This is a genomic window from Streptomyces sp. A1277 (assembly GCF_004795015.1).
Taxonomy (GTDB): Bacteria; Actinomycetota; Actinomycetes; order Streptomycetales; family Streptomycetaceae; genus Streptomyces.
In genome coordinates, this window is sequence record NZ_SSBI01000030.1 from 1 (window position 1) to 57671 (window position 57671).

The 57671-nt window shown below is 71.1% G+C and carries 53 protein-coding genes; 28 read left to right on the forward strand and 25 right to left on the reverse strand.

From position 1 onward, the window contains the following. The 4 genes from E6R18_RS20395 to E6R18_RS20410 all read right to left on the reverse strand — a co-directional run. A partial coding sequence (locus tag E6R18_RS20395) for an adenosylhomocysteinase (RefSeq protein WP_136318339.1) occupies positions 1-697 on the reverse strand: 697 nt, incomplete at its 3' end. Positions 698-752: 55 nt separating this feature from the next. Next, complete coding sequence (locus E6R18_RS20400; protein WP_136318340.1) at positions 753-1736, reverse strand: carbohydrate kinase family protein; 984 nt, start codon at positions 1734-1736, stop codon at positions 753-755. Positions 1737-1805: 69 nt separating this feature from the next. Continuing rightward, complete coding sequence (gene metK, locus E6R18_RS20405; RefSeq protein WP_136318341.1) at positions 1806-3014, reverse strand: methionine adenosyltransferase; 1209 nt, start codon at positions 3012-3014, stop codon at positions 1806-1808. A gap of 204 nt (positions 3015-3218) precedes the next feature. Continuing rightward, positions 3219-4364: an aminotransferase class V-fold PLP-dependent enzyme gene (locus tag E6R18_RS20410; RefSeq protein ID WP_136318342.1), complete on the reverse strand. Its 1146-nt coding sequence runs from the start codon at positions 4362-4364 to the stop codon at positions 3219-3221. A 380-nt stretch (positions 4365-4744) separates the two neighbouring features. On the opposite strand from E6R18_RS20410, the gene E6R18_RS20415 reads away from it, so the two are divergent. Continuing rightward, positions 4745-5020 (forward strand): hypothetical protein, encoded by a 276-nt coding sequence (locus E6R18_RS20415; protein WP_136318343.1) that lies wholly within the window; start codon positions 4745-4747, stop codon positions 5018-5020. Positions 5021-5165: 145 nt separating this feature from the next. Here E6R18_RS20415 and E6R18_RS20420 read toward each other — a convergent pair whose 3' ends face one another. The 14 genes from E6R18_RS20420 to E6R18_RS20485 form a co-directional block, all read right to left on the reverse strand. Continuing rightward, positions 5166-6419 carry a helix-turn-helix domain-containing protein gene (locus E6R18_RS20420; protein ID WP_136318344.1) on the reverse strand — a complete coding sequence of 418 codons (1254 nt, stop codon included), beginning with the start codon at positions 6417-6419 and terminating at the stop codon, positions 5166-5168. A gap of 354 nt (positions 6420-6773) precedes the next feature. After that, on the reverse strand, positions 6774-7622 hold the full coding sequence (locus E6R18_RS20425) for a metallophosphoesterase (protein ID WP_136318345.1): 849 nt from the start codon (positions 7620-7622) through the stop codon (positions 6774-6776). A gap of 160 nt (positions 7623-7782) precedes the next feature. Next, positions 7783-8604 (reverse strand): AfsR/SARP family transcriptional regulator, encoded by an 822-nt coding sequence (locus tag E6R18_RS20430; RefSeq protein ID WP_136318346.1) that lies wholly within the window; start codon positions 8602-8604, stop codon positions 7783-7785. 213 nt (positions 8605-8817) lie between these two features. Beyond that, positions 8818-9663 carry an AfsR/SARP family transcriptional regulator gene (locus E6R18_RS20435; RefSeq protein ID WP_136318347.1) on the reverse strand — a complete coding sequence of 282 codons (846 nt, stop codon included), beginning with the start codon at positions 9661-9663 and terminating at the stop codon, positions 8818-8820. Between the two features lie 135 nt (positions 9664-9798). Beyond that, positions 9799-11391 (reverse strand): acyl-CoA carboxylase subunit beta, encoded by a 1593-nt coding sequence (locus E6R18_RS20440; RefSeq protein ID WP_136318348.1) that lies wholly within the window; start codon positions 11389-11391, stop codon positions 9799-9801. A 35-nt stretch (positions 11392-11426) separates the two neighbouring features. Further along, complete coding sequence (locus E6R18_RS20445) at positions 11427-11636, reverse strand: acyl-CoA carboxylase epsilon subunit (protein ID WP_136318349.1); 210 nt, start codon at positions 11634-11636, stop codon at positions 11427-11429. Positions 11637-11722: 86 nt separating this feature from the next. Then, complete coding sequence (locus E6R18_RS20450) at positions 11723-13762, reverse strand: condensation domain-containing protein (RefSeq protein WP_136318350.1); 2040 nt, start codon at positions 13760-13762, stop codon at positions 11723-11725. Further along, on the reverse strand, positions 13759-14586 hold the full coding sequence (locus E6R18_RS20455; RefSeq protein WP_136318351.1) for a 4'-phosphopantetheinyl transferase superfamily protein: 828 nt from the start codon (positions 14584-14586) through the stop codon (positions 13759-13761). Before E6R18_RS20455 ends, E6R18_RS20450 begins: the two co-directional genes overlap by 4 nt. Next, positions 14583-15917 (reverse strand): hypothetical protein, encoded by a 1335-nt coding sequence (locus E6R18_RS20460; protein WP_136318352.1) that lies wholly within the window; start codon positions 15915-15917, stop codon positions 14583-14585. The genes E6R18_RS20455 and E6R18_RS20460 overlap by 4 nt, the downstream gene beginning before the upstream one ends. A 44-nt stretch (positions 15918-15961) precedes the next feature. Then, a complete protein-coding gene (locus E6R18_RS20465) occupies positions 15962-16903 on the reverse strand; it encodes an SRPBCC family protein (RefSeq protein ID WP_136318353.1) in 942 nt (313 codons plus the stop codon). 117 nt (positions 16904-17020) lie between these two features. Next, positions 17021-17662 (reverse strand): ScbR family autoregulator-binding transcription factor, encoded by a 642-nt coding sequence (locus tag E6R18_RS20470; protein ID WP_136318354.1) that lies wholly within the window; start codon positions 17660-17662, stop codon positions 17021-17023. 305 nt (positions 17663-17967) lie between these two features. Further along, positions 17968-18633, reverse strand: a complete 666-nt coding sequence (locus E6R18_RS20475) for a ScbR family autoregulator-binding transcription factor (protein WP_136318355.1) — start codon at positions 18631-18633, stop codon at positions 17968-17970. A gap of 113 nt (positions 18634-18746) precedes the next feature. Beyond that, positions 18747-19517 (reverse strand): glucose 1-dehydrogenase, encoded by a 771-nt coding sequence (locus E6R18_RS20480; RefSeq protein WP_136318356.1) that lies wholly within the window; start codon positions 19515-19517, stop codon positions 18747-18749. Further along, the gene (locus E6R18_RS20485) at positions 19514-20245 is read right to left on the reverse strand and encodes an HAD family hydrolase (RefSeq protein WP_136318357.1); all 732 of its coding nucleotides are present in this window, start codon (positions 20243-20245) and stop codon (positions 19514-19516) included. Before E6R18_RS20485 ends, E6R18_RS20480 begins: the two co-directional genes overlap by 4 nt. Positions 20246-20556: 311 nt before the next feature. Here E6R18_RS20485 and E6R18_RS20490 point away from each other — a divergent pair, with 311 nt between their 5' ends. Then, the gene (locus E6R18_RS20490; RefSeq protein ID WP_136318358.1) at positions 20557-21510 is read left to right on the forward strand and encodes a ScbA/BarX family gamma-butyrolactone biosynthesis protein; all 954 of its coding nucleotides are present in this window, start codon (positions 20557-20559) and stop codon (positions 21508-21510) included. Between the two features lie 48 nt (positions 21511-21558). On the opposite strand, the gene E6R18_RS20495 is transcribed toward E6R18_RS20490, so the two are convergent. The 4 genes from E6R18_RS20495 to E6R18_RS20510 all read right to left on the reverse strand — a co-directional run bounded on the left by E6R18_RS20495 (position 21559) and on the right by E6R18_RS20510 (position 25857). Further along, on the reverse strand, positions 21559-21948 hold the full coding sequence (locus tag E6R18_RS20495; RefSeq protein WP_018554470.1) for a DUF6009 family protein: 390 nt from the start codon (positions 21946-21948) through the stop codon (positions 21559-21561). Between the two features lie 142 nt (positions 21949-22090). Continuing rightward, the gene (locus tag E6R18_RS20500) at positions 22091-23635 is read right to left on the reverse strand and encodes a phage/plasmid primase, P4 family (protein WP_136318359.1); all 1545 of its coding nucleotides are present in this window, start codon (positions 23633-23635) and stop codon (positions 22091-22093) included. A 681-nt stretch (positions 23636-24316) separates the two neighbouring features. After that, complete coding sequence (locus E6R18_RS20505) at positions 24317-24934, reverse strand: hypothetical protein (protein ID WP_136318360.1); 618 nt, start codon at positions 24932-24934, stop codon at positions 24317-24319. Further along, positions 24931-25857 (reverse strand): ParA family protein, encoded by a 927-nt coding sequence (locus E6R18_RS20510; RefSeq protein WP_136318361.1) that lies wholly within the window; start codon positions 25855-25857, stop codon positions 24931-24933. Before E6R18_RS20510 ends, E6R18_RS20505 begins: the two co-directional genes overlap by 4 nt. A gap of 3179 nt (positions 25858-29036) precedes the next feature. Between E6R18_RS20510 and metF the strand changes: the two genes are divergently transcribed. The 3 genes from metF to E6R18_RS20520 all read left to right on the forward strand — a co-directional run bounded on the left by metF (position 29037) and on the right by E6R18_RS20520 (position 31481). Then, positions 29037-29942, forward strand: a complete 906-nt coding sequence (gene metF, locus E6R18_RS20515) for a methylenetetrahydrofolate reductase [NAD(P)H] (RefSeq protein ID WP_136318362.1) — start codon at positions 29037-29039, stop codon at positions 29940-29942. A 35-nt stretch (positions 29943-29977) separates the two neighbouring features. Further along, positions 29978-30118, forward strand: a complete 141-nt coding sequence (locus E6R18_RS34105) for a hypothetical protein (protein ID WP_168712399.1) — start codon at positions 29978-29980, stop codon at positions 30116-30118. 169 nt (positions 30119-30287) lie between these two features. Further along, positions 30288-31481: a 3-deoxy-7-phosphoheptulonate synthase gene (locus E6R18_RS20520; protein ID WP_136318363.1), complete on the forward strand. Its 1194-nt coding sequence runs from the start codon at positions 30288-30290 to the stop codon at positions 31479-31481. A 49-nt stretch (positions 31482-31530) separates the two neighbouring features. Here E6R18_RS20520 and E6R18_RS20525 read toward each other — a convergent pair whose 3' ends face one another. After that, the gene (locus E6R18_RS20525; RefSeq protein ID WP_136318364.1) at positions 31531-31728 is read right to left on the reverse strand and encodes a hypothetical protein; all 198 of its coding nucleotides are present in this window, start codon (positions 31726-31728) and stop codon (positions 31531-31533) included. Beyond that, entirely contained in the window at positions 31725-32198 is a 474-nt protein-coding gene (locus E6R18_RS20530) for a hypothetical protein (protein ID WP_136318365.1), read from the reverse strand. Before E6R18_RS20530 ends, E6R18_RS20525 begins: the two co-directional genes overlap by 4 nt. Before the next feature lie 823 nt (positions 32199-33021). Between E6R18_RS20530 and E6R18_RS20535 the strand changes: the two genes are divergently transcribed. The 18 genes from E6R18_RS20535 to E6R18_RS20620 all read left to right on the forward strand — a co-directional run bounded on the left by E6R18_RS20535 (position 33022) and on the right by E6R18_RS20620 (position 51481). Next, on the forward strand, positions 33022-33831 hold the full coding sequence (locus E6R18_RS20535; RefSeq protein ID WP_136318366.1) for a hypothetical protein: 810 nt from the start codon (positions 33022-33024) through the stop codon (positions 33829-33831). 31 nt (positions 33832-33862) lie between these two features. Beyond that, entirely contained in the window at positions 33863-35128 is a 1266-nt protein-coding gene (locus E6R18_RS20540) for a cytochrome P450 (protein ID WP_136318367.1), read from the forward strand. A 132-nt stretch (positions 35129-35260) separates the two neighbouring features. Beyond that, a complete protein-coding gene (locus E6R18_RS20545) occupies positions 35261-35506 on the forward strand; it encodes a ferredoxin (protein ID WP_136318368.1) in 246 nt (81 codons plus the stop codon). 6 nt (positions 35507-35512) lie between these two features. Beyond that, positions 35513-37003, forward strand: coding sequence for an FAD-dependent monooxygenase (locus E6R18_RS20550; protein ID WP_136318369.1), 1491 nt, complete (start codon positions 35513-35515; stop codon positions 37001-37003). 31 nt (positions 37004-37034) lie between these two features. After that, positions 37035-37700 carry an antibiotic biosynthesis monooxygenase gene (locus tag E6R18_RS20555; protein ID WP_136318370.1) on the forward strand — a complete coding sequence of 222 codons (666 nt, stop codon included), beginning with the start codon at positions 37035-37037 and terminating at the stop codon, positions 37698-37700. A gap of 110 nt (positions 37701-37810) precedes the next feature. Then, positions 37811-38449 carry an antibiotic biosynthesis monooxygenase gene (locus E6R18_RS20560; RefSeq protein WP_136318371.1) on the forward strand — a complete coding sequence of 213 codons (639 nt, stop codon included), beginning with the start codon at positions 37811-37813 and terminating at the stop codon, positions 38447-38449. A gap of 91 nt (positions 38450-38540) precedes the next feature. After that, positions 38541-40010 carry an FAD-dependent monooxygenase gene (locus tag E6R18_RS20565; protein WP_136318372.1) on the forward strand — a complete coding sequence of 490 codons (1470 nt, stop codon included), beginning with the start codon at positions 38541-38543 and terminating at the stop codon, positions 40008-40010. A gap of 37 nt (positions 40011-40047) precedes the next feature. Continuing rightward, complete coding sequence (locus tag E6R18_RS20570) at positions 40048-40377, forward strand: TcmI family type II polyketide cyclase (protein ID WP_136318373.1); 330 nt, start codon at positions 40048-40050, stop codon at positions 40375-40377. After that, on the forward strand, positions 40374-41645 hold the full coding sequence (locus E6R18_RS20575) for a beta-ketoacyl-[acyl-carrier-protein] synthase family protein (protein WP_136318374.1): 1272 nt from the start codon (positions 40374-40376) through the stop codon (positions 41643-41645). Before E6R18_RS20570 ends, E6R18_RS20575 begins: the two co-directional genes overlap by 4 nt. Then, positions 41642-42862, forward strand: coding sequence for a ketosynthase chain-length factor (locus E6R18_RS20580; protein WP_136318375.1), 1221 nt, complete (start codon positions 41642-41644; stop codon positions 42860-42862). The genes E6R18_RS20575 and E6R18_RS20580 overlap by 4 nt, the downstream gene beginning before the upstream one ends. A gap of 90 nt (positions 42863-42952) precedes the next feature. Beyond that, positions 42953-43222 (forward strand): acyl carrier protein, encoded by a 270-nt coding sequence (locus E6R18_RS20585; protein ID WP_136318376.1) that lies wholly within the window; start codon positions 42953-42955, stop codon positions 43220-43222. 72 nt (positions 43223-43294) lie between these two features. Further along, the gene (gene fabG, locus E6R18_RS20590; protein ID WP_136318377.1) at positions 43295-44086 is read left to right on the forward strand and encodes a 3-oxoacyl-ACP reductase FabG; all 792 of its coding nucleotides are present in this window, start codon (positions 43295-43297) and stop codon (positions 44084-44086) included. Between the two features lie 46 nt (positions 44087-44132). Continuing rightward, positions 44133-45173 (forward strand): aromatase/cyclase, encoded by a 1041-nt coding sequence (locus tag E6R18_RS20595; protein ID WP_240799793.1) that lies wholly within the window; start codon positions 44133-44135, stop codon positions 45171-45173. A 2-nt stretch (positions 45174-45175) separates the two neighbouring features. Next, the gene (locus E6R18_RS20600) at positions 45176-47485 is read left to right on the forward strand and encodes an SDR family oxidoreductase (protein ID WP_136318378.1); all 2310 of its coding nucleotides are present in this window, start codon (positions 45176-45178) and stop codon (positions 47483-47485) included. Between the two features lie 59 nt (positions 47486-47544). Beyond that, positions 47545-48978, forward strand: coding sequence for an MFS transporter (locus tag E6R18_RS20605; protein WP_240799794.1), 1434 nt, complete (start codon positions 47545-47547; stop codon positions 48976-48978). Between the two features lie 7 nt (positions 48979-48985). Further along, positions 48986-50575 carry an acyl-CoA carboxylase subunit beta gene (locus E6R18_RS20610; protein ID WP_136318380.1) on the forward strand — a complete coding sequence of 530 codons (1590 nt, stop codon included), beginning with the start codon at positions 48986-48988 and terminating at the stop codon, positions 50573-50575. 9 nt (positions 50576-50584) lie between these two features. After that, on the forward strand, positions 50585-50815 hold the full coding sequence (locus E6R18_RS20615) for an acyl-CoA carboxylase subunit epsilon (RefSeq protein ID WP_136318381.1): 231 nt from the start codon (positions 50585-50587) through the stop codon (positions 50813-50815). An 81-nt stretch (positions 50816-50896) separates the two neighbouring features. Next, a complete protein-coding gene (locus tag E6R18_RS20620; protein ID WP_136318382.1) occupies positions 50897-51481 on the forward strand; it encodes an NAD(P)H-dependent oxidoreductase in 585 nt (194 codons plus the stop codon). A 68-nt stretch (positions 51482-51549) separates the two neighbouring features. Here E6R18_RS20620 and E6R18_RS20625 read toward each other — a convergent pair whose 3' ends face one another. Further along, a complete protein-coding gene (locus E6R18_RS20625; RefSeq protein WP_018554484.1) occupies positions 51550-51981 on the reverse strand; it encodes a MarR family transcriptional regulator in 432 nt (143 codons plus the stop codon). 129 nt (positions 51982-52110) lie between these two features. Here E6R18_RS20625 and E6R18_RS20630 point away from each other — a divergent pair, with 129 nt between their 5' ends. From E6R18_RS20630 to E6R18_RS20650, 5 genes are all read left to right on the forward strand, one after another. Continuing rightward, positions 52111-53613: an MFS transporter gene (locus E6R18_RS20630; RefSeq protein ID WP_136318383.1), complete on the forward strand. Its 1503-nt coding sequence runs from the start codon at positions 52111-52113 to the stop codon at positions 53611-53613. Positions 53614-53732: 119 nt separating this feature from the next. Continuing rightward, positions 53733-54674 (forward strand): alpha/beta fold hydrolase, encoded by a 942-nt coding sequence (locus tag E6R18_RS20635; RefSeq protein ID WP_168712400.1) that lies wholly within the window; start codon positions 53733-53735, stop codon positions 54672-54674. A gap of 242 nt (positions 54675-54916) precedes the next feature. Continuing rightward, entirely contained in the window at positions 54917-55357 is a 441-nt protein-coding gene (locus E6R18_RS20640) for a winged helix-turn-helix domain-containing protein (RefSeq protein ID WP_136318384.1), read from the forward strand. Positions 55358-55516: 159 nt separating this feature from the next. Next, positions 55517-56290 carry a thiamine biosynthesis protein ThiG gene (locus E6R18_RS20645; protein WP_136318385.1) on the forward strand — a complete coding sequence of 258 codons (774 nt, stop codon included), beginning with the start codon at positions 55517-55519 and terminating at the stop codon, positions 56288-56290. A gap of 34 nt (positions 56291-56324) precedes the next feature. Next, the gene (locus tag E6R18_RS20650; RefSeq protein WP_136318386.1) at positions 56325-57668 is read left to right on the forward strand and encodes an MFS transporter; all 1344 of its coding nucleotides are present in this window, start codon (positions 56325-56327) and stop codon (positions 57666-57668) included. Positions 57669-57671 lie beyond the last annotated feature (3 nt).

Genomic DNA, 57671 nt, shown 5'->3' on the forward strand with positions numbered 1-57671 from the left:
TCGACTTCGTGACCGCGTCGTTCACGTTGATCGCCGGGAACAGCAGAGTGCCGTCGCGGTGCATCTCGTAGAGCCGGTGCACACCCGTCGTGGTCTCCTCCGTGACACCACGGATCTCGGAGGCCAGGGCGGTCCAGTCCAGCGAGCTGTTCTCCAGCACGGCGCGGACGACGGCCAGTTCCTCGTTGTCGGCGGTGGGGAGCACACCCGTCTTCCGGTACTCGACGCCCTTGTGGACGAGGAGGGTGGCGTCACCGCCGTCGTCCAGGATCATGTTCGGACCCGAGTGACCGGGCCACGTCAGGGCCTGCTCCGTGCACCACCAGTACTCCTCCAGCGTCTCGCCCTTCCAGGCGAAGACGGGGACACCGGCAGGAGCATCCGGGGTGCCGTCCGGGCCGACCGCGATGGCCGCGGCCGCGTGGTCCTGGGTGGAGAAGATGTTGCAGGAGACCCAGCGGACCTCGGCGCCGAGGGCCACCAGGGTCTCGATCAGCACGGCGGTCTGCACGGTCATGTGCAGCGACCCCGTGATCCGGGCACCGGCCAGCGGCTGGGCTGCGGCGTACTCCTTGCGGATCGACATCAGGCCGGGCATCTCGTGCTCGGCGAGAGTGATCTCCTTACGGCCGAAAGCCGCGAGGGAGAGGTCCGCGACCTTGAAGTCGGTGAAGGCGACGTTCGGCTGAGCGGGCATGCGTGCTACTCCTCGGGTTCTGATCTGAAAAGTCTGGTGGGTACCGCGTCGCCGTTCACGGCACGTCGTGGAGAGCCGGTGCGATCTCCTCGCCGGCGTCGGCGCCGTAGGCGCGCGAGACCGTGGCGAGCAGGCCGTCGCGATCGACGCTGTACGCCTGCGAGCCGACGGCGCCCAGGGCGGACGCGGCGGTCACACAGCCGAGCCGGGCCGCCGCCTCCAGCGGCAGCCGCGCGCTGACGGCCGCGAAGAAGCCGGCGCGGAAGGCGTCGCCGCCGCCGGTCGGGTCGGTGACCTCCGTGCCGGGCACGGCCGCGACCGTACGCGTCGGCTCGTTCCCGCTGTCGATCCGGGCGCCGTCGCCGCCCAGGGTGGTGACCCAGGTGTCGACGCGTTCGAGCACCTCGTCGCGGGTCCAGCCGGTGCGCTCCAGCAGCAGGGCGGCCTCGTACTCGTTGGTGAGCAGCCACCGGGCGCCGGAGACCAGCTCCCGTATCTGGTCTCCGTCGAGGCGGGCGAGCTGCTGGGAGGGGTCGGCGGCGAAGGGAAGGCCGAGCTGGCGGCACTCCGCGGTGTGCCGGAGCATCGCCGCCGGGTCGTTCGGGCAGACGAGGACCAGGTCCGGGCGGTCCCAGGCGCCGACCAGCCGCCACAGGTCGATGTCGCGGGCCTCTTCCATCGCACCGGCGTAGAACGAGGCGATCTGGTTGGCGTCCTCGTCGGTGATGCACATGAAACGGGCGGTCTGCCGCTCGGCGGAGACGCGCACGGCACCGGTGTCGACGCCGTGCTCCTTGAGCCAGACCTCGTACTCGGCGAAGTCGGTGCCCACGGCCCCGACCAGCAGCGGCCGCAGACCGAGGCTGCCCAGACCGAAGGCGATGTTGGCCGCGACCCCGCCCCGGCGCACGTCGAGCCCGTCGACCAGGAAGGAGAGCGAGACACGGGCGAGCTGATCGGGGATCAGCTGGTCCGCGAACCGGCCGGGGAAGGCCATGAGATGGTCCGTGGCGATGGAGCCTGTCACCGCGATACGCACATTGACTCCTGAACTCCTGTCGGGCGGCCCGGATCCGGGCCGCGGCGAAGACGTGGCCCGAGCGGCCGGTCAGACCCCGGCGGCGGCATTGAGTGCGGCGGCCCGGTCGGTGCGCTCCCAGGCGAAGTCCGGCAGTTCCCGGCCGAAGTGCCCGTACGCGGCGGTCTGCGCGTAGATCGGGCGGAGCAGGTCGAGGTCGCGGATGATCGCGGCCGGACGCAGGTCGAACACCTCGGAGACGGCCTTCTCGATCCGCTCCTGGTCCACCGTGCCCGTGCCGAACGTCTCCACGAACAGGCCCACCGGCTCGGCCTTGCCGATCGCGTACGCGACCTGGACCTCGCAGCGGGCGGCGAGCCCGGCGGCGACGACGTTCTTGGCGACCCAGCGCATCGCGTAGGCGGCCGAGCGGTCCACCTTGGACGGGTCCTTGCCGGAGAAGGCGCCGCCGCCGTGGCGGGCGTAGCCGCCGTACGTGTCGATGATGATCTTGCGGCCGGTGAGGCCGGCGTCGCCCATCGGGCCGCCGATCTCGAAGCGCCCGGTCGGGTTCACCAGGAGCCGGTAGTCGTCGGTCTCCAGCTTGATGTCGTCCTCGGCGAGCTGGGCGAGGACGGCCTCCACGACGTGGCGGCGGATGTCGGGCACGAGCAGCTCGTCCAGGTCGATCCCGGCCGCGTGCTGCGAGGAGACGACGACGGTGTCCAGGCGGACCGGGCGGGTGCCGTCGTACTCGATGGTGACCTGCGTCTTGCCGTCGGGGCGCAGGTAAGGGACGGTGCCGTCCTTGCGGACCTCGGTGAGCCTGCGCGACAGGCGGTGGGCCAGCTCGATCGGCAGGGGCATCAGGTTCGGGGTCTCGTCGGTGGCGTACCCGAACATCAGGCCCTGGTCGCCCGCGCCCTGCTGGTCGAGCTCGTCCTCATCGCCCTCGACCCGCTTCTCGTACGCGGTGTCGACGCCCTGCGCGATGTCCGGGGACTGGGCCCCGATGGACACCGATACGCCGCACGAGGCGCCGTCGAAGCCCTTGGCGGAGGAGTCGTAACCGATCTCCAGGATCTTGTCGCGCACGAGGGTGGGGACGTCGGCGTAGGCACGCGTCGTCACCTCCCCCGCGATGTGGACCTGGCCCGTGGTGATGAGCGTCTCCACGGCGACGCGCGAGGACGGGTCCTGCCTCAGCAGCTCGTCGAGGATGGCATCACTGATCTGGTCAGCGATCTTGTCGGGGTGGCCCTCGGTGACGGACTCCGAGGTGAACAGGCGACGGGACATGGCTCTCCAGAAGGGTGCGTGGTCGGACGGGTGGCGTGCGTGGGCTCATCCCCGCACGTTCCGCGGCAGCTCGGCGTACTGGAGCAGCCGCCGGTCACCCGGAGGTGCGCACGGCGATCGCGCCTCCCACCGTCGTCCGAGGCGCTTGAGAACGGTTCGAAGAGTGCTCGATCCGGCCGGGGCCGCCCGGCCGGGTACGAATGCTCAGCTGCCGACGAGGGCGACGCGGGCGGCGTCCGGCCTCGGGAAGGTGCGACGCGGCCTGATCTCGGCCACCACCGCGGCGAGGGCCGCGGCGAAGGCGTCGATGTCCTGCTGCGTCGTGCCTCCGTGCAGCGAGGCGCACAGGGCGGTGTGGGCACTCCCGGGCCCCGCGAGCAGCGGCGTCTCGTCGGCCACCGTCTTGCGCACCGCCACTCCCCGCTCCGCGAGGCCGCGCCGGATCAGCGCGGCGGACAGCTCCGGGTGGTGGAAGGCGAGCATCGCCGAAGGGCGCCGGCCGGGTGCGAGCAGTTCGATGCCCGCCACCCCGGCAACGGCACTGCGCAGCGCGGGAATCAGGTCCTCGTACGCCGGGGCCGGCTGCTCGGCGCGGTGGGACAGCACGGAGGCGAACGCGGCGACCGCGGCGGTCGTCGGCAGCGGTGAGACGGCCGCGGCCGCGCGGGGGGCCTCGTCGCCCGCGTCCGCCCGGGACAGTGCGTCGCGCAGCGACGGCGCCACGTAGGCGAAGCCGACCGCGCGCGGGCCGCGCAGGAACCGCCAGCCGTCGCCGGTCAGCAGATGGCAGCCGATGCCCGCGACGTCGACGGGCAACTGGCCCAGCGAGTACGCCGCGTCGACGGCGTACAGGCAGCGGTGCGGGGCGAGGAGGCGGCCGATCTCCTCGACCGGGTTGACGAGGCCCCGGTTCGCCGGGACGTGGGAGACGGAGACCAGCGCCACGGTGTCGTCGATGTGCGCGCTCATCCAGTCGAGGTCCAGGTCGCCGTCGGGGCGCAGCGGGACGACCTCCAGCCGGCAACGGGTGCGGTCGCGCACCGACCGGAGCGTGGCGAGATGGGCGGCGCTCTCGTACGGGGTGGTCCAGACCCGGTCGCGTTTGCCGAGCGCGAGACCGGACACAAGCGCGTCGAACGCGGCCGCACCGCCGGTGAACAGTTCGGTGTGCCCGTCGGGGGTGTGGAGCAGGCGTTCGAGCCGCTGGTGGACCTCGCCGTGGACGAGGTCGCCGACCCGTTCCTCCAGTTCGTGGGGCCCGTAGCGGTCCTCCACGCGTACGCACTCGGTGAGGACCGTGCGGACCGAGTCGGGCATACGGCCCTGACCTGCCGTGTTCAGGTGGATCATTTTCAGGCCCTCCCCTGTGCCGGACATTGCCAACTTGTTTGGCAATACATTGCCTACAGAGTGGAGGAGTTGGCAATCCACGCTCCAGCGGCGCTCTAGTCCGGGCGTTCCGAGGCATTACGCCATGGACCGTCCATCGAGGGGAGCACCGGAAGGCGCTCCGCCGCACCGGAGCCGGAAAGCGGCCGTATCCGCAGGTCATGGGCCATAAGGGAGAGGCGCTGCGGTGAATGGCGAAGGGATGCTCCCGTCATCGGTTTGCCCGGCTCCAGGCATTCTTGAGCACATCCCGAGCGGAATCCAAGGCACAGTTGTCAATCTTCTTGCCAAGAAGCCGCACACACCGGCAGAACCGAGTCACAGAAACAGAGGAGTCAGTCATGAAGGGTCTCGCCCGGGGTCTGATCGTCACCGCCACGCTCACCGCCGCCCTCTTCACCGCGGCAGGCGTCAGCTCGGCCGACATCGGCTGGCCCGTCGCCCCGGCCGCCTCCGACTCCGCGAACGGCCACATCGGCTGGCCCGTCGCCCCGGGCACGGACACCGGCACGGACACCGGCACGGACGGAGGCACGGACGGAGGCACCGGCACCGGCACGGACACGGGCGCGACCCCGGCGAATGGCCACATCGGCTGGCCCGTCGCCGGCGCGTGACGCGGGGCGAGCAGCAGACAGCAGGCAGCACCCCGCCCCGCGTCACAGCAGGACGGAGCAGCGGTCAGATGCGCTCAGCGGTCAGCAGCCCTCAGATGCACTCAGCGCTCAGCAGCCCCCAGATGCACTCAGCGCTCAGCAGCCCTCAGGCGCTGTCCGGCTCCTGGACGAGCCGGGGCGACGGCAGGACGGGCGCCGCGCGCAGTTGTGTGAGCGCCTCGGCGAGAACCCGCCAGATCTCGGCGGCCAGGTCGATGTTCCCGCTGGCCTGCGCCTCCTCGGCCAGTGCGCCAAGGCCCCGGACACCGCTCTCGTCGCCCTCCAGCACGCTCAGCTGGTAGCGCAGGACATCGAAGCGCACCCGGTCGCGGTACGTCATCAGCTCGCCCCGGGCCAGCCCGGCAAGCAGCGCGCGGGCGTCGTCGTAGCGGCCGGTGACGAATGCCAAGTCCGCCTTGAGACCGGCCATTTCCTGGTCCAGGGCATCCGTGCGGACGAACACGAGGGCCGCCTCCGCCTCGACGATGCGGCGCTCGGCCGCCGCCGGGTCGGCCGGGGTCCTCTGCAGATACAGCCGTCCGGCCGCGATCCGCAGCCGGACCCACAGGGTCAGGTCCTGGGCGCTGGAGAAGCCGGCCAGCGCGACTTCGAGGATGTGCTGCGCGCCCGCGTGATCGCCTTGCCGCACGCGTACGGCGGCCACCGTCCACAGCGCCTCCGCCCACAGGGTGTCGGAGCGCCCTTCGACCAGGTCCGCCAGTTCGTCGGCGTGGACGCGCGCGTCGGGCAGCCGGCCCGCCTCCGTCTCCACGGACGCCAGGGCGAGCAGCACGGCGGCCCGGTCCTCGACGCCCAAGTCCGCCTCGCAGGCCAGCCGGTGGGCGTCCTCGCTCATGACCAGCGCGGCCTGGATCTCGCCGACGGACCGCAGGCAGCGGGCCAGCCTGGTCAGGCCGCGCACCCGCAGCTCGGGCAGCGCGACCTCGTCGCCCAGGCGGACCAGCTCCTCCAGGTGGGCCCGCTCGCCGACGTGGTCGCCCTCCAGCCGGTGGGACTGGGCCAGCAGCCACAGCGCCTGCCAGCGCAGGGCGGGCGACTCGTGGCTCTCGGCCGCGTACGCCTCACGCAGGACGTCCATGGCGGTGCCGGAGCCGGTGGAGGTGGCCAGCGTGAGCGCGTGCGCGAGCGAACCCGCTGCGGGTTCCTCGAATTCGGCAGGCTGGAGGCCGAGCCGCTCGGCGAGATAGGCCACCGCGCGCTCGGTGGGCTGGCGCCCGCCGGACTCCAGCCGGGAGAGGTACCCGGTGGACATGCCCTCGCCGGCCAGCGCTGTCTGGGACAGGCCGCGGGCCAGGCGGATCTTCTTCAACCGGCTTCCGAACGCGGGCTGTCGCAACATGGACCAATTCCTCGGAGAGCAGCGGTCAGGGACGCGTACGCGAGGGGTGCGGCCACGGAGAACGAACGGGCGGGCCGGGGCCTCAGTGGACATCGAGCCTACGGCCGCTGACAACATCCGGGCAAACGTTTGCCAGAGTCCCCGACCGGATCTCCGGCAGAGCTCACGCCGCCCTTCGGCGCCGCTCCAGCGGCACGCGACCGGGCCCCGAGCGGACTCCGAGCGTTTCGAGGCAAAATGTCGAGCAGCCGTGCCGAGCGCATGTCCTCATAGGGGAGTCGCTGATGAAGTGCCTGGTGACAGCGTCGGGGCCGGAGAAGTCCGATGACGACATCGGCTGGCCGAAGCGGTCGGTCAGTTGCGGGGCAGGATACGACGCGGTCCGACCTTCGGATGGCCCGGGCGGCGCCACTCGCGCGGGTAGCCGACCGAGACCTCCTCGAAGCGCACTCCGTCGTACCAGGCCGTGCGCGGGATGTGCAGGTGCCCGTAGACCACGGTGTGCACGGGGAAGCGGGTGTGCCAGTCGGCCGTCAGCTCGGTGCCGCACCACTGCGCGAACTCCGGGTAGCGCAGGATGCCGGTCGGTTGCCGTACCAGCGGATAGTGGTTGACCAGGACGAGCGGAAGGGCCGGGTCGGCCTCGGCCGCGAGCCGGGCCTCCGTCGCCTTCACCCGGGCCCGGCACCAGGCGTCGCGGGTCGGATAGGGGTCCGGGTGGAGCATGAACTCGTCGCTGCACACGACTCCGGACTTGTACGCCAGGTCCAACGACTCCTGCTTGTTCGCGGCCTCGGGCACCCGGAAGGTGTAGTCGTACAGCAGGAAGAGCGGTGCGACGGTGACCGGGCCGCCGGGGCCGGTCCACACCGGGTAGGGGTCCTCGGGGGTGACCACCCCCAGGCCGCGGCACATCTCCACGAGGTGGTCGTAGCGTTCCACGCCCCGCAGCTGGAGCGGGTCCTCGCGCGGGGTCCACAGTTCGTGGTTGCCGGGCGTCCAGAGCACTTTGGCATAGCGGCCGCTGAGCCGGGTCAGCACCCACTCGATGTCGTGGGACATCTCGCCGCAGTCGCCTGCGACCACCAGCCAGTCGTCGTCCGATTCCGGACGCAGCATCCGCTCCACGAGCGTCCGGTTGTCGGAGAACGCGGCGTGCAGGTCGCTCACGGCCCAGAGGGTCGCGTTCTCCCGGTGCGGCATAAGTGGTGACCTTTTCGTCGTTTCCGCTATCGCTCCAGCCGTACCCGACTGCTCTCGCCCAGGATGACGGAACCGGGCACCCCGGCCCGGTGCGCGATCCGGCCCGGGCTCTCCATGTCCTCCCCCGACGGGACGGCCCGGGTCCGGGACGCGTCCGCTCTCAGGCGGCGAACAGGTCGAACGTCGACGTCCGCCGCGGTCCCGAGAGCACGTCGAGCAGTGGGTCGACCGCCAGCATCGCCTGGTGCAGCCGCTGCAACTGCGGCGACGGTTCGACGCCCAGTTCCTCGATGAGCCGCCCGCGGAGCCGCCGGTACACATCCAGTGCGGAACTCTGCCGGCCGGACCGGTAGAGGGCGACCATGACCTGCGAGTGCAGCCCCTCGTGGCGTGGGTGACGCGCGGTCAGTTCCATGAGCTCGGCGATGAGTTCCGTGTGCCGGCCCATCCTCAGGTCCGCGTCTATCCGCCGCTCCACCGCCACCAGGCGGCTCTCCTCCAGGCGCATGGCCTCGATCTCCAGGACCGGGCCGAGCCGCACGTCGACGAGCGTCTGGCCGCGCCACAGGTCGAGAGCGGAGCGAAGCCGCTCGGCGGCCAGGGCGTTGTCGCCCTCCTCGAAGGCGATTTGCCCCTCACGCGCCAGTTTCTCGTAGACACGGACATCGATATTGAGTTCCGGTATCTGCAGTAAGTAACCGCCGTGCCGAGTGGCCAGCACATCCTTGACGCCGTCGCGCGAGTCGGGACCCATTGCCGTGCCGAGTCTTCGGCGCAGCTGGAGAATATAGGTCTGCAAGGTGGTGAGTGCGCTCTGCGGCGGGTTCGAGGCCCAGATCTCCTCCATCAGAGTGGGGACCGGCACCACTCGGCTGGGATACAGGGCAAGCAACGCCAGAATCTGGCGGGGCTTGCCGGCCGTCGGGACGATCGACCCGCCGTTGACCTCGGCCGACAGCGGCCCCAGAAGCTGAACCCTCACTTCGCCCTCCCCGTTGGCGTCCGCTTGCCCGTGGCCTTCAGTGGCCAGAAAGCTGCGCTGGGGAGCAAGCTATCGGGTCAGGACTCACCGAGTGCTTTTCTCCAGCGACTCTGTAGCGGATTTCAAATAACGCGGTTTACGCAAGCTCTCGTTCTTTCATTTCCTATGACTTCTACTGGAAAAGCCGACCCGGAGTGGAATCAGTGCGCTGCGTCAGCTGATCGGCACGGCACCCGCGCCGCCCAGCGGGAGCACGGCGCCGTTGAGCGGATTGCGTCCGTCGTCGACCGGGCTCGCCAGCAGGGACTTCTGCAACCGTGCGAGCCGGGCCGACGGCTCGATGCCCAGTTCGTGCACCAGGGTGTTGCGCAGCCGCCGGTAGAGCCCGAGCGCCTCGCCCCGGCGGCCCGAACGGTGCAGCGCGATCATGAACTGGGCGTGCAGGTTCTCGTGGGTGCGGTAGCGGCTCACCAGAACCGTCAGCTCGGCCAGCAGCTCGCGGTGGCGCCCCAGCCTCAGATCCGCGTCGATGCGCTGATCGAGGGCGCAGAGCCGGCTCTCCTCCAGCCGCTTGACCTCCATCCCCAGCTGCCCGCCGGTCTGCACCCCGGAGAAGGGCGCTCCGGTCCACAGATCCAGCGCCTGCCGCAGGGTCTCGGCGGCCCTGGGGTAGTCGCCCGCGTCCATGGCGCGGTACCCGATGCCGGCGAGCCGGTCGAACTCCCGTACGTCGCTGACCCCGTCACCGCTGACGAGCATGTAACCGCCGGGGGCGGTCACCAGGACGTCCTTGGAGGTGCGGGCCGGGCGGTCGACGGGATCCTTGAGCAGGGCCACGGTGATGAGGTCACGCACTTGGAGCACGTAGGTCTGCAGGGTCGTACGGGCGCTGCGCGGCGGCTTGCTCCCCCACAACTCCTCGACGAGGACCGACACGGGCACCACCTGATCGGCGTGCAGGGCCAGCAGAGCGAGAACCTGACGCGGCTTCGGCGCGGTGGGGGTGATGGAGACCCCGTTCTCACGCACCTCCAGCGCCCCTAGAGCATCTATGTCCACGCAGCTCGCCTCCCTGGCTTCCGTCCTGTGTGCACAAGGATCACATTAAAAAACAGCACAGGCGGTTTGTCAATTGAGCCGTTGCGCCCAACGCCCCTATGACAAAAGGGGTTTAAAGCCACTTTTACGCCCCGGTTATTGGGGCGGGTTGCCATGTTTTCGGGATGGCAGGTCGGCGTGCTTGGAGCCCAGCATCGCCAGGGAGCGGATGAGCACCTGCCGGGTCTCGGCCGGGTCGATGACGTCGTCGACGAGGCCGCGCTCGGCGGCGTAGTACGGGTGCATCAGCTCGGTCTTGTACTCCTTGACCATGCGGGTGCGCATGGCCTCGGGGTCCTGGGCCTCGGCGATCTGGCGGCGGAAGATGACGTTGGCGGCGCCTTCGGCGCCCATGACGGCGATCTCGTTGGTGGGCCAGGCGTAGGTGAGGTCCGCACCGATGGACTGGCTGTCCATGACGATGTAGGCGCCGCCGTATGCCTTGCGCAGGATCAGCGAGATCCTGGGCACGGTGGCGTTGCAGTAGGCGTAGAGCAGCTTCGCGCCGTGCCGGATGATCCCACCGTGCTCCTGATCGACGCCGGGCAGAAATCCCGGCACATCGATCAGCGTGACCAGCGGGATGTTGAAGGCATCGCACATCTGGACGAACCGTGCGGCCTTCTCGGAGGCTTCGATGTCCAGCACACCGGCGAGCGCCTGGGGCTGGTTGGCGACGATGCCGACGACCTGGCCGTCCATCCGGGCCAGCGCGCAGATGATGTTGCGGGCCCAGCGCTCGTGGATCTCCAGGTAGTCGCCGTCGTCGACGAGCTCCTCGATCACCTTGTGCATGTCGTACGGGCGGTTGCCCTCGGCCGGCACCAGGTCGTACAGCCGCTCGCCACGGCGGTCCGCGGGGTCGTCCGAGGCCACCACGGGCGGGCTCTGACGGTTGTTCTGCGGAAGCATCGACAACAGGTAGCGGACTTCGGCGATGCAGGTCTCCTCGTCGTCGTACGCGAAGTGCGCGACGCCCGAGGTCTCCGCGTGCACGTCCGCGCCGCCCAGGCCGTTCTGGGTGATCTCCTCGCCGGTGACCGCCTTGACGACGTCCGGGCCGGTGATGAACATCTGCGAGGTCTCGCGGACCATGAACACGAAGTCGGTCAGGGCCGGGCTGTAGGCCGCGCCGCCCGCGCACGGGCCGAGCATCACACTGATCTGCGGGATCACCCCGGACGCCCTGGTGTTGCGCTGGAAGATCCCGCCGTACCCGGCGAGCGCCGAGACGCCCTCCTGGATACGGGCCCCCGCACCGTCGTTCAGGGAGACCAGCGGCGCACCGGCCGAGATGGCCATGTCCATGATCTTGTGGATCTTCGTGGCGTGGGCCTCGCCCAGCGCCCCGCCGAAGATCCGGAAATCGTGCGCGTACACGAAGACCGTCCGGCCCTCCACCGTGCCCCAGCCGGTGATCACACCGTCCGTGTACGGCTTCTTCGCCTCCAGACCGAAACCCGTCGCCCGGTGCCGCCGCAACTGCTCCACCTCATGGAACGACCCCGGGTCCACCAGCAGCTCGATGCGCTCGCGGGCCGTCAGCTTGCCCTTGGCGTGCTGCGCCTCGGTCGCCCGGTCACTGGGTCCGCGCCGGGCCTGCTCGCGCAGCGCGTGCAGCTCGGCCACCCGTCCACCGGCATCTCCCGTCCCCGACTCCGTGAGCCCGGAGGCCATCGCCACAGCCATGTCAGTCCCTTCCCCCAGCACCTGGACCATCCCTGTCACCGCCAGCTGCCGGGCGCCCGGTACGGCCGGGGCTCCGGCCACCGGCGCCACTGCGGCTCCAGCGCCTCGCCCTGCCGCCGCCGGCCCCGAGCGCGCAGGCCGAGCAGCAGGACGGTGAGCGCCGCCACCTCCTCGGCACCGGCCCGTCCCCGCTCGACGCGCAGCAGGTCACCCGCCCCGTGCTCGCTGATGTCCGGGTCCTTCATGACGGCCTCCTCAGACTTGTTCGATACGCCCGGGCGCGGCCCTGGGGGCGTCTTGCCGATCATGGCCGGGTCCGCGACGCCTGGCACTAGGTCCGGCCCGTCACCACCGACCGCAGCGCGGCCGCGAGCGCGTCCGCGCTCGCCTCGGCGCTTCCCGTGCCCGCCATCACCACGACCGGGTCCCGGCCGGGCGCGACGGTGCGCGCGATCTCGTACGCCGTCACCGCGCCCGGCCCGCACCCGCACAGCAGCAGCCCGCCCCCGCGCACCGCCTCCACGAGAGCGGACGGCAGGGCGGGCGGGGGTCCCTGGCAGCGCAGTTCGACGATGCGTTCCGGGCCCTCGTGCAGGCGGGCGAAGCGGTCGTAGGCACCGGGCACCACGCCCTCCTGCGCGACCAGGCAGATGACGTCCGCGCCGGGTTCTCCGCGCCGCAGCGTGGTCAGGGACGGCGCCCGGGCCCCCGGCGCGCCGGACGGCCGTACCGCCGCACGCGGCACGTCCAGGCCGTCCAGCACCTGGACGAGCTGCGCGACGGTGGCGCCCGCGTCGGTGAACTCCGCCAGGGCACGCAGCATCCGCACGCAACTCGACAGCAGCAGCGCGGCGTCGTCGTCCCGCAGCACCGCGCGGTCGTAGAGCGAGGTGAGACCGAGGCCCCCGTCGGGCTCGTGGCGCGCCACGAGCGTGACCGCGGCGCCACTGCCGCCGACGAGGCGCGGCACGTCGACCCGGACGCCCTGGGCCTCCAGTTCCGCACGCACGGCCGGGACCATCGGCGGCCTGCTGTCGAAATCGACCGTGGTCTGCGCCGGCCGCATCGCGCGGCCGCTCCACTGGCTCAGCAACTCGTCGCTGACCCATGGGTAGTTGGCCATGTCCAGTCCGGCGTCGCGCAGCCGCAGCATCAGCGCGTCCAGGGGTTCCGCCGGGTCGACGGTCACCGTCAGGGGGGCGCAGCCGCCCAGCAGGCCCGGCACATCGGCGGCCTCCGGCAGCGCGACGTCCCTCCCCGACAGCCGCACGCCGAAGGTCACGTGCCCCGGGCGCACGGGGTCCTGCTGCGTGCCCCGGTGCAGCAGCAGCGCCCACACCAGGTGCAGCGCGCTGCACTCCCCGGCGCCCCGGGCCGTCGCCCAGGACCGCAGCCGCAGCACCTGCGCCGGGCTGAGCCGGCGCCGCATCCGCGCGTCCCCGCTCTGCCGGGTTGGACCGCCCGGCCGGCCGGGGCCGTCCGCGGCGTCCGGCGGCGGGGCGGCCCGGGACCAGTAGGCGCGTGCGGCGTCCGGGGACTGCGCGGCCAGCCAGCGGGCGTGGTCGCGGACATCGGGGCGCCGTTCCCCTCCGGGCAGCGAACCGCCCGCCAGGTACGCGCGGTAGAAGGCCCGCAGGAGGACGTGTACGGCACGCTCGTCCAGCAGCGCGCGGTGGTACGTCAGCAGGACGCGGGTGGCCGGCCCGGCCCCGTCCGCGCCGGTCGGGGCGTCCTCGAACAGCGTCAGCCGCAGCAGCCCGGCCCGGTCCAGCGCGAACCCCTGGGCGCGGTCGTCCTCCAGCAGGTCGTTCCAGGACCGGATCGCCGTGCGGGAGCGGTGGGCGACCTCGATCTCCGCGTGGTCGTGCAGCACCAGCCGGGGGGCGGCCACCCAGTCGAACGCGCTGCGCAGCACCGCCTCGCGGGCCGCCACCGACTGCCACGCCGCCACGAAGCGGTGCGGGTCCAGGGGGCCCGTCCAGCGCAGGGCCACCTGCTCGACGTGCCGGCCGGGGTCGTCCGGCGCGCGGACGGCCGCCCGCACCCGTGCGCGCTGGGTGCCCGACAGCGGCACGGTCCGCGCGCCCCCCGGCAGCAGCAGGAGATCGGCGAGCAGTTCGGGCGTCAGCGGCGCCCGGGCGCGGGCGGTGTCGCGCGGGACGAGCGTGAGGGTGTGGTGGCTGTCGGTACGGCTCGTGAACAGGACGGAGAAGGCGTGGTGGCGTTCGACGAGCCGGGCCGCCAGCTGGTCGGCCTCGGCCGGTGTCAGCGCCCCGTACAGCTCCAGCACATGCGAGCCGTCCGGCGTCGTGGCGGACGCCGTATGGGTCGCGCACAGGACGCCGCCCGGGCTCGGGCGTCCGCCGCTCATCCCCGGTCCCGCGCGCCCTCGTCCTCCGCGGCGGAGGTGCCGGCGGCCGCGGACGGGTCCGCCGCCCGTCCGGGCAGCGCACCGCGGTGGGCCTCACTCACCAGATACCGGTCCACCCGGTGGGTGTCGAAGGTCCAGGCGTCGGTGTCGGGTGCGGGCGCGGCCAGCCGGGTGCGCCCCTCGGCGTCCTCCTCGAAGCCGACCCGGGAGAAGCTGTGGCGCAGGCCGTAGCCGAGTGCCTTGGTGTACGCCTCCTTCAGGGTCCACAGCCGCAGCAGTTCCGCGCGCTGTCGCTCCGGGGGCAGCGCGGCCAGCCGCCGGGCCTCGCGGGGAGTGCACATCTCCTCGCCCATCAGGTCGAAGGGGATGGACCGGTCGGCCCGTTCGATGTCCACGCCGATCGCGCCCGTGCGGCTCACCGCGACGACGAGCAGTTCGTCGGTGTGCGCCAGGCTCAGCGAGAGCTCGTCCCAGCCGCGCACCCCGGGCCGCCCGCCGGGCCGGAAGGTGAAGTCGATCGCCTGGACGGGAACCTCCAGGGCGGCGGCCACGGTGTACTTCATGACATAGCGCGAGGCGGCGAACCCCAACCGCTGCACGCTCCCGGGGAACTGCCGGTAACGGGGCCAGTCACGGCCCAGCGTCCGGTGCAGCTCGGGATCGAGCAGCGCGGCCGGGGCCCACACCCCCCATGTGGTGTGCACGACCACGCGGCCCGCGATGCCGAAACGGTCCTGCACCGAATCCCAGGGCCCGTCGGGGCAGTTCACGTACACCGGTGCCCCGCCGGCCGCGGTGGTCTCCCCCGCGCCCCCGGCGGTCACCACAGGATCCTGGTGGCGTGGAGGTCGCTGTCGGCACCCAGCCGGTCGCGCCGGTCCAACTCCGCCTCGACACCCGCCTGCGCCGCGTCGAACGGGCCGACCGGTGGCAGGCCGAGGCGCTGGACTGCGCGGGCGAGCGCCACCGGCACCCAGCCCCCGGAGCCGAGGAACCGGCTGCCGCCGTGCCCGGCCGCGTCCCTGCCGACCGCCAGCACCACGCAGGCCGTGAGGAGTTGGGCGTACCGCTCGGCCGCCGCCGCGCCCGCGCCGGGCACGTTCCGGTCCGGTCCGGTCAGCAGCCGGCGCTCGGCGAGCAGCCGCTGCGCAGCCCGGGCCTGCCCGGCATCCCGGCCGGCCGCGCCCGGGCCACCCCGGGCCACCGCGGCATCGAGGGCACCGTGCAGCTCGGTTTCCCAGTCGACGGGCGGGGCCTCGTCGCCGGCCGCCGCGCCCCCGCGCACCGCGGTGAGGTGGGCCGCGGCGCGCCCACCACCGGGGCCGGCCGACGACGGCAGCGCGCGGATGAGCTGGGCCCTGCAGTCGGCCGTTCCGCTCGCCTCGCGTACCCGGGGCACCCCGGCCGCCGTCCGCACGCACCACCGCAGCGCGGCGCTGTCGGGCCCGTGACCGCACTCGCCCAGCGTGAGCACGGCCTCGTCCAGGATCTCGGCGGCCAGCGCGGGTACGACGCAGCCCGCCGCGGCGCGCAGCGACCGCCCCGTACCGGGCGAACGGCTCAGGGAGCGCAGCGCCACGGCCGTCAGGCTCTCGCACACGAGCAGGTCGGCGAAGCTCCGGGCGAGGGAGGCACGCCAGCGCGACAGTCCCGGTGTCCGCCGCTCCCCCTCGGCGACGGCGCGCACCGCCGCGCGCAGGGCGGTTCCGGCCGCGGCGCTCAGTGCCGCGGGCCCCAGCAGCCGGGTCAGTTCCACGGTCCGGTCCGGCAAGGGCCCGTCGGTGGCGGACAGGGCGGCTACGACAGCGGCATGGCCCTCCTCCAGGTCGCGGCGCAACAGCGGGCGCAGGGCGGCGGCCATCACGTCACCGCCGGCGAAGTGCCCGCCCGTGCCGGCCGGCCGGATCTCGGACTCGATGACGTCGGCGAGCGCGGACAGCTGCCGCCGCCCGCCCTGGTGGGCCAGGGCGTAGTGGCCGTACGGATTGGCCCGGTCGCGCGGGTCTCCCAGCAGCGCCTCCAGACGCCAGGCGCGCTGGGTGACGGCGGCCGGCAGCGGCGCCGCCGCGTGGAAGGGCGGCACGACGGCCGGCGTGACCGCCCGCTCGACCCGCAGGAGCGATCCCTGCCCGCTGGGGTCTTGCGTTTGGATCATGCCCATCGGCGTGCCCTCCTCGTCGGTCCTGCCCGTGCGGTCGGTCACCCCACGTGGCGCAGGGCGCTCTCCGCATGCCACTTGGCCAGCCCGAGGATCTCGGCAGCGGCCTGCCCCAGCCCCGTACGCACCTCGTGGCGCGCGTCGGTGAGGGTGGCCCCGGCACCGAGGAACGAGGCGAGGGCCTCTTCCCTGAGCATCACCGAGTGCGTACAGACGACCGTGAGCCCCGTGCTGTCCGGCAGCAGGGTCCACCGCACGGTGTGCCCCGCGAGGATCTGCGGGGCCACGACGTCCTTGTGGACGATGCATCCGGCGGCCGGGAAGCAGAGCCGGACGGCGCCCGAGGTGACGGTGTCGCCGCCGTCCCAGGCGGTGCTGTCGATGTCGACGATCTGCACGCCCGGGGCGTCCGTGCTGACCTCGGTCCACTCGATGTGCGGCACCAGGTCGGGCCAGTCCTCGACGCGTTGGAGGAAGTCGTAGACCAGTTCGGGCGGCCCGGTGGTGCGGACGCTGTCCGAGAAGGCCAGCAGCAGTTCGTCCAGCCGCTCCCAGCGCTCGGCCACCGCCTTGACCTCGTCGAGCCGGGCCCTGACCTCCGTGTCGAGCGCCTGCGCCGCCGCACCGGCCCAGGGCGCCGGAAATGGGGACGCCCCCAGTTCGCGTCGCAGGCTCAGCACGCTGCCGCCCTTGCGGTCGGTCGTCACCCGCCAGACGCCGCACCCGATGACCTGCTGCGTCGCGGGATCGATCCGCTCGGTCTCGATGGTTCTGGCGTGCGGGTGCAGGTGCCGGCGCACATGCAGGGCGCGCAGGCCGTCGCTCGCCATGTCCCACAGGTGCAGCAGCTCGTGGGAGCCGTCACCGTCGATGCGCTCCGTATGGACGTACGACGGAAACAGCACGGGCCATCGGAGCGGGTCCGCGAGCAGGCCGTAGACCACGCCGACGGGAGCCGCCACCGGGATCGCGTGTTCGGCCACGTGTGCTTGGTACGAGGACATCCGTGCTGGCCCCCTCTCCAACGGCCCGGATCAGCGGACCAAGGATGCGGCGTCCGGCTGGAGTACGACTTGAGGCAGGCAGGACCCGGCGACCCGTCAGCCGGAGGCGGCCGTCCCGGCCGCCAGCCCGCAGCCCTGCCCCGGCCACTCCTCCGGAGCCGGGGCGGACAGCCAGGACAGGAGGAATTCCCGGAACGGGACCACGTGCGCGTACGGCGGCTGCTCCGGACCCCGGGTGCCGCCGAGCAGCACCACGCCCGCGATGGCCGCCGAGATGACGGTCGCCGCGCCCTCCGGGGAGACCTCTTCCGGGAGTTCGCCGGCCTCCTTCGCCCGTTCGAGCAGGTCGCTGACCCACTCGTACCACCAGACGACGACACCGCCTCCGCTCTTGCGGGAGGGGTCGCCGCCCAGCCGGAGGCCCGCCCGGGTCACGGGGTCCGCACCGACGGCTTCGAGCAGGCGCGTCACAGTGCACGCCAGGCACTGGAGCAGGGTGGCCGAGGACGCGCTGCACTGCTCGACCATGCTTCGCAGGGTGAGTTCGGCGGTGTTCTCGACCGCGGCCGCCAGCGCGTCCTTGTTCGAGAAGTGGAAGTGCAGGGCACCGGTGCTCACGCCGGCCCGTTTACTGATCACGGGGAGGGAGGCCAGGGCGTATCCGTCGTCGGCGAAGACCTCCGCCGCCGCGTTGATGAGAGCACTGCGTGTGCGGGCCGCCCGCTCCTGCTGGACCATGGGTTCCTCCTCATTCCGCCCTGAGCGGCGCGCCGAGTCCCCCCACTCCGGTCTCTCCGCGGACAGCGGTGTCCTGGCTCGAAAACAATACCAAACCGCATGCCTGGTTGGTTTATGGGGAGCTGACACGTCCGCCACCGGTCGCGGACGCGCGCAACGCCTGAAAAAACGAGGAAGAGCAGGTACGCGCACATGTGGTCGCCAGGCGGTCCGCTGTTTCCCGCTGACGCTGCTGCCGACCGCACCGGATCACGGTGCGGCCGGCAGCAGCAGGAATCAAGGGGTTCTCGAGTGCGGTATGCCTGCTACGTGCCGACGGACACGAACGGCATGTCGGGCTCATCCTGGATCTCGGCCAGGACCCGGGCACCGCGGTCCGGCGCGGTGTCCAGTCTGATCAGCGCCGCAGGCGTGGCGACGGCAGGCAGTACGTGGTTGTAGAGAACGGAGATGCGCTGGTGGAGATCCTTCCAGCCGGACTCCGCCTCGGACATCGTCTGGGTCCCGATCCACGCGCCGACGAAACACTGCGCGGTCTCCTCGGGGTTCACGTGCGGCAGCGCCTCGCCCCGCTCCTTCGCCTCGGTGACGAGCTTGGCGATCAGGCCGGCCCAGGCGGGCCACGCGCTGCCGAACCGGGCGCGGCCCTGCATGTCGGCCGAGAGGCGGATACCGGCGAGCAGGATGACATCGCGGGGAATCCGGTGGGCCAGTGTCATCCCGATGTCGACCCACTCCTGCAGCCTCAGATCGCGCGGCGCCCACCGCGCGGGGTCGACCTGCGCCTCTATGACGCCGCGCGCCAGGGCTTCCTTGGAATCGAAGTGGAAGTAGAGAGCGCCCTTGGTCACGCCGGCCCGCTCAAGGATCTCGGCCATGGTGGCCGCTGCGTAACCCCTTTCGGCGAACACCCCGGCGGCGCCCTCTATAACAGCGCGGCGGGTACGTATCGCACGCTCTTGCTGTGCCATGACCCTCCTCCGGTGGCGAACAAAACCGAACGGGACGTACCTTACCCGTTTACAGCCCTGTACGCCGCTCCCCCCTGGGGCCGTTCAGGGAAGAGCGGTGCCACATTCCGGGGTCACCAGGCGGTCCGTCCTCCGTCCACCGGCACCGTCACGCCCGTCACGAAGCTCGCCAGGTCACTACAGAGCCAGGCGGCCGTCTCCGCCACCTCTTCCGGGGCCGCGGCCCGTGCCTGCGGCGCGGACCGGTGGGCCCGCGCCTCGGTTTCCGGTGAGTTCGCGAACCACTCGCCGGTCATCTCGGAGCGGGTCAGCCCCGGAGCGATCGCGTTGACGCGGATGCCCTGCGCGGCGTACTCGACGGCGGCCGCCTTGGTCAGCCCGATCACCGCGTGCTTCGACGCGATGTAGGGCGCCCCGGTGGCGGAGGCCACCAGCCCACCGACACTGCTGGTATTGACGATGGCCCCGCCCTTGCCCTCCAGCATGGCCGCGATCTCGTGGCGCATGCAGTTCCACACCCCGGTCACGTTCGTCCCGACGACGCGTTCGTACACGTCGTCGCCGATGAGGTGCATCGGGGTCCTCGGGAGGCCGACGCCAGCGTTGTTGAAGGCCACGTCCAGTCGTCCGTGCCGCTCCACGGTGCTCTCCACCACGCGCCGTACGGCCTCCCCGTCACGCACGTCCAGGACCTGGTGGGTCGCCTCGGCACCCGTGCCGCGCAGCTCGTCCGCGAGCTCGCGCAGCCGGTTCTCCCGACGGGCCGTCAGCACGACGACGGCACCGTGCCGGGCGAACACCCGCCCGGCGGCGGCCCCGATACCGCTGCTGGCACCGTGGACGATCGCGACCTTCCCCTCCAGGATCGGGGCGGTGCCGTTCATACGCACACCTCCGCGCTCTCCGGCCGGGCCGCGTCCTGCCAGACGGTGCCCGCCCCGGCCTCCCGGTCGAGCCTGCGCACCAGGGCCTCGTCGATCTCGTCGAGCGAACCGACCACGTGCCGGGCACCGGCCGCACGCATCAGGGCCGGCTGGAAGCCGTGCTCGAAGCTGCTGGGATGTCCGATGAAGGGCACGTCCAGCTCGCGGGCCCGGGCCGCGAACGAAGCGGCGTCGTCGATGAAGAGCACCTGCTCGCGGCGGAGGCCGAAGCGATCCTCGGCGATCTCGCGGATTCCGGGCCGGAAGTCGTTGGTGCAGATGTACCCGGGAGCGGTGAACCAGCTGGCCCGCTCCCCCAGATGGCGCTCGAAGTGGTCCGCCCCGAGGCCGCCGTAGCACACGAGGCCGAGCCCCAGCGCCCGCAACCGATCGAGTAACGGCAGGGCACCGTCGATGAGTCGCACCGGCTGCGTGCGCAGGTAGCGCTCACGGGCGGCGAAGTATGCCTGGATCACTTCCTGTTCGGTCGCCCTCACGCCGGTGGCCTCGGCCAGGACACGCGCCGCCGTGCTCTGGGTCTGCGACAGCAGCCGCTGCTCCAGCCCGGCGGTGTAGGTGCCGCCCCACTCGGTCACGAGCTGGTGCAGGACGGGGCTGAACGTGTCGTTGAGCAGGACTCCGTCGATGTTGACCGCGGCGAGGCGGAGCGTACAGAGTGGTGCGTTCATCTAGGCGATCTCCCTGTCGGTCTGAGGGTCTGACGGTCACCCTGGGCATCCCGCGGAAAAACATCGCACACAGCAGGTTTCTGTGTTGGTGTATTTCCTCACCTCGGAGCCGATGAACACCCCTTAAGTCCGATTCTCCCTGCTTTCCACCCCTATTTGACGCAGCGAACGCTCAGCAAACCGGAATGTTGGACTCAAGTAAACGAGCCACACTTGGCAGAGATTTTACTTTCGGTCTCACGTTAAGAAAACCGGTAGGTCCGTATCTTATAGGCGTCGTCGCTGACCGCACATTCAAGACGGGGGTCCCCATGGCTCTGTCCATCGCCAGTGGCAATACCGAACTGCCCGATATGCCCAAGCTCACTACGACGGTGCCCAAGGAATACGTCCATCGGGCGTCCCTGGCCGAAGTGTTCCTCACCGGCTGTACCGCCCAGGAAGGACTGTCCTTCACCCTCACCGGGCAATGGCCGCGCGCTCACACCCTCTTCAACAGCGCGGACGGGCGCAGCCACGACCCGCTGCAGGTGGCCGAGACGTTCCGTCAGGCCGGCATGTTCCTGGCGCACGCCGAAATGGGCATACCACTCGGCCACCACTTCGTGATGTGGAACCTGAACTACACGACGCATCTGGAAAACCTGGACATAGGCCCGCACCCGACCGACTTCGTGCTGGACGTGAGATGTGCGGACATCACCTACAGCGGGCGAAGAGTCAGCCAGTTCCACATGGAGTTCGCCATCCACCGGGACAGCGCCCTCGTCGCGCACGGAACGTCGCACTTCTCCGCCATCGCCCCGCGCGTCTACGCCCGCCTGCGCGCGAGCCGTCCGCAGCGCGACGACTCCGCGGTGCCGTGGCACGAGCCGACGAGTGCGCCCATGGCGCCGGCCTCCGTAGGCCGCCACCTCGCCGCCGATGTGGCGCTCACGCCGACCGGGGATTCATCGCGCTGGCTGCTGACTCCGGACCTGAACCACCCGATCTTCTTCGATCACGCCGGGGACCACCTGCCCGGCATGGTGCTGCTCGAAGCAGCGCGCCAGGCTGCGTGCGCCCTGACCGCCCCCCTGGTGATGCCCCCTTCGAGCGCGGCCACGGTCTTCCACCGCTACGCCGAACTCGACCGCCCCTGCTGGATCGAGGTGACCCGGCTCTCGGCGGAGCACAGCGAACTGATGACCGTGGAGGTCGTGGGGCGGCAGGACGGCGAGGCCGTCTTCACCTCGACCATGACCGGCCCCTTGCAGCCCCTGTGAGACCGCGCTGCGGCCACGGGCCAGGCTCCGCGACCCGCCGTACGCGGTTCAGGAACGGGCCGGAACCGTCTCCGCCGTGCCCTGCGAGCGGTTGGTCTTCTCCCCCACCTCACCCGGCGCGACCGTGCGCGGGTCGACCGCCTCCAGGGGCGAGCCGACCTTGTACGGGCACTCGGGGTCGTCGGGCCGGTTGGGGCGGTCGTGCGGCAGCAGGTAGAACGTGCGGCGGGCGAACAGGCCGCTGCCGAGGCTGCGGGGCGCCTTCGGGGCGAGGTTGGAGTAGCCGATGAGACGGCCGTCCCGTTCGTACCGGGGCTTGCCCTTACGGGTGTTGACCTTGTCCAGGGCCTGCCGGACGTAGTCGAGGCCCATCGGGTCCTCCAGCCACACGATCTCGACCTCCTGGGCAACATCGCCTTCCTGGGGCAGCGCGCTCATCGGCCCTCCTGCGTGTGGGCGGCCGCGGGTCGGCCTGGTGGTGTGTCGTTCGAGAAGCCGGTACCCCGACCGGCAGTGCGCCGACCGGAACATCCGCCTCCATCGTACGGGTGCCCGACAACCGCGGGCAGGGCGCAGTCGGTCATCGTGCGCTCCCCTCGACTGCGCCGTCCGGCAGCAGTGCCAGGCCGGGGTAGAGCTTGGTCGCGTTGTTTTTGATCATTTCGGCAGGTGACGCCAGACCGAGCTCCTGTCGGATCCGGCTCGCGAAGGCGCGCGGTGTGGAGGCGCGAATGCCTTCGTCCGAGCACCAGCGGCAGTAGGTCTCGTACAGCAGCTTCTGCTCGACGCGCAGGTCGGGGTTGGGCCCCTCCCCCTCGCCCTTCGTGCATCGCTCGATGACGAACCGCCCGACGTGGTCCTCCGTGGTCTCGTACGCGGCCGTGGCGACCCGTACGGAGTCGGGGCCGGCGAGCGAGTCCCGGGTGGCCAGATAGCGCTGGGCGCCCTCGATGAGCCACTGCAGGATGCCCGGGCCCTCATCGGCGACCAGCTCGGCGGCGAGGTTGTCGATCTTGCGCTCGTCGGGAACGCGCCGCTCGAAGGGGATGATGCGCATCCGGCGCCAGAACGCGTGGCCGCCGGTGCCGACTTCGGGGCAGTGGTTGCCGAGCAGCCAGAGCTTGTGGGTCGGGGTGAAGGTGAAGAAGTTCTGCCGCATGCGCCGGGCGGTGATGGTGTCGCCACCGGTGAGCAGCTTGACCCGGGCCTCGTTGAACTTGTCGTTGGGCTTGAGCTCGGAGCAGACGACGATGCGCCGCCCGTGCAGCTCGGTCAGCTCGGTGGAGTGTTCGGTGAACTTGCCCTTCTCCATGAGGAATCCGGGCGGCGCGGCGTTCGCGTAGTCGCCGAGGATCTGCGTCATCACCTCCAGGAGCACCGACTTGCCGTTGGCCCCCGAGCCGTACAGGAACGGCAGGACCTGCGCACCGACGTCGCCGGTGATGGAGTAGCCGAGCAGCAGGTGCAGGAAGCGGGTGGTCTCCAGGCCCTTCTCGTCGTCTCCGAAGGTGTCGCGCAGAAAGCTGTCCCAGCGCGGGACCGGCATCTTCTGCGGGGCGACGGTGGTGGCGCGCGAGTGCATGTCCGTGAGCGGATCGGGCTTGCGCAGTTCCCCGGTGCGCAGGTCCACGACGCCTGTGGGGGTGCACAGGGCGTAGATGTCGCCGTCCAGGGCATCGGGGTCCAGTCGCAGGCTCGGCGCGGCCTGGGCCTGGAACAGGAGGGCCTTGACCCCCGCGGTCGACTCCGAGTGACGGCTGTGCCCGGCCAGCTGCCGGTCCGTGAACCGGCCGCTCGGGTCGTGGTCGGCATACTGCTCCGCCATCTCGCCCGCGGCCCAGACGGCGGCCTCCTCGCCGCCGGTCAGCTTCCAGCGGTACGTGTCCCAGGAGTGCCAGCCCATTCCGATGACGTACCGGAACCGGTCGCGGTAGAGGCGTGCGAACAGCTTCGCGTTGCCGCGGTCGGTGAGGGAGCTCGGAAGCAGGCCGGCGGGCCGGGCGGCGGGCGCCTCGGCCTGCTGGGCGGGAAGACTCGGCTGCTCCCGCAGAGCCACGTCGAGGCTCTGCTGATGAATCTGCCGGGCTGCGGCTTCGGCGTCGAAGCGCACGGGCTCCACGCTCATGAGCGTCCTCGCGCGGAGAGCGGGCGCTGCGCGCCGACGGCCCGTCCGGCGGGGACCGGTGGGAAGGTCGGGGCCTGGTCGAGCAACTTCGGGTCCTTTGTCGGGCTGTTCGCGTGCGGGTCATGTCCCGCACCTCCAAGAGGCTGCGCCGGCGGGACCACGGGACTGAAGGGACTGAAGCTTCTGAGTTGCCGAGCAGAGCGTAGCCCACCCCCGGGGGGCGCGACCGGGGAAGAGCAACGTGTCGGGAAAACCCAGTCCCGTCAGTCCCGTGGCAGCGCCCGGCCCGGTGGCGCCCCTGCGGCTGTTTCAGTCCCGTGCGGGCTCGGCCCCGTTCAGCCCCGTCCGTAAAACCGCAGGTCAGAGCATTGGCCTGCACAACAACGGGTCTGACGGGGCTGAGCCCTGTAGTTATCCCCAGCATAGAGAAACAGATGTCGTACGCGCGCGTACGCGTGTTCCCATATTCCTGAGTAGCTGATAACTACGAGGTTCCGCCCCGTCAGACCCGTTGGTGCTGGCAGGACATGCTCTGACCTGCGGTTTTATGCCAACGGGGCTGAACCGGCCGGTTCAGCCCCGTTCAGTTCCGCCCCGTTCAGTCCCGTGGGACTCTGCAGCCGGGCCGGGCTTGCCTTCGAGCCCGGCTGGACCGCTCCTTGAGCCCTGTGCGCCGGAGTTTCAGAGGTCCCTGCGCCCCGGCAGGTACTGGTCGAGCACGACCGCCAGGAACTTGGTGTGGTCCGGCAGCCCGGCCTCGTTCACCAGGCCGTCGATGACCGCCCGCTGAGCGCGCGTCGGCTTGTACTGCAGCTGCACGGGGCCGAGGCCGCGCAGGTCCGTGTTGTCCGGGGCGACCGCGAACAGCTTGGACTGGAACTTGGGCGCGCGGCGCGCCTCCTCCACGACCTGGGCGAGCCCCTTCTCGACGGCCGCCTCCACCGCCAGGAACACGATCTGCGTGTGCGTCAGGTCGCTGCTCTTGCGGAGCTTGCGGAAGCGGGTGGCCACGTTGGTGGACACGTAGAACCCCACCGGCTTCGCCGTGTCCGCGTCCGCGACCGCCGGGGCCTGCTCCTCGGCCGGTTCGCGGCTGGGCTGCGGTACGACGACGGGGCGCGCGACGGCCGGCACCGGCTGCACCGGGGCGGCGGCGGGTGCGGAGCTCTGCGGCGTGGCCCAGCCGGCGAGCGCGCCGGAGGGCGCCCCTCCCCCGCTGAACAGGTTGCCGACGCCTTCGTCCGACATGCTCTGCTCGTCGTCCTGGGCTTCGGTCCTCTTGTTCTTCGGCGGTGTCATGCCGCGGCGTCCTTCCTGAGCTCCAGGGCCCTTGCGAACATCTCTTCGGTGAATCCTTCGTAGTCCGAGTCGAGCCCCTCGACGGCCCCGGGGACCGAGCGGTCCCCGGCTGCCCGCTGCTCCGCCAGCTCGTGCACGAGCAGGCCCCGCTTCCGCACCAGCCGGGCCACCGACTCGGTGTGCCCGATGAGGTGCTTGAACATGTGGGCCTCCGCGCCCAGCACCTTCTGCACCTGGAGCCGCACATCGGCGTGAATTCCGCTGTAGTTGCGCCCGGTGTCGAAGAGCAGGACGCCGAGCAGCGAGATGTGCGGGTTGATGTTGCTGACGAACTTGACGTAGGAGAACTCCAGCCCGATCTGAGCGAGGCCGTCCTCCGCGCCGCCGTCGCTCTTGACCGGGATGACCAGCCACCGTGCGGCGGACAGTGCGAGGCGCTGGAGCGACGGATTCTCCGGCGGGGTGTCGAGGACGATGATCTGGTACCGGTGCGCGATCGGCAGCAGGCACATCAGCAGCCGCAGATACGCCTGCGGGCCTTCCTTGGCGAGCAGCGTGTGGAAGAAGATCCCGAACTCGTCGCCGAGCGCCGGGCCGCCCAGGACGACATCCAGGTTCTCCCGCACGTTCTCGACCGGAGTCAGGGGCGCGCCGGTGCGCAGTGACTCGATGAGCCCCGCTCCCCCGTCGTTCCATTCGGCTCGCTTGTACCCGAGCTCGCGCGCGATGTTGCCCTGCGCGTTGCAGTCGATGATGAGGGTACGCAATCCGCTGCGAGCGGCCTTGCCCGCGGCGTTGGCGGAGATGGACGACTTGCCGACGCCCCCCTTGCCGTTGCCGAACATGAAGATGTGCGACAGCGACTCCCAGGGGATGCCGTGGGGCTGCGCGTGAGCGTCAGGCGCTTCGAAGGGACTGGCCATGGGTCCTCTCACTCTGGTTCAGGCCCGAAAACAAGGCGCGAAGCGCCCCTTTTGAGCTGGTACGGGTGGTCAAACTTCGCTCAGAACGATTCTGCGCTCCGAAGCAGCCGAAGACGGTGTCGGGTAGGACCCGAACCTGCTCTCCGGGGCATCGAATCGTCCTCCTGTTCCCCCGTCGTCGCAGCTCATAAGGACACTTCGGGTTGGGCGGCCGACAAGCGACGCCGCGTGGCCCGGAGTTGTCCTGGCCGCGTTCGCGCACATCGTCTGCGTCGCATCCCAAGAGGTCGGCTGCACTGCGAAGGCGCCGGGAGGCAGCTCAACAAGGACAGTCACCTCCGAAGAAGCCTTGAAAGAGGGCGGAGCCCAAGTTAGCACGAAGATCATGACATTCATGGCCCCACACACCCGGGAATCCACAGCACGGCGTAGGTACGGGCGTGCTGACGGGTAGATCAAGCGGGCGGTGGGTGGGCCGCTTTGGACACTGACCTGCGTACGGGCGTGTGGGGCGGCGTGCAACCCTGGTTGCTAGCTGGCTGAGCGTCCGACAGCCGGTGCTGTGTGCGGGGCGGTGAGGTGCCCTGCCTGTAGGCGGGTCGTGGGGTAGGCAGGCGTACAGGCAAAGTGGCCGGCCTCCTTATGGGTAGGTCCACCGGCGGGGAAACCCGCTAGCGGTTCAGCTTGCAGGGAGGTTTGCGTTCTTGCGGCAACACCTGCTTGTGAGCTTCAGTGCATGGAGGCTTGCGGGTGCATGTGCGGGTCGGTCGGGCTTCAGGCCAAGGTACTGGTAGGCGGGCTGACCTCTGCGCTGGTCTGGCATCCAGTGGACTTGCTTGTTGGGTGACAGACGTGCTGGCCGACCCGGGGACTTACTTGCATCTGGACTTGTGAGTCGCCAGGCCGGTCTATCCGCGCATCCGCTTGGATGCCTGCTGGCTGATGGATCTGGCGGCCTATCGGCAGCCCGATGGGCGGACCACTTTGCGTGCCTGCGCAGCCCCCTGCCCGCAACTTGATGGGCAAGCAGATTTGGCTTCTGGTCGACGCCTAGGCCCACCACTCGGTAGGCAGAGCCGTAGGCATGCCTGTGGCTACATCTGTTGGGTGATCGATCGGCTGGCTTGCGTGAAGCCTGGTGGATGGACCGACCGCTGCTCCCATGTGCACAGTGGTAGATCAGCCTGTCGGCGGATCTACCTGTCTTCCCGCCTGCGCATCCATAAGTTGACCGACCAGCGCCTAGGCCCTCTTGGCTGCGTAGACATCGGCGTTGAGTGACGCCTAGCAAGCCACCTTGCAAGAGGCGTTCATACCTGCCTATCTCTCGGTAGGCAGCGAGGCCGCGAACAATACCCTGAAGCAGGCATGTATTCACGCCTTGCCTCCTAGTTGCGCGCAAGCTTGCGTCGATGTTTGCAGTGATGTTTGTTTTCCCAGGTCAGAGGCGGTTTTAAGCGTTCTGACTCAGACATTCTAGCGCTGGTTGCTTCTCGATTCGAGCACACTGAGATGCGGCGTAAATGGAGAGACGCCTGATGCTCTTCCGGGCCGGACAGCGAGTCACATGCATGGTGTGAAGCGGGGGATTGCTTGTGGAGTCCGCAGCACAGATGGAAGGTGCGTCATTGCCATGCAGAGGCTGCATCCCGAGCCAAGCAACCGCCGTCAGCTCTGACGTCGTCCGCCCTGAAAAGCCTCTGAGCATCTGTGAGGACAGACGCTGGCATGGTGGCCACCGGGACGGTCATCCGCTGAAGGAAGTGGGGCCCTCCTTGCGCCCGTAACGTGCCGGGACAATGGTAGAGGCAAGCGGCTGCGGGCACATGAGGCGGTCGTTGCTCTCGCTGAGTGCCACGCTTTGCCAGCCACCGAACGGGCTCGTGACAGTCGACCCTCACGCATCGAGCATGGCCCCCGGACTGCGGGACATCAGCAATACCACCCCCGCTCTCCCTGCCGTCAGCCCGCGCAAGCCGACAGGTGCGAGACACCTTCAGGTCGCGCGGCAGGCCGCCCCGCAACCAGTTATCCACGCTCCCCATGTCGCTGCTGGGCCCTCACTCCAACCCCCGCATCGCGACGCGACAGCATCCCCGCGGTGCGCGTGTCCTCGGTCCCCGTACGCACGCATCTCCCAGCCTCACGGCGCGTCATCCACCCGCGCGAGGCGATCCCCTACGCGCCTCGTTGAGCCTGCTCGCTCATCCTCCGGGGCACCTCCGCCAAGGCCGGCTGCGATCAGAGCAGTACAGGAACCGCAGCCCGTCGCTCTCCTACCCCGGCCCCCTCTACGGCCTCCATGAACGCGCCACTTCAGCGCCGACGAGGGACCAACCCACCATGGACTCACCGCGCCGACCCGACGTACGCCAGGCGATCACCGCCGTACGCCCTGGAGCAGGTACGAGGCGCACAGGGCCTGGCTGCCCGTCAAGCGCAAGCTGTACGGCGGGGGAGTCCAGGAGCGCGACCCGTCACCTCCGCTCGCAGCACCGGGGTCATCCAGCAGTGTCCGGTGAAGCCCGGCCCGACCCCCTCCTCGCCCCGCCGCACGCCGGCCGAAGTCGGGTGCACCGCTCATGCAGCATCGGGACAGGCCCCTCGCGCAGCATCGAGCAACAGCACCAACGGAACAGCCCGAAGCAGGCAGCACCGCGTCCATCCCCGAGTCCCGGAGGCTCCTCGTGCCCCGGGGCACGTACTGCCCTGCAAGGTTGCTGGTAGCGCCTCCAACCAGCGGTTTTCGCCCTCGCGCTCTCGCTGGTCCAGCCCTCTCGGTGACGTGCGCAACGTGGCGTTCGGGGCGTCCCGACATGGCGGCGTGTGTCCGTTTCGTACGGGGGAGCGGTGTGGGACGCGGAGGTGCCCGACCGGGGCCGGCGCGGGGGAGTGGTGATCCGGTCCGGGGCGGGGGGGTGCGCACGCGTTCCCCGGTCGGGCACCGTTCGGGGCTGTCAGACGGCCCGGAAGCCCGGTTTTCGCGTCACGGCGTCGTCCGGGAGAACGGCTCTCACAGAAGTCGATCATGAACTGCCGGGCCGCCGCCTCCACGCGCGTTCGAGCGTTTCGCGAGGGGTCCTCGTGCGCCGGGCCGCATGGTGGAGGATCCGAAGCGATCGAAGGAGGTCCCGTGCGGATGGCGGCGACCCGAACCATCAGGGCCAAAGAGGCCGAACGTGACGACGCTGCGTGAAACCCTCGCCGGGCCGGACCCCTCGGTCTCCTTCGAGTTCTTCCCGCCGAAGACCGAAGCCGGCATGCGCGGCCTGTGGCAGGCGATCCGCCGGATCGAGCGCGTCGCACCCGACTTCGTCTCCGTCACCTACGGAGCGGGCGGCTCGTCGCGGGACCGCACCATCGAGGTGACCAAACGGATCGTCGCCGAGACGACGCTGCGCCCGGTCGCCCACCTCACCGCGGTCGGGCACTCGGTCGCACAGCTGCGCCACATCGTCGGCCAGTACGCCGACGCGGGCGTGCGCGACGTCCTCGTCCTGCGCGGGGACCCGCCGGGCGATCCGAACGCACCGTGGGTCCCGCACCCCCAGGGCTTCCTGCACGCCCACGAACTGGTCTCACTCGTCCGGGAGCTGGGCGACTTCAGCATCGGGGTGGCGGCCTTCCCCGAACGGCATCCGCGCTCGCCCGACTGGGAGAGCGACATCAGGCACTTCGTCGCCAAGTGCCGGGCGGGCGCCGACTACGCCCTGACCCAGATGTTCTTCCACGTCGAGGACTATCTGCGGCTGCGCGACCGGGTCGCCGCGGCCGGCTGCGACATCCCGATCATCCCCGAGATCATGCCGGCCACCGACGCCCGCCAGATCAGCCGCTTCGCCGAACTGAGCGGTGCGGCCTTCCCCGAGGACCTGGCACACCGCCTGAACGCCGCCCGTGACGACCCGGCCCAAGGGTACCGCATCGGCGTCGAGTACGCCACCGCCATGGCCGAGCGGCTGCTCGCCGAAGGCGCACCGGGACTGCACTACATCACGCTCAACCGATCGACGGCGGCGCCCGAGATCCACCGCGCCGTGACCGGCTCGAGGAGTGTCCGGCGCGTGGAGATGGCCCACCGCTGACGCTTCACCGACCTGCTGAGAGAGCGGAGGACCACGTGTACGACACCAAGGAACAGGACGCACTGTTCGTCTACGAGGCGGCGGAACTCTCCCCCTGTACCGTCCCGCCGCTGCTGCTCGCGGGCATCGACGAGGACGACACGGCCGAGCCGCACGTCGTGCGCGGCATCGACTGACGCCCCGGTACGCCGCGTGGCGATCGCGACGGGAACTCGACCGGATCTCAAGTCCGCTCCCGCATACTCCCGATGACCCCTCGACTTCCTCCCGAGGTCAGGCGTACGGGCATCCCGGCTTGACGACGTCCCTGACACGAGCGAGAGCACCGTTGGATCGGAGTACGCAATGAAGGACGTCGTGAAGGACGTGATCCGCGAGATCAGCGTCCGCGGCGCACTGCAGCAGCCCGAATGGACTGATCGGCTCCAGCTGAACCGGGTCAGGGAGACACTTGCGGCGCGCCCTGCCCTCGTGCGGCCCGACGACCTGGCCACCTTGCGGGCGCTCCTCGCCACCGTGGCCTCGGGCAAGGCCCTGGTGGTGCAGTCCGGCGACTGCGCCGAGGACCCGCAGCAGTGCGGGCCCGAAGACGTCGCCCGCAAGGTGGCGGTGCTCGATCTGCTCGCCGGGTCCCTCGGCCTGATCACCGGCAGGCCCGTGCTGCGCGCGGGACGCATAGCGGGACAGTTCGCCAAGCCCCGGTCCCAGCCCACCGAAGTCGTCGACGGCGTCGAACTCCCCGTCTTCCGGGGCCACATGGTCAACGGCCCCGAGGCGGACCCCGAGAGCCGCCGGCTCGACCCGCTGCGCATCCTCACCGGTTACATGGCCGCGGGCGACGCGGTCGAGCACCTGGGCTGGCACGAGCGCGGCGCGGGACGCCCCGTCGTGAGCCCCCGGGTGTGGACGAGCCACGAGGCGCTGCTGCTCGACTACGAGGTGCCCCTGCTGCGCACCGATGACGAAGGGCGGCTCTTCCTGGGCTCCACGCACTGGCCGTGGATAGGTGAGCGCACCCGCCAGCTCGACGGCGCCCACGTCGCCCTGCTGTCCCAGGTCGCCAACCCGGTGGCCTGCAAGGTCGGCCCCACCATGGAGCCCGGGGAGCTGGTGGCCCTGTGCGAACGGCTCGACGCCTGGCGCGAACCGGGCCGCCTCACCCTGATCGCGCGGATGGGCGCCGACAAGGTCGCCGGCCGGCTGCCGCGCCTGGTGGAGGCGGTGCGGGAGGCCGGACACGCCGCGATCTGGCTCACCGACCCCGTGCACGGCAACACCGTCACCGCGCCCGGCGGCCACAAGACACGCATCGTGGAGACCGTCGCGCGGGAGGTCTCCCGCTTCGTGGCGGCCGTACGCGACGCGGGCGGCGTCCCCGGTGGCCTGCACCTGGAGACGACGCCCGACGACGTCACGGAGTGCGCCGCCACGGAAGCCGAACTGGCCACCGTCGGCGAGCGCTACACCTCGTTCTGCGACCCCCGGCTCACCCCCTGGCAGGCCGTGTCCGTGACCTCGGCGTGGACCGTGCGGTCATGACGGTCCCGAGGCCGGCCCCGCGCCTTGCGGGGCGCTGCGCGGCACCGGGTCAGTCGCTCCGCGGTGACCTGGGGGAGCGGGACAGGAGCTCGTACAGCTCGTCCAGGTCGTATTCGGCGCGCTGCGGGGTGCCGAAGCGGGTGATCTTCCCCCGGCTCACCCACTTGCGGATCGTGGCCGGGGTGACGCCCGCCGCCAGTGCGGCCAGTTCGGTCGGCACGGTGCGCCGGCGCCCTTCGGCCGTCACGCCGCACCACCTGGCCGGCCGGTGTCCGCCGCCTGCCGGGTCCGGCCGGACAGCAGCAGCCACTCACGGGGCGGCACGGTGTGCCCGGCGTCGCACGCGACCTGGGAGTGGACCGAGTCACGGGTGCCCGACAGCGTGGCGTGCAGCTGGGCCGTACAGCCGCTGTGGCAGCACAGGCCGAGGGAGACCTCGTAGGACCGCGGACCGAGCAGCGAACGGGCGGAGTCGAGGAGTGCGGTCAGTTCGGCGTCCAGATCCCGGGCCGCCGGGTGTTCGGCCAGCCACTGGACCTGGCCGGCCAGGAAGCGCAGAAGCGTCGGGACCTCCGTATCGGTCGCGGCCGGAAGCCCGCGCTCCGAGACCACGAGCCCGGCCCAGGAGCACAGGAGGTCGGTGACCTGCGAGCGCAGCGTCAGCATCCGGTCGTCGAGCCGCAGGCCCACCGACTGGGTGCCGCTGACACGCTCCACCGGTCCTCCGCTCAGGACGGCCAGCTCTTCCTCGCTCTCCTGGTAGACGTCTTCGACGTCCCGCAGCTTTGCACTCAGTCTTTCGGCCGGAGAATCCAGCGACGATTCCGCTTCGGGTGCGTAGTGATGACTCTTGGATCGTTGTGATGCTTCCGAGTAATCCTGCTGATGCTGCACGATTTTGGCCTCGCATCCCCTGTAGACCGAGCATCCTGTTCTTGCGGTCGGCGTCCTGATGGCGGCCGGAGAGTTTCCATGCCTTCCGGCCCGTCGCCTTGCTGTGATGTCCCCATGTGTGCGCGAGAGTAATCGCGGCATAACCAAATCGGACGAAGAGGTCATTTACTCCGCCGGTTCCGACGCCGGCCATATGTCCATCAATTGTCGCGCCCGTCGGCTCAGACGTGTCAAGAAGGCATCGTGTGCGTCGCATCACTCTCTCGGGGCTCACTACAGAGCAACCAACTAGCCCATAGAAAACTGTTGTTGACATCTGTCACGGGCAACTGTCACACTTCTCGCGGGCCACTGGTCTGCGCAAATCCCGATCGGTGTCCGATCGAGGAGCAGACAGCACAGGGCTCCGCCTCCTTATTGCCGGCCGCGTCTCCCGCGGCGGCTTCCTTCCCTTCCGGCGCACCCATTGCGTGCCCGTCCGCATTCGCTCCAGCGGTATTCCTGCCAGACTCCAGCGGTTTTCATGCCGACCACGACACCCAGCCTTGAGGGCTTCATGGATCAGCAGCACAGAAGTCACGGATACGCGCGCCATTGCGCTCAGGCAGTGAACGCGCTTCATTCAATTCCCTATTTCACAAGCGATTTGGCCACCGAAGTCGCACCGTTCGGCATCGATGATCACTCGAGCGTCTACCTTGCCGGCCGCGCGTCCGCACTGGGCGTCGTCGACCCCGCCGTGGTGACTGCTGTATTCAACTCCTTCGCCCCCCGCCTCATCGCCGAAAGAATTCCGGCTCTCTGGGATCTGATATCGCCCGAGCGCGCGCTGCGGGCCCGCGAGAATGCCGTCGCCGCCGCGCTCGAACGCCTGCTGGGGACCGAGACCTTGCGGTCCGCGGAGCTGTCGGAGGCCGCGAAGCTCGCGACCGTCGCGGCCGAGGCGGGCGCGCTGCCGGGACGCCCGCTGTACGCGGCGAACTCCGCGCTCGACCTGCCGGAACGCCCCCATGCGGCCCTGTGGCACGCGGCGACGCTGCTGCGCGAGCACCGGGGCGACGGACACGTCGCCGTACTCGGCCACTTCGAGCTGACCGGCGTGGACTCGCTGGTGATCGACTGCGCCAGCAGCCACGGCATGGCCAAGGAGATCGTCATGCCCATGCGCGGCTGGACGGAGGCCGAGTGGTCGGCGGGCCGGGAGCGCCTCGCCGACCGCGGGCTGGTCGACGCGGAAGGCCGGCTCACCCCACGCGGCACGGCGCTCAGGGACGAGGTCGAGGCGGAGACGAGCCGACTCGACCGCCGCCCCTACGACGCCCTGGGGCCCGAGCACGTCGAGCGGCTGGCCCGGTACGTGCACCGGCTGGTCGGGGCCGCCGCCGACACCGGGGTCTTCCCGCCCCCGCTGCGCGGCTTCTTCGCGCCCGCGGCCGATGTCTGGAACGCGCTCTGACCCCGAAGCCCGCCCCCGGAGAGGACCAGCCATGACGCTGACGACGCCGACACCGACGCACCAACCACCCGCCGCCCTGTTCTCGCCCGCCTACTACCAGGACCCGCACACCACCCTGGCCTGGCTGCGGGAGAACTCCCCGGTCCACGAGTTCCGCTTCCCGGCCGGCGACGTACGGACCTGGCTCGTGACGCGCTACGACGACGTCAAGGCCGTACTCGCCGACCAGCGCTTCAGCGCGGAGGCCGCCACCTGGGCCAACGACGAGTTCCGGGCCGCCGGTCTGGTCGCCGCCGAGGGCACCATCCTGGGGCGGGGCATCTCGGTGGTCGATCCGCCCCACCACACCAAGCTGCGGCGGCGGGCGATGGGCGCCTTCACCACCCGGCAGGTGGAACAGTGGCGCACGACCGTGCGGGAGCAGGTCGACCGGGTGCTCGACGACTGCTCGGGCCGCGACACCTTCGACGTGATGGACGACTACGCGGGCGAGGTGTCCGCCGGCGTCCTGGGCGAGATCCTGGGCATGCGCATCGAACGCCACCGCGAGCTGGTCAGCGCGCTCAACGAGGCGTTCCCGTCGGACCCCGCGCTCATGCACAAGGTGCCCGAGGCGTTCGGCCGGATCTGCGAGTACGCGGCCGAGCTGGTCGCCGACAAGCGCAGCAAGCCCGCCGACGACCTGACCTCCGCGCTGATCCGGGGCGTGGACGACGACGAGGAGCTGACCGAGGACGAGCTGATCGGCCTCGTCGCGGCCATCATCATGGGCGGCAGCGACACCGTGCGCGGCTTCATCGGCAACGCCGTGCTCTCGCTGCTCGACCACCCCGGCCAGGCGGAGCTGCTACGGGCGAACCCGGGGCCGGCCGAGCCGGCTGTCGAGGAACTGCTGCGCTACGACGGGGCGTTGAGCACCGCCCTGTTCCGGGTCACCACGCAGGAGGTGGAGCTCGCCGGCACCGTACTGCCCGCAGGGGCTCCGGTGATCGTCGGACTCCTGGCGGCCAACCGGGACCCCCGCAGGTTCGAGCGGCCCGAGCTCCTGGACCTCGGCCGCCAGGGCGCCCGGCACGTCGGCTTCGGGCACGGGCTGCACAACTGCCTGGGCGCGGCACTGGCCCGGCTGGAGGGGGCCATCGCCATCCCCGCCCTGTTCGACCGCTTCCCGGAGCTGGTCCTCGACGCCCCCCGGGACTCCGTGCGGTACATCGACAACTGGGCGATCCGGCGCCTGGTCGCGCTGCCCGTCGCCGCGTCGGCGAAGGCCGCCGCGCGGGCCTCCCGGTCGGCCTGACGTGCACGCCTCCACCGGCCCCGGGCGGCCTGACGTGCACGCCTCCACCGGCCCCGGGCGGCCTGACGTGCACGCCTCCACCGGCCCCGGGCGGCCTGACGTGCACGCCTCCACCGGCCCCGGGCGGCCGTCATGAGCGCCTCCGCCCGGATCGACCGCACGCTGTGCCTGGGGACGGGGCTGTGCGAGTCGATGGCGCAGGACCTGTTCCTGCTGGACGACGACGGGCTCGCCGTGCCGCTGCCGGGCGACGGAAGCGACGAGCGGACGGAGCTGCTGCGGTCCATCGCCGACTGCTGCCCGACCGGGGCGATCACCGTCACCGAGAAGGGCCCCGGCGCGGCCGCACGCGAGAACGCACACGAGAGCGAGGGGTGAGACGGCATGCAGGGGCAGTCCGCACAGCGGGACACCGACGTCGTGGTGGCAGGAGCGGGACCAGCCGGGCTCATGCTGGCCGCCGAACTGCGGCTGGCCGGTGCCGGGGTCGTGGTCCTGGAGCAGGAGAGCCGGCCGACCGCCGAGTCGCGCGGCATGGGGTTCACCGCCCGCACCCTGGAGGTGTTCGACCAGCGCGGGCTGCTGCCGAGGTTCGGTGAGCTGAAACGTTCCCCCGGCGGCCACTTCGGCAGCGTGCCGGTGAACTTCGCGGTCGGCGACGGACGGCACGCCGGCGTCACCGGCATCTCCCAGGCCCGGACCGTCGCCGCGCTGGGGGAGTGGGCGGCGGAGCTCGGCGCCGACATCCGGCGCGGCCACCGGCTGACCCGGTTCACCGACACCGGCGACGGGGTCGAGGTGTGGGCCGAGGGCCCCGACGGCGAGGTCCGGCTGACCGCGCCCTACCTCGTCGGGTGCGACGGCGGCCGCAGCACGGTCCGGCGGGCCGGCGGCTTCGACTTCCCCGGCACCGACGCCACCGCCGAACTGCTGCTCGCGGATGTGAAGGACCTCGAACTCCCGCCGAAATGGTCCGGGGAGCGCCACCCGGGAGGCATGCTGCTGGCCGCGCCGCTGGGCGACGGAATGGTCCGGATCGTGGTCTCCGAGCACGGAAGGGCGCCGCTGGAGCGCACCGGGCCCCCGGCCTTCAGCGAAGTGGCCGACGCCTGGAAGCGGGTCAGCGGCGACGACATCTCCGGTGCCACGCCGGTCTGGGTCAGCTCCTTCGGGGACGCGGCCAGGCAGGCTTCCGCGTACCGCAGGGGCCGGGTCCTGCTCGCCGGGGACGCCGCGCACGTCCACCTGCCCGCCAGCGGCCAGGGCATGAACGTCAGCATCCAGGACGCCGTCAACCTCGGCTGGAAACTGGGCGCCGTCGTCACCGGCCGCGTCCCCGGAACGCTGCTGGACAGCTACCACGCGGAACGCCACCCGGTCGGCGCCGAACTGCTGCGCAACACCCGGGCCCAGGCCACGCTGTTCCTCGGCGGGCCCGAGATGCAGCCGCTGCGCGATGTCCTCACCCGGGTGTTCGGCGGCGAGGAGGCGGCGCTGCTGCTGGCGGGGCTGGTCAGCGGCCTGGAGATCCGCTACGACGTCGGAGCCGGCGACCATCCGCTGCTCGGGCGGCGGCTCCCGGACATCCCGCTGGTGCTGGACGACGGGGAGAAGACCCGCAGCACCCGGCTGCTGCACCCGGCCCGCGGAGTGCTGCTGTCCCTGGGCGCCGACCCCGAACCCGCCCGCCTCGCGGGCCGTTGGGCGCCCCGGGTGGACGTCCGCTCCGCCCGCCCGGCCGGCACCGGACCGGCCGGCGAGACGGTCGACGCCGACGCCGTACTGGTGCGCCCCGACGGCTATGTGGCCTGGGTGGCCGGGTCCGGCGACCTCGCCAGCGCCCTGAACCGCCACTTCGGTGAGCCCACCGGCTGAGCCCGGCCATCCCACGAGACAGGAGACGACCATGACCAGGACCCGGACCCGGACCCAGCAGACGGCCGCACCCGTCATCGACCGCGGGGACGCGCACGCCGTCTTCATGACCTACTGGCACGTGGCCGGCCAGGAGCAGGGCCGCGCGGTGCTCGACGAGATCGCGGACGCCTGGGAAGGGGCGTCCCGGCCCGCGGACGTCCTCTCCTTCTCCTGCTACCTGAGCACGGGCAGCGACGACTTCACCGCGATGACGTACGCCCAGTGCGCGCACCCCGACGGCTACCGGCCCTTCATCCGCGCCCTGCCCGCGCAGGCCGCACGGATGGAGCCGGTCGAGTACCGCCTGCACCGCAGTGTGCCGCTCGCCCCGGAGACCGGGCCGGCGGCCTCGGTGGTCATCGCCAGCTTCGACGTCGACGGCCGCGAGCGCCAGGAGCACATCGTCTCCTCCGTCACGGAGAACATCGAGAAGTCACCGCGTACCGACCAGCGCGGACTGATCGCCTCCCACTTCCACCTCAGCACCGACGGCACCCGTGTGATCAACTTCGCCGAGTGGACGAGCGACGAGGAGCACATCGCGTTCCTCGAGGGCGCCACCCGGCACCGGTCGCTGCGTCTGGCCACACACACCCCGGGCGTCCGCCCCATCGGCTTCACCCGCTACCACCTGTATCGCGCCATCGGCTCCTGATGAATGGCCGACAGGGTACAAATCGGATCAGTGAACTCCGTTCTTTGTCATCATGGTTGACGGCCCGGCAGTGATGACGGACCGACAGTGATGGCACGAAGGAGAAGCCCATGGCCGATGCCCCCAGTCCCTTCCCGGACGTCGCCCGCACGGACGCCGGAGTCGCGCTGGTGACTCCGCTGTACGTCGGGGGACCCGGACCCCAGCGCGCTGAGGTGGAACGGGTCCTGGCGCCGTACCGGAACGGTTCGCTGCCCGAGGGCTTCCTCTCCGTGAGCGTCTTCACCAGCACCGAGGGCGAGAACGTGCTCACGTACGCCCAGTGGACCTCTGACGACGCCTACCGCGCGTTCGTACGGGACGGCGGTCTCGGCGAGCCGGACGAGAACACCACCGAGCCGGTCCGCTACAAGCTCTACCGGGGCCGGGTCCTGGAACCCGGCAGCGTCCCGACCGTGCTGGTGACGCCCGTCTTCGACGTGGACGGCCGGGACCGGCAGCGGCGCTCGATCGACAACCTCATCGACGGGCCGCTCGGCACCCCGTTCCCCGGCCTGGTCGGCTCCCACTTCCACATCAGTCTCGACGGCACCCGCGTCCTCAACTGGGCCGAGTGGGTCGACGAGGACGCCCATGTGGGCTTCATGAAGAGCAGCCGTCCCAAGGAGTGCCTGGAGGCCATCACGATGCCGGGCGTCCGCGGCATAGGCGGTAAGAGGTACGTGCTCGCGGGTGCCGTGACCCGCTGACTTCTCGGCTCCCCAGAACGGCCCAGGTCCTCGGACCTGGGCCGTTCGTCTTTTCCGGAACGTCCAGTGCAGGAGCGAACAAGGAGGGTGCATGGACACTCAAGTGATCGTCGTCGGAGCCGGACCGGCCGGAATGATGCTCGCCGGCGAACTGCGGCTGGCCGGGGTCGACGTCGTCGTCCTGGAAAAGCTCGCCCGGCGGACCGGGGAATCGCGGGGACTGGGCTTCACCGCCCGCACGATGGAGGTCTTCGACCAGCGCGGTCTGCTCTCCCGGTTCGGTGACATCGAGGTCAGCGACCAGGGGCACTTCGGCGGCCTGCCGATCGACTTCTCCCTCCTGGACGGGGCCCACCAGGCCGCCAAGACCATCCCCCAGTCGCACACCGAAACGGTGCTGGAGGAGTGGGTCACCTCCCTCGGCGCAGACATACGGCGCAGCCACGAACTGCTCTCCGTCAAGGACGCCGGTGACCACGTCGAGGCGGAGGTCCGCGGCCCCGACGGGGTCCACCGGCTGACCGCCCCCTACCTCGTGGGGTGCGACGGCGGGCGCAGCCTGGTCCGCAAGCAGGCCGGGTTCGAGTTCCCCGGCACCGCCGCGACGATGGAGATGTTCCTCGCCGACGTGAAGGGGCTCGACCTGGCCCCCCGGATGATCGGCGAGACCCTGCCCGGTGGCATGGTCATGGTGGGACCGCTCCCGGGCGGCGTCACCCGGCTGATCGTGTGCGAGCGCGGAACCCCGCCCCAGCGGCGCGAGACCCCGCCCGCGTACGAGGAGGTGGCCGCCGCCTGGAAGCGGCTGACCGGGGACGACATCTCGCACGGCGAGCCGGTGTGGGTCAGTTCCTTCGGGGACGCCACCCGCCAGGCGACCCACTACCGCCAGGGCCGCATCCTGCTGGCCGGCGACTCCGCCCACATCCACCTGCCGGCCGGCGGCCAGGGCATGAACACCAGCATCCAGGACGCGGTGAACCTCGGCTGGAAGCTGGCGGCCGTCGCCCTCGGCCGGATGGACGACGCGTTCCTGGACACCTACCACGACGAACGCCACCCCGTGGGCAAGCGCCTGCTGATGAACACCCGGGCCCAGGGGCTGCTGTTCCTCAGCGGCGCGGAAGTCCAGCCGCTGCGGGACGTGTTCAAGGAGCTCATCGCCTACGAACCGGTCAGCCGCCATCTGGCCGCCATGGTCAGCGGCCTTGAGATCCGCTACGGCATCGCCGCGGGCACCCACCCCCTGCTCGGCCGCCGGATGCCGGACCTGCGGCTGACGGGCATCACGGCCCCCGCCGGCAGCACCGAGGCGCTGCACTCCGGCCGCGGCGTCCTCCTCGACCTCGCCGACAACGCCGAACTGCGCCGCCGGGCGGCCGGCTGGACGGACCGGGTGGATGTGGTGACCGCCGAACCGAAGGCCCTGCCCGACGACGGATCACTGGACGGCACCACCGCCGTCCTGATCCGCCCCGACGGCTACGTGGCCTGGGCCGCACCGGGAAGCCACAGCGACCTGCCGATGGCCCTGGAGCGCTGGTTCGGGCCGGCGCGCTGACCCCCGTACACCCCAGAGAAGAGAGAAGAGACCGACCATGCACAGCACCCTGATCGTCGCGCGGATGGACCCGGGTTCCGCACCCGATGTCGCCGGACTGTTCGACGCCTTCGACAAGACGGAGATGCCGCACCTGATGGGCACCCGGCGCCGCCAGCTGTTCTCGTACCGCGGCCTGTACTTCCACCTCCAGGAGTTCGACCAGGACAACGGCGGCCAGCTGATCGAGCAGGCCAAGACCGACCCCCGGTTCATCGGGATCAGCGAGGACCTCAAGCCGTTCATCGAGGCGTACGACCCCGCCACCTGGCGCTCTCCCGCCGACGCGATGGCGACCCGCTTCTACCACTGGGAGGGTTCCGCGTGACCGGGCGCAGGGTCGTCATCACCGGCATCGGAGTCGTCGCCCCCGGCGGCATAGGCGTCAAGGACTTCTGGAGCCTGCTCAGCGAGGGCCGTACCGCCACCCGCGGCATCACCTTCTTCGACCCCGCGCCGTTCCGGTCCCGGGTCGCCGCCGAGATCGACTTCGACGCCGAGGCGAGCGGGCTGAGCCCCCAGGAGATCCGGCGGATGGACCGGGCGGCCCAGCTCGCGATCGTCGCCACCCGGGAGGCGGTCGCGGACAGCGGCCTCGACGTGGGCGCGATGGACCCGTACCGGCTCGGCGTCACGATCGGCAGCGCGGTCGGCGCGACGATGGGGCTCGACGAGGAGTACCGCGTCGTCAGCGACCAGGGCCGGTTGGACCTGGTGGACCACGCGTACGCCGCCCCGCACCTCTACAACTACTTCGTCCCCAGCTCCTTCGCCGCCGAGGTCGCCTGGTCCGTCGGCGCACAGGGGCCCAGCACGGTGGTGTCGACCGGCTGCACCTCCGGCCTGGACTCCGTCGGGTACGCCGTCGAGCTGCTGCGCGAGGGCTCGGTGGACGTGATGATCGCCGGCGCGTCGGACGCGCCGATCTCCCCGATCACGATGGCGTGCTTCGACGCGATCAAGGCGACCACCCCGCGCGACGACGCCCCCGGGCAGGCGTCGCGGCCGTTCGACGGCACCCGCAACGGCTTCGTCCTCGGCGAGGGTTCCGCGGTGTTCGTCCTGGAGGAGCTGGAGAGCGCCCGGCGGCGCGGCGCGCACGTCTACGCCGAGATCTCCGGCTACGCCTCCCGCTGCAACGCCTTCCACATGACCGGGCTGCGCCCGGACGGGGAGGAGATGGCCGAGGCGATCCGAGTGGCCCTGGACGAGGCCCGGATCTCCGGTGACCGCATCGACTACATCAACGCGCACGGCTCCGGCACCAAGCAGAACGACCGGCACGAGACGGCCGCGTTCAAGAAGAGCCTCGGCGACCACGCCTACCGCACCCCGGTCAGCTCCATCAAGTCGATGGTGGGGCACTCGCTGGGCGCGATCGGCTCCATCGAGATCGCCGCCTGCGCCCTGGCCATGGAGAACAACGTCGTTCCCCCCACGGCCAACCTGCACACAGCCGACCCCGAATGCGACCTGGACTACGTGCCGCTCACCGCGCGGGACCACCGCACGGACACGGTGCTCACCGTGGGCAGCGGGTTCGGCGGATTCCAGAGCGCCATGGTGCTGGCGCGGGTCGAAGGGAGCACGCGATGACGACATCGGTCGTGATCACCGGTCTGGGCATCGCCGCCCCCAACGGCCTGGGCAAGGAGGACTTCTGGGAGGCCACCCGAGCGGGGCGGGGCGGAATCGGCCCCCTCACCCGGTTCGACGGCTCGGGATACCCGGCGAAGCTGGCCGGTGAGGTCCCTGGCTTCGACGCGAAGGAGCACCTGCCGAGCAGGCTGCTCCCGCAGACGGACCGGATGACCAGGCTCGCGCTGGTCGCCACCGACTGGGCCCTGGCCGATGCCGGGATCAAGCCGCAGGAGGCCGAGGGCTTCGAGATGGGCGTGGTGACGGCCAGCTCGTCGGGCGGTTTCGAGTTCGGCCAGAACGAGCTGCGGAAGCTGTGGAGCAAGGGCAGCCAGCACGTCAGCGCTTACCAGTCCTTCGCCTGGTTCTACGCCGTCAACAGCGGCCAGATCTCCATCCGCAACGGGATGAAGGGGCCCAGCGGTGTCCTGGTGAGCGACCAGGCGGGCGGCCTCGACGCCGTCGCGCACGCGCGCCGCCAGATCCGCAAGGGCACCGGGATGATCGTCTCCGGCAGCATCGACGCATCCGTCTGCCCCTGGGGCTGGGTGGCCCAGCTGGCGAGCGGGCGCCTGAGCACCGTCGACGACCCCGACCGCGCCTACCTGCCGTTCGACACCCGGGCCGCCGGCCATGTCGCGGGCGAGGGCGGCGCGATGCTCATCCTGGAGCAGGCCGACGACGCGCGCCGCCGGGGCGCCCGGATCTACGGCGAGGTCGCCGGGTACGGCGCCACCTTCGACCCGAAGCCGGGCAGCGGGGGCGAGCCCGGTCTGCGCAAGGCGATCGAACTGGCCCTGGCCGACGCCGGCACCGCGCCCGGCGACGTCGACGTGGTCTTCGCCGACGCGGCGGCGGTGCCGGAACTGGACCGGGCCGAGGCCGACGCGATCAACGCGGTCTTCGGACGGGGCGACGTACCCGTCACCGCGCCGAAGACGATGACCGGCCGCCTCTACTCCGGGGCCGCACCGCTCGACCTGGCCACCGCGCTACTGGCGATGGAGTCCGGGCTGATCCCGCCCAGCACCAACGTCGAACCCGACCCGGCCCTCGGCCTCGACCTCGTCACGGGCGGCGCCCGGCCCGGCCGGGTGAACACCGCGCTGGTGCTGGCCCGCGGCCACGGCGGCTTCAACTCCGCGGTGCTGCTGCGCAGCGCCCCCACCGGCTGACCCGGCCGGACGACGGCACGACCTCTCTCCCGTACACAACTGGCCCGTACACAACCGGTACGAACCCTCAGAAGGAAGGCAGGGCAGACGGTGAGCACTCAGCCGTTCACGATCGACGACCTCAAGCGGATCCTGCTCGAAGGCTCCGGCGCCGCGGAGGACGTGGACCTCGACACCGACATCCTGGACCAGGAGTTCGAGGACCTGGGCTACGACTCCCTGGCGCTGCTGGAGACCAGCAGCCGGATCGAGCGCACGTACGGCATCACGATCTCCGACTCCATCCTGGCCGACGCGACGACCCCGCGCGCCCTGGTCGGAGCCGTCAACGAGCACCTGGCGGACGACGCCGCGGCCTGACCGCGCCGGCCCCGGTCCCGCCGCACCTCTCGCGTATCTCGCGCATCTCATCCACCGTTCACGGGAGCAGCAATGTCACATGACACGCAGGACACCAGGGTCGCCGTCGTCACCGGCGCCACCAGCGGAATCGGCCTCGCCGTCGCCCGGCTGCTGGCCGGCCAGGGGCACCGGGTCTTCATCGGGGCGCGCAACGCCGAGAACGTGGCCTCCACCGTCAAGGAGCTGCGGGAGGACGGCCTGGACATCGACGGCGCGTCGCTCGACGTCCGGTCCCCGGAAGGCGTCGAGGAGTTCGTGCGCGCCGCCGTGCAGCGCTACGGAACCGTCGACGTCCTGGTGAACAACGCGGGGCGCAGCGGTGGCGGCGTCACCGCCGACATCGACGACGAGCTGTGGGCCGACGTCATCGACACCAACCTCAACAGCGTCTTCCGGATGACCCGTGCCGTGCTCAACGCGGGCGGCATGCGGGACAAGAGCCGGGGCCGCATCATCAACATCGCCTCCACCGCCGGCAAGCAGGGCGTGGTCCTCGGAGCGCCCTACTCGGCCTCCAAGCACGGCGTGGTCGGCTTCACCAAGGCCCTCGGCAACGAACTCGCGCCGACCGGCATCACCGTCAACGCCGTCTGCCCCGGCTACGTCGAGACCCCCATGGCCCAGCGGGTGCGCCAGGGCTACGCGGCGGCGTACGACACCGACGAGGCCGCGATCATGAAGCGCTTCACCGCGAAGATCCCGCTCGGCCGCTACTCGACCCCCGAGGAGGTGGCCGGCCTCGTCGGCTACCTGTCGTCGGACACCGCCGCGTCGATCACGGCCCAGGCGCTGAACGTCTGCGGCGGACTCGGCAACTTCTGATCCCTCCCCAGGACCCCTCCCCAGGACCCCTTGCAGGAGACACACCATGACGACCCAGCACGTCGAGCACGAGATCACCGTGGCCGCGCCCGCGGCCGACGTCTACCGCCTGATCGCCGAGGTGGAGAACTGGCCGCAGATCTTCCCGCCCACCATCCACGTCGACGTGGCCGAACGCACCGGCACCGACGAGCGCATCCGGATCTGGGCCACCGCCAACGGCGCCGCGAAGAACTGGACGTCCCGCCGCACCCTCGACCCCGAGGGGCTGCGCATCGACTTCCGCCAGGAGGTCTCCGCCCCTCCGGTCGCGGCCATGGGCGGCACCTGGATCATCGAACCGCTCCCGGACGGGGACTCCCGCATCCGGCTCCTGCACGACTACCGGGCCGTCGGCGACGACCCCGAGGGCCTGAAGTGGATCGAGGAGGCCGTCGACCGCAACTCCCGCTCGGAGCTGGCCGCGCTCAAGACCAACGTCGAACTCGCGCACGCCTCGAAGGAGCTGACGTTCTCCTTCGAGGACAGCGTGCGGATCGACGGGGCGGCCGAGGACGCCTTCGACTTCATCAACGAAGCGGGCCTGTGGGCGGAGCGGCTGCCGCACGTGGCCTCCGTACGCTTCGAAGAGGACGATCCCGGGCTCCAGACCCTGGAGATGGACACCCGCGCCCGGGACGGCTCGGTGCACACCACCAAGTCCTACCGGGTGGCCTTCCCGCACCAGAAGATCGCGTACAAGCAGATCACGCTGCCCGCGCTCATGACCCTGCACACCGGCTGCTGGACCTTCACGGAGGACGAGGGCGGCGTCACCGCCGTCTCCCAGCACACCGTGGTGCTCAACACGGCCAACATCGCGCGCGTCCTGGGCGAGGAGGCGACGGTCGAGGACGCCCGCGCCTATGTGCACGGCGCCCTGAGCACCAACAGCCGCGCCACACTCGGCCACGCCAAGGACTACGCGGAGAACAACCACGCCGAGAACAGCCACGCCGAGAACAGCCACGCGGAGAACAGCCACGCGGAGAACAGCCACGCGGAGAACAGCCACGCGGAGAACAGCCACGCCGAGAGCAAGAGCTGACCGTGGCCGCCCTGGACTGCGACGTCATCGTCGTCGGAGCGGGACCGGTCGGGCTGCTCCTCGCAGGCGAACTCCGGCTCGGCGGGGCGGAGGTGGTGGTGCTGGAGCGCCGGGCGGAGCCGGGGACGGAGTCGCGGGCCTCCACCCTGCACGCCCGCACGATGGAGATCCTGGACAGCCGCGGCCTGCTGAACGGGCTGGGGGACCTGCCCAACGACGTCATGGGCCACTTCGGCGGCATCCCGCTCGACCTGACCCTGCCGTCGCCGTATCCGGGGCAGTGGAAGATCCCGCAGACCCGCACCGAGGCCGCCCTGCGGGAGTGGGCGCTGTCCCTGGGCGCGGACCTGCGGCCCGGCCACGAGGTGACCGGGCTGACCACGCACCTGGACCATGTGACGGCCGAGACGGCGGGCGCAACCACGCGCGCCCGGTACCTCGTCGCGTGCGACGGCGAGGACAGCACCGTCCGGCGGCTGACCGGAGCGGCCTTCCCCGGCGACCCCGCACGCCGGGAGCTGATCCGGGCCGACGTCACCGGGATCGACATCCCCGCCCGGCGCTTCCAGCGGCTGCCCCGGGGGCTGGCCATCGCGGCCCGCAACCCGCAGGGGGTGACCCGGGTGATGGCGCACGAGTTCGGCGCCCCGGCCCGGGAGCGGTCCGGGGCGCCCGGGTTCGCCGAGATCCGCGACCTCTGGCAGCGGGTCACCGGGGAGGACATCGGGCACGGCCGGGCCCTGTGGGTGAACTCCTTCGCGGACGCCGCCCGGCAGGTGGCCCGGTGCCGCCAGGGGCGGGTGCTGTTCGCGGGCGACGCCGCCCACCAGCAGATGCCCATCGGCGGCCAGGCCCTCAACCTCGGGCTCCAGGACGCCGTCAACCTCGGCTGGAAACTCGCCCTCCAGGTGGCGGGGCGGGCCCCCGAGGGGCTGCTCGACAGCTACCACACGGAGCGGCACGCGGTGGGCTCCCGGGCCCTCGGCAACATCAGGGCCCAGGCCCTGCTGCTCCTGGGCGGCGCCGAGGTGGAGGCGGTACGGGAGGTCGTGGCCGAACTCGTACGGCAGGAACCGGTCCGCGCCCACCTCGCCGCGATGATCTCCGGCCTCGACATCCGCTACGACACCGGCCCCGGCACCCACGACCTCCTGGGCCGCCGGCTGGCCCACGGGCACCAGGGGCACGGCTCGCGGGGCCTGCTGCGGCTGCGCACCGGCACGCCCGATGCGGCCGGTCTGCGGCGGGCGGTGGCCCCGTGGGGCGACCGGGTCGACCTCGTCACCGGCGGCCCGCCGGCGGCGGTCCCGGACCCGGGGACCACCGTGCTGCTCCGGCCGGACGGATACGTCGTGTGGGCCGACGAGCAGGGGGCCGCGTCCGGACCCGGCGGCGGGGCGGACGAGGCCGGGCTGCACGCGGCCCTGCGGCGCTGGTTCGGCGAACCGGCGGCGCCGGAGGCCGCGTACGAGATCGCCCGCACGGCGCACCGCACCCCCGCCCCCACCCAGTCCCCGCACACCACCTCACATGGGAGAGACGCAGGTATGAACAGGTTCACGGGCAAGACGGCGCTGGTGACCGGTTCCAGCCGGGGCATCGGCCGGGCCATAGCCCTGCGGCTGGCCAGGGAAGGCGCACTCGTCGTCGTGCACAGCTCCAGCGGCGGCCAGGCGGCGGACGACGTCGTCGCCACGATCGAGAAGGACGGTGGCCGGGCCTTCGCCGTCCGGGCGGAGCTGGGCGTGCCCGGTGACGTCCATGAGCTCTTCCTCGGCCTGGAGCAGGGCCTGAAGGAACGCACCGGCTCCGTCGACCTGGACATCCTCGTCAACAACGCCGGGATCATGGGCGGCGGGGTCCCGGCCGACACCACGACACCCGAGCAGTTCGACCGGCTGTTCGCCGTCAACGCCAAGGCACCGTTCTTCGCGATCCAGCGGGCGCTGAAGAACCTGACGGACGGCGGCCGGGTCATCAACATCACGTCCGGGCTGACCCACTTCGCCAACCCGGAGGAGATCGCCTACGCGATGACGAAGGGCGCCGTGGAGCAGCTGGCGCTGCACTTCGCGAAGTACCTCGCGCCGCGCGGCATCACCATCAACAGCGTCGCGCCCGGAATCACCCGCAATGACAACCCCGTCTTCGACATCCCGGAGGCCGTCGAGCAGATGGCCCGGCTCTCGGCGTTCGGCCGGGTGGGCGAGCCGAGGGACGTCGCCGACGTGGTGGCGTTCCTGGCGAGCGACGACGCCCGCTGGGTCACCGGGGCGTTCCTCGACGCCACCGGCGGCACCCTCCTGGGCTGACCGGCGGTGGGGACGGGACGGACGGGAGCGGACGGAGTGAAGGAGCTCGCACGATGCCCATGACACGCACTCAGGATTCCTTCAACTCCCCGCCCGCGGACGGGGAGCGGTGGAGCCCCCGGCTGTGGGGGCTGCTGTTCGTCCTGGCCGGGAACATGCTCATCGACGCCCTCGAAGTGTCGGCGATGGTCATCGCCATGCCGGCGGTGGGCCAGGCACTCGGCCTGTCGCTGACCGGGGCGCAGTGGCTGATCACCGGCTTCGCCGCCGGCTTCGGCGGGCTCATCCTCTTCGGCGGCCGGCTGGTGGAACTGCTCGGCCGGCGCCGCGTGTACCTGTGGGCGCTGCTCGGTTTCGCCGCGGCGTCCCTGGCGGGCGGGGTGACCGACGAGCCCGCCGTGCTGGTGGCCACCCGGGTGCTGAAGGGCTTCTTCGCCGCGCTGACCGCGCCCACCGGTCTCGCGATCATCGCCTCGGAGTTCCCGGCCGGGCGGAGCCGCGAGCGTGCGGTGTCGGTCTACACCCTCTTCGGCGGTTCCGGTTTCGCCGCGGGCCTGCTGCTGTCCGGTGCGCTGACCGCGGTGAGCTGGCGTTGGACCGTCGCCTTCCCGGCGCCGGTGGTCCTGGTCCTGTTCGCCTTCGCGGTACGGCTGATACCCCGCGGCCCGGTGTCCTCCGCCCCGCCGCCCGGCGCCCCGCGTACCTTCGACGTGGCCGGGGCGCTCGCCCTGACCGGTGCCCTGGTGTGCCTGGTGCAGGGCATCGTCGCGGTGCCGCAGCACGGCTGGCTCGACGCGCGTACGGCGGGTCCGCCGGCGCTGGCCGTGGCGCTGGGAGCGGTGCTGGTCGTCGCGGAACGCACCGGATCGCGACCGCTGATCCAGGGGCGGCTGCTGCGCAACCGCACGCTGCTGCGCTCGATGGCCGGGGCCGCCGCGCTGAACGGCGTGAACCTGGGTCTGCTGCTGGTCCTGACGGCACGGCTGCAGACCGGCCTCGGCTGGTCCCCGTTGCGCACCGCCCTGGCGTTCCTGCCGGCCAGCGTGCCGCTCGCCGTCACGGCGCTGCTGTCCCGGAAGCTGATCGCCCGTTACGGCACCGCCCGGCTGATCGCCCTGGGGGCGCTGGGCCCGGTCCTGGGCGCCGCGCTCTGTCTGCGGCACCCGGTCCCCGAGCGCTACGCCACGGACGTACTGCCGGTCCTGCTGCTGGTCGGCGCGGGGTTCGTGCTGGCTTTCGCCGCGCTGAACGCCCAGGCCACCTCCCGGCTGGCCGCCGCCGACCGGGCGGCCGCCGTCGGCCTTTACCAGAGTGCCGTCCAGATCTCCGCCGTCCTCGTGCCGGCCCTGGCGGCGGCGCTGGCCGTCGGCCGGTCCGGCGACCGTGCAGCGTTCCTGCTCGTCACCGCCGTCGCCGTGGCCGGGCTGCTCGCCGGGCTCAGCGGCTTGAGAGACGGTCCAGCCCTGGTTGAGAAACCATCCAGAGGAGAGTGAGGCACTGATGTCCGTAACCGACACGACTCCGGCCCGGCGTACCGACTGGACGCTGTACGAGCGCCTGGAGGAACTCCGGCTGATCAAGGACGAGGCCCGGCACGGCCCGGACCCCGCCGCCACCGACCGGCAGCACGCCAAGGGCAAACTGACCGCGCACGAACGCATCGCCCTGCTGGTGGATACGGGCTCGTTCCATGAGGTGGAGCAGTTGCGGCGGCATCGGGCGACGGGTTTCGGTCTGGAGGCGAAGAAGCCGTACACGGACGGTGTGATCACCGGCTGGGGCACGGTGGAGGGCCGGACGGTCTTCGTGTACGCGCACGATTTCCGGATCTTCGGCGGGGCGCTGGGCGAGGCCCACGCCACGAAGATCCACAAGATCATGGACATGGCCATCTCGGCCGGTGCGCCGCTGGTCTCCCTGAACGACGGTGCGGGGGCCCGTATCCAGGAGGGCGTCTCGGCGCTCGCCGGGTACGGCGGGATCTTCCAGCGCAACACCAGGGCGTCCGGGGTGATCCCGCAGATCAGTGTGATGCTCGGCCCGTGCGCGGGCGGCGCGGCCTACAGCCCGGCCCTGACCGACTTCGTGTTCATGGTCCGCGAGACCTCGCAGATGTTCATCACCGGCCCGGACGTCGTCAAGGCGGTCACCGGCGAGGAGATCACCCAGAACGGGCTCGGCGGCGCGGACGTGCACGCGGAGACCTCGGGCGTCGCGCACTTCGCGTACGACGACGAGGAGACCTGCATCGCCGAAGTCCGCTACCTCATCGGGCTGCTGCCCTCCAACAACCGCGAACTCGCCCCCACCGTCCTGTCCGACGACCCGCACGACCGGCGGAGCGAGGCACTGCTCGACCTGGTCCCGGACGATCCCGGCCGGGTCTACGACATGCGTGCCGTCATCGAGGAGATCGTCGACAACGGGGACTTCTTCGAGATCCACTCCGGCTGGGCGGGCAACAGCCTCTGCGTCCTGGCCCGGCTGGGCGGCGAGGTCGTCGGCATCGTCGCCAACCAGCCGGCCACGACCGCCGGGGTCCTGGACATCAAGGCCAGCGAGAAGGCGGCCCGCTTCGTCCAGTTCTGCGACGCCTTCAACATCCCGCTCGTCACGCTGATCGACGTACCCGGCTTCCTGCCCGGCATCGAACAGGAGCACAACGGCATCATCCGGCACGGCGCGAAGCTGCTCTACGCCTACTGCAACGCCACCGTGCCTCGAGTTTCGGTCGTGATTCGCAAGGCATACGGCGGTGCCTACATCGTGATGGACTCGAGGTCCATCGGAACCGACCTGTCTTTTGCCTGGCCCGGCAACGAGATCGCGGTGATGGGGGCGGAGGGTGCCGCGAACGTCATCTTCCGCCGCGAGATCAACAGCGCCGGCGACCCCGAGGCGGTGCGCCGGCAGAAGATCGAGGAGTACCGCACCCAGCTCATGCACCCGTACTACGCGGCCGAGCGCGGTCTCGTGGACGACGTCATCGACCCCCGCAGGACCCGCGAGACCCTCATCGGATCCCTTGCGATGCTGCGCGACAAGCACGCCGAACTGCCCTCCCGCAAGCACGGCAACCCTCCTCTGTGACGGAGAACCATGTCGGACATCCAGGTAATCCGCGGCTACGCTACTTCCGAGGAACTCGCCGCTCTCGTCGTGGTGTTGATGGCCCGGTCCGCCGCGTCCCAGCCCCTTCGCCCGTCCCGCCGCCGCACACCCAACTGGCACCGCCTGGACCGCGCGCCGCGCCCCAGCGGCGCCCGGGGCTGGGGCCGGGAACAAGGAACGGGCCGCACGCCCGCAGTGAGCTCCCCGGGCCGGACTTGACTTCAGCCCTGGTTCGACTTTCAGACTCGGGCGCAATGGCTTCCGGCCGTCTCCGCCCGGACCGGTACGAGAGGGAGATTTATGTCCGCCGCACCCCTGCGCCTCGCCGTGATCAACAGCAGCGTCCGGGAGGGCCGGTTCGGCCCGACCGTCGCACGATGGTTCCACACCCAGACCGAGCAGCGCACGGACGTGGAGGTCGACCTGATCGACCTCGACGAGCACGCGATCCCGCACCAGATGTCGCACTCTCCCAGCGACTCGGTGGCCGCGGAACTGGCCCGGGTGTCGCCGCGCCTGGCCGCCGCCGAGGCATTCGTCGTGGTGACGCCGGAGTACAACCACAGCTACCCGGCCTCGCTCAAGAACCTCATCGACTGGCACTCCACCCAGTGGCAGGCCAAGCCGGTCGGCTTCGTCTCGTACGGCGGCCTGGCCGGCGGCCTGCGCTCGGTGGAGCACCTGCGTCCCGTCTTCGCCGAGCTGCACGCGGTCACCGTGCGCGACTGCGTGAGCTTCCACAACGTGTGGGGGCAGTTCGACGAGACGGGCGCCCTCGTGGAGCCCACCGCGGCGAGCACGGCCGCCAAGGCGCTCCTCGACCAGCTGGTGTGGTGGGGCGTCTCGCTGCGCGAGGCCCGCGAGAAGCGTCCGTACGGCGCCTGAGACCCGGCGGGCCTACGGGGCGTCCCGGCGCGGACGGCTCGTAGGCCGCCGGTCCACCGCCGCCGGGTTCACTGGTCGCCCTGCGCGAGGCGCACCAGCACCTTGTGGAAGTCCTCGCGCTCGGCGGGGGAGAAGGCCGCGAACATGGTCTCGTTGGCCTGTTCGACGGCCCGGTCCATCTCCTCGAACAGCTTCCGGCCCTCTTCGGTGCTCCTGACGAGGTTGCGGCGGCGGTTGGCGGGGTCCGTCTTGCGGGTGACGGCTCCACGGCCCTCCAGATCGCCCAGGAGCGCGACCATGTTTCCGGCGTCCAGGCCGAGGGCCCGCCCCAGGTCGGCCTGGGTGCACTCGCCGAGTTCGGCCAGGCCCGCCATCACGCGGTAGTGCTGCATCCGCAGACCGGTGGTGTCGAGGTATTCGCAGAGCAGCCGCTGGGCCCGCAGGGCGGCACCCGAGAGCAGCCAGACATCCAGTTCGACCAGGCGTCCGTACAGGGTCATGCCGAGAAGTCTACGGGACAGTGTTGCACCGACCAACGTTCAGGCCATACCGTTATGCCGTACAACATTGGTCGGCACAACAAATGTGTCAGGGCCATCGGCCTGCCGTCACAGAAGTGAGAACTCGTCATGGCTGAAGAGCAGATCACCGCGCCCCGCGAGTCCGGCGCCGCCACCCCGGACGCCCGGCGCTGGCAGGCCCTGGTCTACATCGCCCTCGCCCAGCTGATGGTGTCGGTGGACAGCACCATCGTGAATATCGCCCTGCCCTCCGCGCAGCGGGCACTCGACATCTCCGACAGCAACCGGCAATGGGTCATCACCGCCTACATGCTCGCCTTCGGCGGGCTGCTGCTCCTGGGCGGCCGGATCAGCGACACCATCGGCCGTAAGCGCGCCTTCCTCATCGGGGTCATCGGCTTCGGAGCGGCGTCCGCCCTCGGCGGCCTGGCGGTCAACTCCGGGATGCTGCTGAGCGCGCGGGCCCTGCAAGGCGCGTTCGGCGCCCTGCTGGCACCGGCCGGCCTCTCCCTGCTTGCGGTGACGTTCGCCGAGCCCAAGGAGCGGGCGAAGGCATTCGGCGTCTTCAGCGCGATCGCCGGAAGCGGCTCCGCCGTGGGTCTGATCCTCGGCGGTGTGCTGACCGAGTACCTCAACTGGCGCTGGTCCCTCTTCGTCAACATCGCCTTCGCCGTGGTCGTGGTGGCCGGCGCCGTCGCCGTCGTCCGGGACGAGGGCAGCCGCCCGCCCCGCGAGAAGCTCGACATCGCCGGCACCCTGCTGTCCGTCGCCGGAATCGTCGCCCTCGTCTACGGGTTCACGCTCGCCGACAGCGAAGGCTGGACCGCCACCCCCACACTGGCCCTCTTCGTGGCGTGCGTCGTGCTGCTCACCCTGTTCGTGGTGGTCGAGAAGCGGAGCAGCGCGCCCCTCCTGCCGCTGCGGATCGTGACCGAGCGCAACCGGGCCGGCGTCTTCGCCTCCCAGGCACTCGCCGTGATCACGATGTTCGGCCTGCTGCTCTTCCTGACCTACTACTTCCAGGAGATCCGCGGCTACGGCGCCCTGGCGTCGGGCGTGGCGTTCCTGCCCATGGTGGCCGGCATGCTCATCGGGGCGGGCCAGATCGCCAGCCGCATGATGCCGAAGACGGCTCCGCGCTGGATCATGGGCCCCGGCTTCTTCGTCGCCGCCCTCGGCATGCTGATGCTGACCCAGCTGGACGTGGACTCCTCCTACCCGCTGCTGGTCCTGCCCGGTCAGCTGCTGTTCGGCATCGGCCTCGGCATGGCCTTCACCCCGGCGATGAGCCTGGCCACCCACGGCGTCGAGGACCACGAGACCGGTGTCGCCTCGGCGATGATCAACGCCTCGCAGCAGCTGGGCGGCTCCATCGGCACCGCCCTGCTCAACACCATCGCGGCCAGCACCGCCGCCGCCTACCTGGCCTCCCACAGCGGCGGCTCCGGCATCGCGAACCAGGCGGCGGTGCACGGCTACGCCGTCGCCGTGTGGTGGACCGTGGGCATCCTGCTGCTGGCCGGTGTGCTGATCCTGCTCACCAACCGCCTGCCCAAACCGCAGCAGGACGAGAAGGCGGCCGAGGCGGACATCACCCCCGTAGCCGTGTAGGCCGCACGGCTGCACCCCATGAACGGCGACCGCCGGCGTCCCTCCCCCGAGGCGCCGGCGGTCGCTGCCGTTTGCGGCCCGAACGCGCCACCGCTCCCCGACGCAGCACAGGAGACCTCGTGGACCACGAACAACAGGCGGCGAACTCCTCCGTGACCGCAACCGCCCCCGGCACGCCCCCGGTTCGGGCCATCACCCTGGACGGCAACGGCGTCGCCCTCTCCGGGCTGCTCGCCGAACCCGCCTGCGAGCCCCGCGCCCTGCTGGTGGCCCTGCACGGCGGCGGAATGCGGGCCGGGTACTTCGACGGCCGCGCCGACCCGGCCACCTCCCTGCTGACCCTCGCCGCCTCCTGCGGTTACGCGGCACTCGCCCTCGACCGCCCCGGTTACGGCCGGTCCGCCGCGCAACTGCCCGGCGGCGCGGGCCTGTCCGAGCAGGCGGACCTGCTCCGCGCGGCCCTGGACGACTACCGGGCCGGCCGGCCCTGCGGCGCCGGCGTCCTCCTCGTCGGACACTCCCTGGGCGGCGGCGCGGCCCTGCACACGGCGTCCGGGTGGACGGGCGGCGGCCTGCTGGGCGTGGACGTCTCCGGCATCGGCGACCGGTGGGCCCCCGCCGCCAGGCAACTGGCCGCCCGCGGCGGCCGCCTCTCCCACCGCATGCACTGGGGGCCCCTGGCCCTCTACCCGCCCGGCACCTTCCGCTCGGCCGACACCCTGATCACGCCCGTCCCGGAGCGGGAGGCCCGCGAGATACTGGACTGGCCGCAGGCGTACGAGGGACTGGCGCGGGACGTCCGGGTGCCGGTGCGGTTCACCTTCGCCGAGCACGAGCGGTGGTGGCGCAGCGACCCGGAGACCGTGCGGGCCATGCTGGACCGGCTGGGAACCCCGCTCGCGCGGAGCGAGCGGCTCGCCGGCGCGGGCCACAACACCAGCCTCGGCCGGACGGCCCGCACCTACCATCTGCGGGTCCTCGCCTTCCTGGAGGAGTGCCTGACGCTCCCGGGGGCGGGGGAGTCCCGAACCCCCCTGCACATCCGCTCGACAAACCCTTGAGAAACACACCGAATTCGGTGGTCCGGAACTCGACATACACCCTCGGATCAGCCATGCGATTCATGCGCACGGTACGCTCGCGCCGCTCCAGCGCAATTCCTGGAAGCCGACCGCGAACGATGTCCTCCCATGAGTCCCAATGACGGATCAAGAGACCGGGGGTGCGATTCCTCGTGCGACAAGATCAAGTCGACGTCAAACTTCTGCGCTGGCCTGCGGAATCGGCCAGAAGACGCCAATGCATGGAGGAAGGCATCCTGCGCCTGCTCATCGTGGAGGGCGGCGGGCCCGCGCCGATCTGCTCCGACGCGCGCGAGGACTGGGCCCGGGCACCCATCAGCAACGAGGACTTACGGGCGCGGGTGACCGCCCTGCGCGCCAAGTCCTACCCGTTCACCGTGCCGACCGTCGATGCGAGCGGTGCCCTGAAGTACCGCGACCGCGTGGTAGCGGTCTCACCAGTGGAAACGGCGTTACTGGACAGCCTGACCGGCTCCTTCCAGGCACTCGTGTGCCGCGAGGAACTGCTGGACAGGCTGGGCGAACGCCAGGCGTGCATCAGCCGCAACGCACTGGACCTGCACATCATGCGCATCCGCCGGCGCATCCAGCCGCTGGGTCTGGTCCTCCAGACCGCCTGGGGCAGAGGTTACATCCTCGCACCGGCCTCTCAACCCTCCTGACGGAAAAAGTGCGCTGAAGACATTCTCCGGAAAGCGGGATGGAAAGAGAACGGACAGGAACGGCTGACAGGCCCGCCGCCTCCGATGTCCAATGTTTCGGCAACATGAAGAACCCGTTGCTCGCGGCATTCCGCCATCCACTCTGATGGGAATCATTCCATGACCATTCAGCGAACGGCCTCCACCGACCTCCGCGGGGAACCCTGGCTCAGGATCGGCACCCGTGAGTTCCGCTCCCGCCTCATCGTCGGAATCGAGCAGTACGACTCCGTCTCCGTGGTGCGGGACGTCCTCACGGTCACCGACGCGGACATCTTCATCACCACGGTCGACCCGGACAACCGCCGCAGCAGCCTCCTGCTGTCCGACCTGGACGCCGCGCTCGACCTCGACCGGTTCACCTGGATCGGCACCACCTCGTTCGCCCGCTCCAAGGACGGCGCCCTGCGCACCGCCGACGTCCTGCGGGACTCCTGGGGCATCGACATCCTGAAGCTGGACGTGCGCGGCGACAACAACATGCCCGACAACCGCCAGACCATCGAGGCGGCCCACGAACTGCGGGCGAAGGACTGGTCGCTGCTGCCCTTCATCCTGCCCGACCTGTCCACCGCCATGGCCCTCCAGGACGCGGGCTGTTCGGCACTGCGCGTCATGGCGGCGCCGGTGGCCTCGGGGCGCGGCATCATCGACCCCGCGCCCATCCAGGAGATCATCGACGCCCTGAGCATCCCCGTCATCGTCGAAGGCGGCCTCGGCAGCGCCCACCACGTCGCCCAGGCCATGGGCATGGGAGCCGCGGCCACCCTCGTCAACACCGCCCTGGTACAGGCGAAGGACCCGATGAAGATGGCGCTCGCCATGCGCCACGCCACCACGGCGGGCCGGTGCGCCTACGAGTCGGGGCCGATGCCCGAGATGCTCGCGGCTTGAGGGACAGGCCGGCCCACGCCCTGACGCCGGCCCGGTGCACACCCGCGCACGAGAGGATGACGGAGCACTGAACCGCCAAGAAGGTTTCAGCGACACCCGGGAGCACCCGGGTGGCGGCGAGGCCGGCCCGGACCGGCCGCCGCACGGGGCCGGCCCGGACGCCCCGTGGCCAGGCGTACCGGCGTTCGTCGCCGCCACCACGGCCGTGGCCGGCATCGGCCTCGCCGCAGGCGGAACGGCCGGCGCCCTGCTAGCCACCGAACTGGCCGGCACGGCCTCGGTGGCCGGACTGCCCGTGGCCCTGCACCTGGGCGGTTCGGCGGTCGGTGCGCTCCTGGTGTCCCACCAGGCCGGCCGCGGACACCGCGGACGCGGCCTGGCCCTCGGCCTGATCCTGGGGGCCCTCGGCGCACTGGCGGTCGTCCTCGCGGCCCGGCAGGGCAGCCTCGCCTGGATGCTGGCCGGCAGTGCCCTGCTGGGCACGGCCAACTCCTCCATCTTCCTCCTCCGCTACACCGCGGCCCAGGCCGTGCCGGAAGGGAGCCGGGGCCGGGCACTGGGTGCGGTGTTCCTCGCCACCGCGGTCGGCGCGGTCATCAGCCCGCTGCTGCTCGGCCCCAGCGGTCTCGCCGCGCGGGCCGCGGGACTGCCGACGCTGTGCGGCCTGTACCTGGTCGCCATCGTGGCGTTCGGCTGCTCCGCGCTCATGCTGGCGGCGGGCTGCTCCCCGCGCACCCCCCTGCTGGGACGGGCAGCCGGCGTGCTCGCCTCCGGTACGAGACCCACCCGCGGCACCGTCCGGCTGGGCGCCGCACTGCGGGAGCCGGCGGCGGTGGTGGCCCTGAGCGCGCTGGCCGGCGCCAACTTCATCATGGTCGGCATCATGACGATCACCCCGGTGCACCTCAGCCGGCACGGTGCGGGCACCGGTGTGGTCGGTTCCTTCGTGGCGCTGCACGTCGTCGGGATGTTCGCCCCGGCCCCCCTCGTCGGTCGGCTGGCCGACCGGTACGGGCCCGTGCCCGTCGTCCTCGTCGGCGCCGTGATCTCCCTGGCCGCCTGCGCGCTGGGCGGCTTCAGCACGGGCCCCACGACGATGACGACCGCGCACCTCGTCCTGGCGGGCCTCGGCTGGAACTTCGGCGTGGTCGGCGCCAGCACGCTGCTGACCCAAGCGGTCCCAGGACAGCTGCGCCCCTACGTGGAGGGGATCGGCGAAGCCACGATGGGCGCCGCCGCCATGGTGGTCGCCCCGCTCGTGGCCACGTTCCCCGGCGCCTGGGGATACCAGCTCCTGGCGCTCCTCGCCCTGGCACTCACGGCCCTCGCCCTCGCCCGCCTGCGCGTCCCCGCCACCGCCGCCGGCCCGCTCTCCTAGACA

Bases quoted from the DNA above. Each gene is read 5' to 3' on its own strand.
- metK (WP_136318341.1), bottom strand. From the start codon at position 3,014: ATGTCCCGTCGCCTGTTCACCTCGGAGTCCGTCACCGAGGGCCACCCC.
- E6R18_RS20410 (WP_136318342.1), bottom strand. From the start codon at position 4,364: ATGATCCACCTGAACACGGCAGGTCAGGGCCGTATGCCCGACTCGGTC.
- E6R18_RS20415 (WP_136318343.1), top strand. From the start codon at position 4,745: ATGAAGGGTCTCGCCCGGGGTCTGATCGTCACCGCCACGCTCACCGCC.
- E6R18_RS20420 (WP_136318344.1), bottom strand. From the start codon at position 6,419: ATGTTGCGACAGCCCGCGTTCGGAAGCCGGTTGAAGAAGATCCGCCTG.
- E6R18_RS20425 (WP_136318345.1), bottom strand. From the start codon at position 7,622: ATGCCGCACCGGGAGAACGCGACCCTCTGGGCCGTGAGCGACCTGCAC.
- E6R18_RS20440 (WP_136318348.1), bottom strand. From the start codon at position 11,391: ATGGCTGTGGCGATGGCCTCCGGGCTCACGGAGTCGGGGACGGGAGAT.
- E6R18_RS20445 (WP_136318349.1), bottom strand. From the start codon at position 11,636: ATGAAGGACCCGGACATCAGCGAGCACGGGGCGGGTGACCTGCTGCGC.
- E6R18_RS20450 (WP_136318350.1), bottom strand. From the start codon at position 13,762: ATGAGCGGCGGACGCCCGAGCCCGGGCGGCGTCCTGTGCGCGACCCAT.
- E6R18_RS20460 (WP_136318352.1), bottom strand. From the start codon at position 15,917: ATGATCCAAACGCAAGACCCCAGCGGGCAGGGATCGCTCCTGCGGGTC.
- E6R18_RS20470 (WP_136318354.1), bottom strand. From the start codon at position 17,662: ATGGTCCAGCAGGAGCGGGCGGCCCGCACACGCAGTGCTCTCATCAAC.
- E6R18_RS20475 (WP_136318355.1), bottom strand. From the start codon at position 18,633: ATGGCACAGCAAGAGCGTGCGATACGTACCCGCCGCGCTGTTATAGAG.
- E6R18_RS20480 (WP_136318356.1), bottom strand. From the start codon at position 19,517: ATGAACGGCACCGCCCCGATCCTGGAGGGGAAGGTCGCGATCGTCCAC.
- E6R18_RS20485 (WP_136318357.1), bottom strand. From the start codon at position 20,245: ATGAACGCACCACTCTGTACGCTCCGCCTCGCCGCGGTCAACATCGAC.
- E6R18_RS20490 (WP_136318358.1), top strand. From the start codon at position 20,557: ATGGCTCTGTCCATCGCCAGTGGCAATACCGAACTGCCCGATATGCCC.
- E6R18_RS20495 (WP_018554470.1), bottom strand. From the start codon at position 21,948: ATGAGCGCGCTGCCCCAGGAAGGCGATGTTGCCCAGGAGGTCGAGATC.
- E6R18_RS20500 (WP_136318359.1), bottom strand. From the start codon at position 23,635: ATGAGCGTGGAGCCCGTGCGCTTCGACGCCGAAGCCGCAGCCCGGCAG.
- E6R18_RS20505 (WP_136318360.1), bottom strand. From the start codon at position 24,934: ATGACACCGCCGAAGAACAAGAGGACCGAAGCCCAGGACGACGAGCAG.
- E6R18_RS20510 (WP_136318361.1), bottom strand. From the start codon at position 25,857: ATGGCCAGTCCCTTCGAAGCGCCTGACGCTCACGCGCAGCCCCACGGC.
- E6R18_RS20520 (WP_136318363.1), top strand. From the start codon at position 30,288: ATGAAGGACGTCGTGAAGGACGTGATCCGCGAGATCAGCGTCCGCGGC.
- E6R18_RS20540 (WP_136318367.1), top strand. From the start codon at position 33,863: ATGACGCTGACGACGCCGACACCGACGCACCAACCACCCGCCGCCCTG.
- E6R18_RS20545 (WP_136318368.1), top strand. From the start codon at position 35,261: ATGAGCGCCTCCGCCCGGATCGACCGCACGCTGTGCCTGGGGACGGGG.
- E6R18_RS20550 (WP_136318369.1), top strand. From the start codon at position 35,513: ATGCAGGGGCAGTCCGCACAGCGGGACACCGACGTCGTGGTGGCAGGA.
- E6R18_RS20555 (WP_136318370.1), top strand. From the start codon at position 37,035: ATGACCAGGACCCGGACCCGGACCCAGCAGACGGCCGCACCCGTCATC.
- E6R18_RS20560 (WP_136318371.1), top strand. From the start codon at position 37,811: ATGGCCGATGCCCCCAGTCCCTTCCCGGACGTCGCCCGCACGGACGCC.
- E6R18_RS20565 (WP_136318372.1), top strand. From the start codon at position 38,541: ATGGACACTCAAGTGATCGTCGTCGGAGCCGGACCGGCCGGAATGATG.
- E6R18_RS20570 (WP_136318373.1), top strand. From the start codon at position 40,048: ATGCACAGCACCCTGATCGTCGCGCGGATGGACCCGGGTTCCGCACCC.
- E6R18_RS20580 (WP_136318375.1), top strand. From the start codon at position 41,642: ATGACGACATCGGTCGTGATCACCGGTCTGGGCATCGCCGCCCCCAAC.
- fabG (WP_136318377.1), top strand. From the start codon at position 43,295: ATGTCACATGACACGCAGGACACCAGGGTCGCCGTCGTCACCGGCGCC.
- E6R18_RS20595 (WP_240799793.1), top strand. From the start codon at position 44,133: ATGACGACCCAGCACGTCGAGCACGAGATCACCGTGGCCGCGCCCGCG.
- E6R18_RS20605 (WP_240799794.1), top strand. From the start codon at position 47,545: ATGACACGCACTCAGGATTCCTTCAACTCCCCGCCCGCGGACGGGGAG.
- E6R18_RS20610 (WP_136318380.1), top strand. From the start codon at position 48,986: ATGTCCGTAACCGACACGACTCCGGCCCGGCGTACCGACTGGACGCTG.
- E6R18_RS20615 (WP_136318381.1), top strand. From the start codon at position 50,585: ATGTCGGACATCCAGGTAATCCGCGGCTACGCTACTTCCGAGGAACTC.
- E6R18_RS20620 (WP_136318382.1), top strand. From the start codon at position 50,897: ATGTCCGCCGCACCCCTGCGCCTCGCCGTGATCAACAGCAGCGTCCGG.
- E6R18_RS20625 (WP_018554484.1), bottom strand. From the start codon at position 51,981: ATGACCCTGTACGGACGCCTGGTCGAACTGGATGTCTGGCTGCTCTCG.
- E6R18_RS20630 (WP_136318383.1), top strand. From the start codon at position 52,111: ATGGCTGAAGAGCAGATCACCGCGCCCCGCGAGTCCGGCGCCGCCACC.
- E6R18_RS20640 (WP_136318384.1), top strand. From the start codon at position 54,917: ATGGAGGAAGGCATCCTGCGCCTGCTCATCGTGGAGGGCGGCGGGCCC.
- E6R18_RS20645 (WP_136318385.1), top strand. From the start codon at position 55,517: ATGACCATTCAGCGAACGGCCTCCACCGACCTCCGCGGGGAACCCTGG.